The 57,671-nt window shown below is 61.6% G+C and carries 54 protein-coding genes, 1 other RNA gene and 1 pseudogene (1 of these 56 only partly in view); 36 read left to right on the top strand and 20 right to left on the bottom strand.

Annotated elements, in window-relative coordinates; all coding sequences use genetic code 11:
- Positions 1 to 484 precede the first annotated feature (484 nt).
- Positions 485 to 889 carry a hypothetical protein gene (locus LAN70_02155; GenBank protein MBZ5509949.1) on the bottom strand — a complete coding sequence of 135 codons (405 nt, stop codon included), beginning with the start codon at positions 887 to 889 and terminating at the stop codon, positions 485 to 487.
- Positions 890 to 938: 49 nt separating this feature from the next.
- On the opposite strand from LAN70_02155, the gene LAN70_02150 reads away from it, so the two are divergent.
- From LAN70_02150 to LAN70_02050, 21 genes are all read left to right on the top strand, one after another.
- The gene (locus LAN70_02150) at positions 939 to 1,904 is read left to right on the top strand and encodes a helix-turn-helix domain-containing protein (protein MBZ5509948.1); all 966 of its coding nucleotides are present in this window, start codon (positions 939 to 941) and stop codon (positions 1,902 to 1,904) included.
- 96 nt (positions 1,905 to 2,000) lie between these two features.
- A complete protein-coding gene (locus LAN70_02145) occupies positions 2,001 to 2,222 on the top strand; it encodes a helix-turn-helix domain-containing protein (GenBank protein MBZ5509947.1) in 222 nt (73 codons plus the stop codon).
- Between the two features lie 474 nt (positions 2,223 to 2,696).
- The gene (locus LAN70_02140) at positions 2,697 to 3,368 is read left to right on the top strand and encodes a hypothetical protein (protein ID MBZ5509946.1); all 672 of its coding nucleotides are present in this window, start codon (positions 2,697 to 2,699) and stop codon (positions 3,366 to 3,368) included.
- A 55-nt stretch (positions 3,369 to 3,423) separates the two neighbouring features.
- On the top strand, positions 3,424 to 4,275 hold the full coding sequence (locus LAN70_02135) for a hypothetical protein (protein MBZ5509945.1): 852 nt from the start codon (positions 3,424 to 3,426) through the stop codon (positions 4,273 to 4,275).
- A 283-nt stretch (positions 4,276 to 4,558) separates the two neighbouring features.
- A complete protein-coding gene (locus LAN70_02130; GenBank protein ID MBZ5509944.1) occupies positions 4,559 to 4,840 on the top strand; it encodes a hypothetical protein in 282 nt (93 codons plus the stop codon).
- Positions 4,841 to 4,844: 4 nt separating this feature from the next.
- Positions 4,845 to 7,859: a hypothetical protein gene (locus LAN70_02125; GenBank protein MBZ5509943.1), complete on the top strand. Its 3,015-nt coding sequence runs from the start codon at positions 4,845 to 4,847 to the stop codon at positions 7,857 to 7,859.
- A 32-nt stretch (positions 7,860 to 7,891) separates the two neighbouring features.
- On the top strand, positions 7,892 to 8,185 hold the full coding sequence (locus tag LAN70_02120; protein ID MBZ5509942.1) for a hypothetical protein: 294 nt from the start codon (positions 7,892 to 7,894) through the stop codon (positions 8,183 to 8,185).
- Between the two features lie 31 nt (positions 8,186 to 8,216).
- Entirely contained in the window at positions 8,217 to 9,230 is a 1,014-nt protein-coding gene (locus tag LAN70_02115) for a hypothetical protein (GenBank protein MBZ5509941.1), read from the top strand.
- Between the two features lie 305 nt (positions 9,231 to 9,535).
- On the top strand, positions 9,536 to 10,108 hold the full coding sequence (gene infC / locus LAN70_02110) for a translation initiation factor IF-3 (GenBank protein ID MBZ5509940.1): 573 nt from the start codon (positions 9,536 to 9,538) through the stop codon (positions 10,106 to 10,108).
- 266 nt (positions 10,109 to 10,374) lie between these two features.
- Positions 10,375 to 10,569 (top strand): 50S ribosomal protein L35, encoded by a 195-nt coding sequence (gene rpmI, locus LAN70_02105; protein ID MBZ5509939.1) that lies wholly within the window; start codon positions 10,375 to 10,377, stop codon positions 10,567 to 10,569.
- A 186-nt stretch (positions 10,570 to 10,755) separates the two neighbouring features.
- The gene (rplT, locus tag LAN70_02100) at positions 10,756 to 11,115 is read left to right on the top strand and encodes a 50S ribosomal protein L20 (GenBank protein MBZ5509938.1); all 360 of its coding nucleotides are present in this window, start codon (positions 10,756 to 10,758) and stop codon (positions 11,113 to 11,115) included.
- A gap of 338 nt (positions 11,116 to 11,453) precedes the next feature.
- Positions 11,454 to 12,557: a phenylalanine--tRNA ligase subunit alpha gene (gene pheS / locus LAN70_02095; GenBank protein ID MBZ5509937.1), complete on the top strand. Its 1,104-nt coding sequence runs from the start codon at positions 11,454 to 11,456 to the stop codon at positions 12,555 to 12,557.
- Positions 12,558 to 12,640: 83 nt separating this feature from the next.
- Positions 12,641 to 14,731, top strand: coding sequence for a phenylalanine--tRNA ligase subunit beta (gene pheT, locus LAN70_02090; GenBank protein ID MBZ5509936.1), 2,091 nt, complete (start codon positions 12,641 to 12,643; stop codon positions 14,729 to 14,731).
- A 206-nt stretch (positions 14,732 to 14,937) separates the two neighbouring features.
- On the top strand, positions 14,938 to 16,071 hold the full coding sequence (locus LAN70_02085) for an aminotransferase class I/II-fold pyridoxal phosphate-dependent enzyme (protein ID MBZ5509935.1): 1,134 nt from the start codon (positions 14,938 to 14,940) through the stop codon (positions 16,069 to 16,071).
- Between the two features lie 209 nt (positions 16,072 to 16,280).
- Positions 16,281 to 16,577, top strand: coding sequence for a hypothetical protein (locus LAN70_02080; protein MBZ5509934.1), 297 nt, complete (start codon positions 16,281 to 16,283; stop codon positions 16,575 to 16,577).
- A gap of 112 nt (positions 16,578 to 16,689) precedes the next feature.
- Positions 16,690 to 17,004, top strand: a complete 315-nt coding sequence (locus LAN70_02075; GenBank protein MBZ5509933.1) for a cell division protein ZapA — start codon at positions 16,690 to 16,692, stop codon at positions 17,002 to 17,004.
- 256 nt (positions 17,005 to 17,260) lie between these two features.
- Positions 17,261 to 17,451: non-coding RNA, 6S RNA (gene ssrS / locus LAN70_02070), on the top strand.
- A gap of 193 nt (positions 17,452 to 17,644) precedes the next feature.
- Positions 17,645 to 18,454, top strand: a complete 810-nt coding sequence (lgt, locus tag LAN70_02065; GenBank protein MBZ5509932.1) for a prolipoprotein diacylglyceryl transferase — start codon at positions 17,645 to 17,647, stop codon at positions 18,452 to 18,454.
- A 325-nt stretch (positions 18,455 to 18,779) separates the two neighbouring features.
- Positions 18,780 to 19,856, top strand: coding sequence for an RluA family pseudouridine synthase (locus tag LAN70_02060; protein MBZ5509931.1), 1,077 nt, complete (start codon positions 18,780 to 18,782; stop codon positions 19,854 to 19,856).
- A 90-nt stretch (positions 19,857 to 19,946) separates the two neighbouring features.
- Complete coding sequence (locus tag LAN70_02055; protein MBZ5509930.1) at positions 19,947 to 21,119, top strand: VWA domain-containing protein; 1,173 nt, start codon at positions 19,947 to 19,949, stop codon at positions 21,117 to 21,119.
- Positions 21,120 to 21,354: 235 nt separating this feature from the next.
- Positions 21,355 to 22,770: a protein kinase gene (locus LAN70_02050; protein ID MBZ5509929.1), complete on the top strand. Its 1,416-nt coding sequence runs from the start codon at positions 21,355 to 21,357 to the stop codon at positions 22,768 to 22,770.
- Positions 22,771 to 22,777: 7 nt separating this feature from the next.
- On the opposite strand, the gene LAN70_02045 is transcribed toward LAN70_02050, so the two are convergent.
- Complete coding sequence (locus tag LAN70_02045) at positions 22,778 to 25,450, bottom strand: hypothetical protein (protein MBZ5509928.1); 2,673 nt, start codon at positions 25,448 to 25,450, stop codon at positions 22,778 to 22,780.
- A gap of 574 nt (positions 25,451 to 26,024) precedes the next feature.
- Between LAN70_02045 and LAN70_02040 the strand changes: the two genes are divergently transcribed.
- A complete protein-coding gene (locus LAN70_02040; GenBank protein MBZ5509927.1) occupies positions 26,025 to 28,661 on the top strand; it encodes a hypothetical protein in 2,637 nt (878 codons plus the stop codon).
- A 77-nt stretch (positions 28,662 to 28,738) separates the two neighbouring features.
- On the opposite strand, the pseudogene LAN70_02035 reads toward LAN70_02040, so the two are convergent.
- Positions 28,739 to 29,629, bottom strand: a pseudogene (locus LAN70_02035) (cation diffusion facilitator family transporter).
- A gap of 153 nt (positions 29,630 to 29,782) precedes the next feature.
- On the bottom strand, positions 29,783 to 30,364 hold the full coding sequence (locus LAN70_02030; GenBank protein MBZ5509926.1) for an HDIG domain-containing protein: 582 nt from the start codon (positions 30,362 to 30,364) through the stop codon (positions 29,783 to 29,785).
- A gap of 196 nt (positions 30,365 to 30,560) precedes the next feature.
- Here LAN70_02030 and LAN70_02025 point away from each other — a divergent pair, with 196 nt between their 5' ends.
- The 6 genes from LAN70_02025 to rseP all read left to right on the top strand — a co-directional run bounded on the left by LAN70_02025 (position 30,561) and on the right by rseP (position 35,867).
- On the top strand, positions 30,561 to 31,091 hold the full coding sequence (locus LAN70_02025) for a helix-turn-helix domain-containing protein (GenBank protein ID MBZ5509925.1): 531 nt from the start codon (positions 30,561 to 30,563) through the stop codon (positions 31,089 to 31,091).
- Between the two features lie 163 nt (positions 31,092 to 31,254).
- On the top strand, positions 31,255 to 32,082 hold the full coding sequence (locus tag LAN70_02020) for an isoprenyl transferase (protein MBZ5509924.1): 828 nt from the start codon (positions 31,255 to 31,257) through the stop codon (positions 32,080 to 32,082).
- Positions 32,079 to 32,969 (top strand): phosphatidate cytidylyltransferase, encoded by an 891-nt coding sequence (locus LAN70_02015; GenBank protein ID MBZ5509923.1) that lies wholly within the window; start codon positions 32,079 to 32,081, stop codon positions 32,967 to 32,969. Before LAN70_02020 ends, LAN70_02015 begins: the two co-directional genes overlap by 4 nt.
- 101 nt (positions 32,970 to 33,070) lie before the next feature.
- Positions 33,071 to 33,265, top strand: a complete 195-nt coding sequence (locus LAN70_02010) for a hypothetical protein (protein ID MBZ5509922.1) — start codon at positions 33,071 to 33,073, stop codon at positions 33,263 to 33,265.
- Between the two features lie 45 nt (positions 33,266 to 33,310).
- Positions 33,311 to 34,510 carry a 1-deoxy-D-xylulose-5-phosphate reductoisomerase gene (locus tag LAN70_02005; GenBank protein MBZ5509921.1) on the top strand — a complete coding sequence of 400 codons (1,200 nt, stop codon included), beginning with the start codon at positions 33,311 to 33,313 and terminating at the stop codon, positions 34,508 to 34,510.
- A gap of 19 nt (positions 34,511 to 34,529) precedes the next feature.
- Positions 34,530 to 35,867: an RIP metalloprotease RseP gene (rseP, locus tag LAN70_02000; protein MBZ5509920.1), complete on the top strand. Its 1,338-nt coding sequence runs from the start codon at positions 34,530 to 34,532 to the stop codon at positions 35,865 to 35,867.
- A gap of 217 nt (positions 35,868 to 36,084) precedes the next feature.
- Here the strand turns inward: rseP and LAN70_01995 are convergent, their stop codons facing one another.
- Positions 36,085 to 37,797: a tetratricopeptide repeat protein gene (locus tag LAN70_01995; protein MBZ5509919.1), complete on the bottom strand. Its 1,713-nt coding sequence runs from the start codon at positions 37,795 to 37,797 to the stop codon at positions 36,085 to 36,087.
- A 271-nt stretch (positions 37,798 to 38,068) separates the two neighbouring features.
- Between LAN70_01995 and ispG the strand changes: the two genes are divergently transcribed.
- Complete coding sequence (gene ispG / locus LAN70_01990; GenBank protein ID MBZ5509918.1) at positions 38,069 to 39,313, top strand: flavodoxin-dependent (E)-4-hydroxy-3-methylbut-2-enyl-diphosphate synthase; 1,245 nt, start codon at positions 38,069 to 38,071, stop codon at positions 39,311 to 39,313.
- Positions 39,314 to 39,947: 634 nt separating this feature from the next.
- Here ispG and LAN70_01985 read toward each other — a convergent pair.
- Complete coding sequence (locus LAN70_01985) at positions 39,948 to 40,754, bottom strand: CAP domain-containing protein (protein MBZ5509917.1); 807 nt, start codon at positions 40,752 to 40,754, stop codon at positions 39,948 to 39,950.
- A 74-nt stretch (positions 40,755 to 40,828) separates the two neighbouring features.
- On the opposite strand from LAN70_01985, the gene rmuC reads away from it, so the two are divergent.
- Positions 40,829 to 42,283, top strand: a complete 1,455-nt coding sequence (rmuC, locus tag LAN70_01980; GenBank protein MBZ5509916.1) for a DNA recombination protein RmuC — start codon at positions 40,829 to 40,831, stop codon at positions 42,281 to 42,283.
- Positions 42,284 to 42,368: 85 nt separating this feature from the next.
- On the opposite strand, the gene LAN70_01975 is transcribed toward rmuC, so the two are convergent.
- From LAN70_01975 to LAN70_01955, 5 genes are all read right to left on the bottom strand, one after another.
- A complete protein-coding gene (locus LAN70_01975) occupies positions 42,369 to 43,049 on the bottom strand; it encodes a PspA/IM30 family protein (protein ID MBZ5509915.1) in 681 nt (226 codons plus the stop codon).
- A gap of 44 nt (positions 43,050 to 43,093) precedes the next feature.
- Positions 43,094 to 43,324, bottom strand: a complete 231-nt coding sequence (locus LAN70_01970; GenBank protein MBZ5509914.1) for a hypothetical protein — start codon at positions 43,322 to 43,324, stop codon at positions 43,094 to 43,096.
- A gap of 15 nt (positions 43,325 to 43,339) precedes the next feature.
- Positions 43,340 to 44,797 (bottom strand): flotillin family protein, encoded by a 1,458-nt coding sequence (locus LAN70_01965; protein MBZ5509913.1) that lies wholly within the window; start codon positions 44,795 to 44,797, stop codon positions 43,340 to 43,342.
- 163 nt (positions 44,798 to 44,960) lie between these two features.
- The gene (locus LAN70_01960) at positions 44,961 to 45,545 is read right to left on the bottom strand and encodes a hypothetical protein (GenBank protein MBZ5509912.1); all 585 of its coding nucleotides are present in this window, start codon (positions 45,543 to 45,545) and stop codon (positions 44,961 to 44,963) included.
- Positions 45,542 to 46,063 (bottom strand): helix-turn-helix domain-containing protein, encoded by a 522-nt coding sequence (locus LAN70_01955; protein ID MBZ5509911.1) that lies wholly within the window; start codon positions 46,061 to 46,063, stop codon positions 45,542 to 45,544. The genes LAN70_01960 and LAN70_01955 overlap by 4 nt, the downstream gene beginning before the upstream one ends.
- Before the next feature lie 229 nt (positions 46,064 to 46,292).
- Between LAN70_01955 and LAN70_01950 the strand changes: the two genes are divergently transcribed.
- Positions 46,293 to 46,436: a hypothetical protein gene (locus tag LAN70_01950; GenBank protein ID MBZ5509910.1), complete on the top strand. Its 144-nt coding sequence runs from the start codon at positions 46,293 to 46,295 to the stop codon at positions 46,434 to 46,436.
- Between the two features lie 96 nt (positions 46,437 to 46,532).
- On the opposite strand, the gene LAN70_01945 is transcribed toward LAN70_01950, so the two are convergent.
- The 7 genes from LAN70_01945 to LAN70_01915 all read right to left on the bottom strand — a co-directional run bounded on the left by LAN70_01945 (position 46,533) and on the right by LAN70_01915 (position 51,807).
- On the bottom strand, positions 46,533 to 46,841 hold the full coding sequence (locus LAN70_01945) for a Rieske (2Fe-2S) protein (protein MBZ5509909.1): 309 nt from the start codon (positions 46,839 to 46,841) through the stop codon (positions 46,533 to 46,535).
- A gap of 145 nt (positions 46,842 to 46,986) precedes the next feature.
- Positions 46,987 to 47,550, bottom strand: a complete 564-nt coding sequence (locus tag LAN70_01940) for an NADH-quinone oxidoreductase subunit B (protein MBZ5509908.1) — start codon at positions 47,548 to 47,550, stop codon at positions 46,987 to 46,989.
- A 173-nt stretch (positions 47,551 to 47,723) separates the two neighbouring features.
- Positions 47,724 to 47,903, bottom strand: a complete 180-nt coding sequence (locus LAN70_01935; GenBank protein MBZ5509907.1) for a hypothetical protein — start codon at positions 47,901 to 47,903, stop codon at positions 47,724 to 47,726.
- 125 nt (positions 47,904 to 48,028) lie between these two features.
- On the bottom strand, positions 48,029 to 48,205 hold the full coding sequence (locus LAN70_01930) for a DUF5989 family protein (GenBank protein ID MBZ5509906.1): 177 nt from the start codon (positions 48,203 to 48,205) through the stop codon (positions 48,029 to 48,031).
- Positions 48,206 to 48,209: 4 nt separating this feature from the next.
- Positions 48,210 to 49,970: a carbamoyltransferase gene (locus LAN70_01925; GenBank protein MBZ5509905.1), complete on the bottom strand. Its 1,761-nt coding sequence runs from the start codon at positions 49,968 to 49,970 to the stop codon at positions 48,210 to 48,212.
- Position 49,971: 1 nt separating this feature from the next.
- Complete coding sequence (locus LAN70_01920; GenBank protein ID MBZ5509904.1) at positions 49,972 to 50,517, bottom strand: hypothetical protein; 546 nt, start codon at positions 50,515 to 50,517, stop codon at positions 49,972 to 49,974.
- 228 nt (positions 50,518 to 50,745) lie between these two features.
- A complete protein-coding gene (locus LAN70_01915; protein ID MBZ5509903.1) occupies positions 50,746 to 51,807 on the bottom strand; it encodes a hypothetical protein in 1,062 nt (353 codons plus the stop codon).
- A 152-nt stretch (positions 51,808 to 51,959) separates the two neighbouring features.
- Between LAN70_01915 and LAN70_01910 the strand changes: the two genes are divergently transcribed.
- The 5 genes from LAN70_01910 (at position 51,960) to glpX (ending at position 56,073) form a co-directional block, all read left to right on the top strand.
- Positions 51,960 to 52,337, top strand: coding sequence for a cupin domain-containing protein (locus LAN70_01910; protein ID MBZ5509902.1), 378 nt, complete (start codon positions 51,960 to 51,962; stop codon positions 52,335 to 52,337).
- Positions 52,338 to 52,409: 72 nt separating this feature from the next.
- Complete coding sequence (locus LAN70_01905; protein MBZ5509901.1) at positions 52,410 to 53,588, top strand: acyl-CoA dehydrogenase family protein; 1,179 nt, start codon at positions 52,410 to 52,412, stop codon at positions 53,586 to 53,588.
- A 130-nt stretch (positions 53,589 to 53,718) separates the two neighbouring features.
- Positions 53,719 to 54,081, top strand: a complete 363-nt coding sequence (locus LAN70_01900; protein ID MBZ5509900.1) for a hypothetical protein — start codon at positions 53,719 to 53,721, stop codon at positions 54,079 to 54,081.
- A gap of 243 nt (positions 54,082 to 54,324) precedes the next feature.
- Positions 54,325 to 54,642 (top strand): hypothetical protein, encoded by a 318-nt coding sequence (locus LAN70_01895; protein MBZ5509899.1) that lies wholly within the window; start codon positions 54,325 to 54,327, stop codon positions 54,640 to 54,642.
- Positions 54,643 to 55,038: 396 nt separating this feature from the next.
- The gene (gene glpX, locus LAN70_01890; protein ID MBZ5509898.1) at positions 55,039 to 56,073 is read left to right on the top strand and encodes a class II fructose-bisphosphatase; all 1,035 of its coding nucleotides are present in this window, start codon (positions 55,039 to 55,041) and stop codon (positions 56,071 to 56,073) included.
- An 87-nt stretch (positions 56,074 to 56,160) separates the two neighbouring features.
- On the opposite strand, the gene ada is transcribed toward glpX, so the two are convergent.
- Both ada and LAN70_01880 read right to left on the bottom strand, forming a co-directional pair.
- Complete coding sequence (ada, locus tag LAN70_01885; protein MBZ5509897.1) at positions 56,161 to 57,225, bottom strand: bifunctional DNA-binding transcriptional regulator/O6-methylguanine-DNA methyltransferase Ada; 1,065 nt, start codon at positions 57,223 to 57,225, stop codon at positions 56,161 to 56,163.
- 161 nt (positions 57,226 to 57,386) lie between these two features.
- Positions 57,387 to 57,671: the 3' portion of a N(4)-(beta-N-acetylglucosaminyl)-L-asparaginase gene (locus LAN70_01880; GenBank protein MBZ5509896.1), read on the bottom strand. The gene runs 978 nt beyond the window's last position; only the last 285 of its 1,263 coding nucleotides appear in the window; its start codon lies off the right edge, out of view; it ends in the stop codon at positions 57,387 to 57,389.

The following is a 57,671-nucleotide window of genomic DNA, read 5'->3' as shown; positions in this document are numbered from 1 at the left end:
CCTTTTCTTTCGTGGCGGCGCGCGGCGCGGGAGCGCGGCCGAAGCCGCCGTACTTCAGCGAGCACGGTTGAAAGACAAGGAGGCTGAGAAATGTGACTCCGGATCGAATCGTGCGCGGCTTTGGGGGAGAGTTTTTTTCGGAGGACCAGACGCGCGAGCAGCTCCGCAACATAAGGACGAGCTTCGAAATACCTGCGCCTGTTTTTGTCGGAGCGAGTGCGGCGCGCCAGGGCGGCATAGGCGGAGCAACCGCCGGCTCGCTCGAAAAGCATGTACCACCGCCACACACTACCGCGTGAAATACCCCGCTGGCCTGCAATGTCGTGTGCAACATCTTCTGACGTGCGCGGCACGGAACCGTCCGCTAGCGTGACCGCCGGCGCGCGCCCAGCAGCCTTTCGGGTTAGGTATTCGACCAGAGGCACGATCGCGGTCAGCCGCTCGGCCGCGGTGCGCGGCTTCGACGTTTGCTGGCGAGGTGCGGTCATGGCTTGCCATCCTCTTGTAACAATTCTCGCCTGAGCCGATCGCGTTCGCGCTGATCGCTCCTGGCGCGGAGTTCCCTTTCAGCAAAATCCAGCAATTTACGGAGGCGTGGGCCGAGCAGGTAGCGCTGAAGCCTGTCGTCACCGACGACTTGGGAGAAGACCGGAACGAATACCGCCGGGAACCGCGCCGCCTTTTTCCCAGGGCGGGTAAAGTCATTCAGCATCGACTCGCTGACCGGTCGCGGCAGGCGTACACTCATTTCCGCCGCAATTTCCTTCCGCTTTTTCGGCGAGTCCTTGATCATGCGGCTGATGAGCCGGCGCAGTTCGGCATCGAGGTCTTCCGTGCGGGAGCAGCGCCCGATTCCGAAATTTTCCCGTGTTTTGGGAATAGCGGCCATGGGAATAACGTGATATTTGTACCACTGATGGCGAGGTGAGTCAAGCACAATGAAACGCGAGCGCAAAGCCGAGAAGAAGGCACCGGGGGAGATGATCCTCGCCCTTAGGCAGGCGATGGGGAAAGAAACCACCCAAGAGGACTTTGCGGAAGCCTTCGACGTCACTCAGCCAGTTGTCTCGTCCTGGGAAAAGGGCCGCGCCACCCCAACGCCGGAAACCTACATGCGAATGGGCAACTTGGCAGCGAGATCGGCCATGCGCGAGTACTCAATGTGGTTCTGGGAGCAGGCGGGCCAGGACATAGAAACAGTCGAATCTGTTGTCGAAGAACGACTGAAGGCGCGCGGGCTGCCGGCGATGCCCGGCGAGATGATCGAGCTTCCGCTGCTCTCAATCGATGAAGCGGAGCGCGGGCCTCAGGCAAAGCTCGAAAGTGGCCAAGTATTTCGGTTCTCCGCAGCCCGCGTGGTCAACCGCGCCTCCACTGTGGCCTTACGTGTAGACCGCGACGCGGAAGGGATTGTGTTTGCCCCCGGCGACATCGTGGTGGTGGATCGCTCCAGTACCAAGCTCCAATCTTTATGGAACAAGGTGGTGTTGGTTCACCTCGACCCCTCGGTGTTACCGGCTTCGCTTGGTGTGGGGGAATGGCACTGGGGTCCGTGCATGGGACTCCTGAAGTTCTCGGAGCTGCCTTGGGATCGCTTTCTATGGGGTGCCGCGCTGGGTCCGCTGGGCTCTTTCAAACATGAGCCGGTTGTGATCGGGTACAAGCACTCGCAAGCGCGTAAGCAGTTCTTTCAGGACAGTGTGCAGTGGAAGTGGAGACGAATCAGACGAGAGAAGGGACTGGAGGAACTCCCTGCGGCAGACGATCCAGAGCCGAACGAAGAGGGACTTTACGAGCGCGAGCGCGAGAGAGTCCGCGAGAATATTAAGCCGACCGATGGCTGCACCGTGATCGGCCGCATGATCGCGTGGTTCAGTGCAGCCGCCGGCGAGGCGAAGCACTGATGAGGATCGCCGCCATCACCGCCGACGTTACTAACCTGATGCGTACCGCCCAACGATCACAGCGCTCCCGCGGCGGCGGCAGTACTGTTTCGTGCCGTGAGCCAAGCATCAGCCGGCCTATGGATCTGCCCGTGGGACGCCGCGGAGATGCTGCACCTGTCGGATCAAACCATCCGCCGCTATATTCGAATGGGACTGCTCGTCGCCAGGCAAGACCATCCCGGCGCGGACCTCCATGTTTCGCGCCAATCAGTCCTCGATCTTCTCGCGCGCATGAAGGCGCAAGTGAACGCGCCGCGCGATCCCCGGAAACCTTGAACTGTGCACCTGGCCGCTTACCAGCGCCAGGCGCGCTCAGCGGCCCGCGGGTTTTTCGCCAGCACGTCTCTGCCGTGATGGTCTTTTTCCCGCGGGGCGCTCGAATTTTGTCGGCGTTTGTCGGCCCGTTGTTCCTCCTGAAGGCGCATGCCGTCCCGGGTCGTTTTCCTTCCTCACGTCCTGAACTCCGTGAGGAGCAGCGCGCGGCGGTGTCGGCCTCCTCGCCGCCGTGCGACGGAAAACGTCGGGACCGGCATGCGTCATTACTGCACTCCGGGCGCGTGCCGGGAAGGGCACAGGAATCGCGGCCCACGATGCCAGCCCCAAGGCAAGCAAATCCTGAAAAGGTGCACCAAACTTGCAACAGTGGCACCGCATGTCCTGAATTTCCCGCCGACGCCTCCACGGGGCTGCGCGACGTGTCGCGCGGGGGTGTTTTGACGGGGTCAGCTCGGCTCCGGAGGGCGAAAAAGCATGGCTAAGTTCGTCGAGATAGAACAGGAACAAGCGGAATGGCTCTCCGGGGAGACGATCCTACGCAGGGCACTCAAGGACGACGAAGCGCAGGAGGTGCGCCAGGTGACGAGATTTGGCGAGACGCGCGGGAACGTGATCGATGTCCGCTGCGAGGCGACCCAAGAACTCGCCAGAGAACGCGGCATCACATTCGGCGAGGCTTTGCGCCAAGCCGATCGGGAAGACGCCACGCGGGCTGCTCTCAGCCGCGCCGTGCGCAATGGCAATGTTGATCTTCAGTCCGTGATTTTTGCTGAGGCCGCGCAGCAGCGCGCCAGCGAGAAGGGCATTGATTACGGCACGGCACTCCGCGAAGTGTATGCCGAGGGCGCGCCGTTCACGCGCGCCGATGGAGCGATGCGCCAGATCCTTGTGGCGGCGATTCAAGACGGCCAGGTGATCCTCAATGCCGGCACCGCCGCGGGCCTGAAGGTGGGGGACCGCCTTTCCGTGCAGCGGTTGGATCGCGAGATCACGGACCCTGCGCAGAAGCAGGTAATCCGCAAGATTTATCTCCCGTTGGGCACCATCACGATCACGAAATTGGATGACGTTTCAGCGGACGCGAAGGGCGCAAACGTGGGGCAGTTGAAGGTCGGCGATGTTTGCACGGTTCTGACAGCCGGCTAGGTCCGAAGACGAAGAAAGACGAGCAGCGGAAATGAGCAGCACAGGAGGAGGAGACGTGGCAACGATTCAGGAGATGGAAAAAGAAATCGGTCAGTGGGAGTCAGCGCTGGCAGGCATAAGCGATACGCGCAATGCGGCTCGCGGGCACATCGCTGGGCTGGAGCGGAAGCGCCAGGAACTGGCCCTCTCCGCGCGAGTTGACAAGAACTCGACTGCGCAGAAAACGCTTCATGACGTCGAGGCGGAGATCGCAAAGGCGCGTCGCGAAGATGGTCAAGACGATGCGGCCCTCGCCGAGATCGAAAAGAAAGTTCAGGTTTTGCGCCCCGCCCTGGCATTGGCCAAACGGTTGGCGGAGCGCGAGCAGCTCCGAACATTTATTGCGGCACGCGCCGACAAGGATCGCCCCGCGCGCATCGTGAAACTCATACGCGATCTGGAGAGCGAGCTGGCCGGATGGACCGCCGACAAGGCCGCGGTCGCACACGCGCTCGCGCAATTCGACCCGCGGCTTCAGCGCGTGGGCGTTGGGGTGACTGCTCAATACATCGAGCCGGTGCGAATCGAGTACGGCCCCAACCAAGCCCTGGAATCCTTCGGGCGCGGTGGGGCACGCATATTCGACCAGGCGCTGGCAGCGATCGAGGCTCACTTGTTACCCGGCGAGCCGGTGCCGTCTGATCGCCGCGCCTATCGAGCAAAGGCGGGTTCCCGTTTCGATGTGCGCGGCCTGGCAGTGAAGGGCGGCGACCTCTTATATCTGCGGCCCGAGCACGCGGCCTATTACGTCAAGGAGGGCCTGCTGATTGAAGAGGCAGAGCCCGAAGCTAAGGCGGAGGAAGCCGCCATCGTGCGCGATCCGCAGCCTCCGGTAGGCGGCACGAACAAGCTGCAAGTGTTCGTCTAGGAGCTTTTCAGTGGTAGAGGGGCGCCTGCTAGCGCGCGCCCCTTGGCTTCCGCAGGCTACGCGGGTGCCGGGTTTCGCAGGCTACGCGAAACCTAAAGATGGGCGGGGTCCTTCACCTCGAACGGGCATTCCAGATGCCGTCGAATTCCACGGTGGAGGAACCTTGCAACAAAGAGCGCCCCGATCCCGACGTGCCCGATACGCCCGCAGGCACAGCCCCCGTCCCAAGGGGCCGGTTATTGATGTCTCGACCTACCTGCCCGCCCCGCTCGCCGGCCCGCCGATGCGTCTGTTTCGCTGGTCGTGTGAAGGCTGCGGCGCCAAAGGCGAAGCGGTGATCAGCAAACCCGCGAACCTCAACTTGCTCGCGGCGGCGCAAGGCCGCCCCGGCGTGACTGGCATCGACGCCAACCTTCTGCCCAATCGGAGTGACGCCTCGACGATCGCAGCGGCGCATCGTCGCCATTCTCCGCGCTGCTCTTTACAGCCGGTGGTCGATCTGCGGTCTGAGGGCGAGCAACTCGCCGACGCCTCGCCGGCACAGCCCAGCGGAGGAGCTGCGTGAAGCAATGGCTGCCTCAGTCGTAATCCAACTCACGCTCGACGACAAAGGAGTCATGACCGGGCTGCGTTCGGTGGGCGGCGAGCTGGACGGCCTGAAGACTCGCGCCGCCACGGGCGCGCAGGGCGCCGGCCAGGCGCTGGATGGCCTCGACAAAAACACCCAGAGAAATATCGACTCGGCGCGGCTGCTGGAGAGTACTCTCGGCGTCGCCTTGCCGCGCACGCTCACCAAGATCATCGGCCAGAGCGAAGCCTTCGGGAACGTGCTCTCGGCGGCCTTCAACTTCTCGGTAGTAGCGGCGATGGCCGCGGCCGTTGTCGTGGTCGGCGGAAAGATCGCCGACGCGGCGCTGGAATGGGGCGGCTACACCAAGGCGATGCAAGAGGCTTACGCCGCCAACGTCAAAGCCAACCTCGAGCAGCTCGGCAATCCGCGGACTCCGGAAATCGCGCGCCAGTCGCTCGCGATGATGAAGGAGCAGAGAGAAAAGAACGACGAGATCATCGCCGCGCAAGAAAAGGAGAATGAACTCGCCGAAGATTTCTTCGATATCGGCGCGAAAGGGGTCGCAACGGCCAGTGAACGCGTGGCGCTGGAGAAGGAGCTCCAGAAGGTCGAGTTGGAGCGCGATCCGCTGCTGCGGAAGATGGCCGAACTGGAATTCGCCGCCGGCACCGCGGTCTCCAAGGCACAGGCCGCCGCGGGCGCTGCCGGACTGCAGGGCTACGCCGCACTGGCGCAGCAGCACAGCGCCGCGCTGGATGAACTAAGTCGCGCGCTGTCCGGCCCCACCCCGATGGGGCAGGGCCAGTACGACGCGATGGTCACTGCCGAAAATCAAAAGTATTCGCGGCTGCTCGGTGCGCTCGCCGAGCAGAACGCCGAAACGACGCGCAAACTGCGGGAACAGGTAGTGCAGGGCTGGCTTCAGGGAGACGACCTGATCCTGGCGAAAGAGCAAGCGCTGGAGGCCGCGCTCGGCGACATTGCAAAACATACGGGCGACACCGACGCCGATTTGGAGGCGCGCCGCGTTCTCTATCGCGAGCAGGCCGATCAGGAGACCCTCGCCGCCCTGCGGAAGCGCGTCGCTGCCGAAGTCGAAATCACCGATCAGTTCCACGCGCAGACGCTGGAGATCGAGGACCGGGCCAACGCGCGCGAGATCGAGGGTTCCTACAAACTTTACGCCGACGAGAAGGCGCAGCGCGACAAGAACCTACAGGATTACAAAGCGGCGCTCGATAAGGAGCAGAAGGAGACCTCGGACTACGATCAGCTTCAGGCCGCGCGCAAGAAACTGTCGCTGGATCTGGACGCGCGCAACGACGCGGCGAAGAAAGAAAGGATTGAGGGACTGGCGAAGCTGCAGGAGAAGGCGGCCCTCGAAACGCAGCAGATCGAGATGCAGGCAGCGATCGCGATCGCGCCGCCGTGGGAACGCGCCGACATGGAAATCTATGCCAGCGCCGCGCAGCGCATTCGCGAGATCAACGATCTGAAACAACGTGGGCTGATTTTCGACACCGACGTTGCGGCGCGCACCGCCGCCGTCTGGCAGGAGTCGGCCGGAAAAGTCCTCGATTCCTGGACGAGCACTTTTGAAGAGCTGTTCAGCGGCGGCTGGTCGAACTACATCCAGAATCTCGCGCATAAGTTCATGGCGCGCATTGCGGCTGAACTCACCTTGAGCAGCGGCCTCAGCGAAGTTCTGGGACCGATCCTGGGCCTGCCCAGCGGCGTTCCGGGCATGACCAATGCCGGCTTCGGGACGACGTTCGGCGGCGGGACCTCGTCACTGGCCGCATTGCTCGGCATGGGCGCAACGGGCGGCGGTTCTACGACGGCGGGCGCGTCATCGATGATCGGCCTCGGCCTAACTCCATTCTCCGGCGCGGGCGCAATCGGCCCTGGAGGCATGCTGGGCGGCGCCGGCAACACGGGGTCGTACAACGTAAATGCAGTGAACCAACTGCTCGGGATTCCCACGCTGACCGGAGTCCCCGCATTGAGCGGCGCGGGATCGCTGGCCGGCGGAGGTGGAAGCGGCCTGCTGTCGATCGCCGGGTTGCAATCGATGCTTCCCCTCGCCGGCCTTTTCCTGGGAGGCAAACTGGGAGGCACCGCCGGCACGATCGGTGGCGGTCTGGCGGGGCTGATGGCTTATCTGGGGCTCAAATATATCGGTTTGCAGGGCGCCGCGAGCTGGGGCGCTTCCTCCTCGGCGATGTGGGGAGGAGCGGCCGGCGGTCTGCTGGCCGGCGCGGCCGGCGGACTCCTCGGCTTCGGTATCGGTCAACAATACGGCACGATCCCCGGTACGCTCGGCGGCGCCGGCTCCGGCGCACTCCTGGGACTGATGTTCGGCGGACCGGTCGGGGCGATCATCGGCGGCATCCTCGGTCTGCTGGGCGGAATCTTCGGCGGAATGTTCGGCGGCAGTGCGCGCACCAAGGCGGCGCGGCAGTTTGCCGACGAGCAGAAGGCGGCGGCCGACCAGATCGAGGCGCAATTCAAATCTTTCCAGCTCGATTATCCCACCGCGCTCGCCGATCTGGAGCAGATCAAGAGCAACGCCTGGGAACAACTGCGCAAGCTCAAAGACGAAGGCAAAAAGGAATACGGGCGCGATCTGGAGCCCTACGTCAACAAGATCGAGGGCGAGCTGAAGGGCTATGAAGACGAGCGCGAACGGCGCTCGACGCTGGCCTTTGCGCCGCCGCAATTCGCCGGCGGCGGCTACACCGGCGAGGGGGCTTACGGCGGATGGGGACTGCCGCCAGGCGCCGCCGGAATCGTGCACCCGCGCGAATATGTCTTCGATGAACCAACGACCGCCCGCATCGGGCGCGGTGCTCTCGATCGGATGAATGCCGGCGCGAGCGTCGGCGGCGACGTGCACATCTGGAACATCAACACACTCGACCCGCGGAACTTCGCGACATGGCTCAAACAAGGCGGCGGCGACGTGCTGGCTACCTATGTGCGCGGGCGCCGGCTGGAAGGAAGGAGTTTCTGATCGCGCGCCCCATTCGACGGAACGGCATTACCTTGGGCGCGAAAGCCTCTCGCCGCGTCCGCACGCTGCGCCCCGACCCTTTGCTGCTGCCCCAGTCAAATGCTGATTCGCGCCGCATTGTCATCCGGGACGCCGCCGCAATTCTCGGCTGCTCGCCTGCGATCGTTCGCCGGCTGCTCAGCGACGGCATGCTGCAGGGGCGGCGGTTCACGATCCGCGGAATAAGCGTGACGCGGGAATCGCTGCTCAAACTGATGTTTTGGCTCCAAGTGATCGAGGAAGAAGACGACGAGCGGCTGAAATTTCGCGCGCCCCGGCGCGGCTGAAACCGCGCAGAAAAAAGAGAGGATCTGAGCGATGCCGACTTATGAACCGCAACATATTCTGGTGCGCAACCTGCTGCTCACCGCGAACCGGCAGAACGCCTATGCCACGCCAGTCCCGGATGCCAACCTGCTGGAGCATTGCCGGTTCGATGGGCAGGCGTTCGCTTCCATCGTGCCCAGCTTCTGGGACGACGGCGCGCTCAGCGGGTTGGGGCACGAGTTCCCCACCGTGCGCCAGAACATCAAGTGGGATAGTTCGCTGCAGTTATCGCGGCACGTCGATGAATGGTTCGCCGGTTGGATGCTCGCCCAGGTGCTGCAAGAGTATTCGGTGACCAATGTCGGCGCCGTTTACACGCACGTCTTCAAACCGCTCTCGACGACGCGCCAGGCCAAGCCGACCACGGTCTATTTCGAAGACTCGGCGGCCATCAAGTACAGGATGCCGGACCTGGTCGGCGTGGAACTGACGGTCACTATTCCCGACAGCGGCCCGGTGACGGCGCAGATCTCGCTCACCGGCAGCGGACGCTGGACAGATGGCGCGCTCGGTAATGCGATGCCGGCGGTATCGGCACGCACGCTGCTCCTGGGCTCCGATGCCGATGTGCTGATCGGCGCCTCGGGCGCGGCGGCCTCGATCAAGCCGCGGCTACGCCAGTGCCAATTCAAAATCACGCGCACGATCGAGATCCACCGAGCGCAAGGCGGCGGCATGTATGCGGTGCAGGCCAACGTGGACCAGCAACGCGCGTCGTTCTCGATCGTGGTACGCGCGATCGCCACGGAAGACGGCGCCGAGCCGCGCACGCTGATGATCGCGAACACGTTGCGCGAGGTGCAGATCAACGTCAACTCCGGCGCGTCGGCGCAGATGAAGATTAAGTTCCCCAACGCCTACGTGAAGACCACGCCGGTGATGGATGGCAAATATTTATCGTGGCAAATCGACGCCAGCGACCAGGACCTGGTGAAGGTGGGCGCCGCCGAGATCATCGAAGCCACGGTGATTAACGGCCAGGCGACCTACCTGGTGGGAGCGTGACGCTGTCGCTCGCCGCCCGGCGGTTTTTGGCAGGACTTTAGCGCATTAGCACGCTGAGTTCCATTCGGCGGCGCGCGCCTGAATCGTCGGTTTTGGAGCTGGGCCTCAGAAGCCGACGCATTTGTGTGTTTGCCGGGATCGCGCCCCGACTGCTGACACGTAATTCCCGTTTGCTGACACGTAATTCCCGTTTTGCTGACACGTAATTCCCGGAGCCCCAACGACGCGCTCATTTCCGCATCCCCCGCATGCTATAATCCACCAACTATTTGCGCCTTTAGGAGGCATGCATCGATAAGAAGTACATTCGCACCAACGACCGCATCCGGGCACGCGAAGTGCGCGTGATTGACGACGAAGGCAAGCAGGTCGGCATCATGCCCCCGTATGAAGCACTCAAAATGGCCCGGGAAAGAAGCCTCGACCTGGTGGAAATTTCCCCCACCGCCCAGCCGCCCGTCGTCCGCATCATGGATTTCGGCAAGTTCCTCTACCAGAAAGAAAAACAGGAGCGCGAAGCCAAGAAGCACCAGAAGGTCATCACCGTCAAAGAGGTCAAGTTCCGCATCAACGTGGACGAGCACGATTACCAGACCAAGAAAAACCACGCGCTGCGCTTCCTCGACGACGGCGACAAGGTGAAGGCGACCATCTTTTTCCGCGGCCGCGAAATGACGCGCCAGAGCCTGGGACGCCAGATCCTGGAGCGCCTGATCGCCGATTTGGGCGACAAGGCCATCGTGGAGTTCCGTCCGCGGCAGGAAGGCAACACGCTGCACGCCATCCTGGCGCCGACAAAGGCTAAGCCGGAATCGAAGCCGAAGCCGCCGCATCCGCCGCAGGTTCAGCAACCGCCGCCGCAGGCGCCGACGGTCTGATTGCGGAACTGCGCAATCGGGTAATTGCGGAATTTCAGATTACGCGTGGCACACAGCCTGCCCTGAGCGAAGTCGAAGGGCACCCTCGCGTGTGCAATCGAGATGCACCGCAGCCTGCGCGCAACCTGGTTCTTGATGCGGCTCTGCTACAATAAAAATTTCGCGTACGCCTGGTAAGGGTTACTGCCGGCTCGCCGCCTTTCCGCGCGGCCGTTTTCAATTACCCGATTACCCGATTACGCAATTACCCGATTGACAGGGGATTTATGCCGAAACTGAAGACCCACAGCGGCGCCGCCAAGCGCTTCAAGAAGACCGCCACCGGCAAGATCAAACGCGGTCATGCCAAGGCGCGCCACATTCTGACCACCAAGACCACGAAGAAGAAGCGTCACCTCGACCGCGACGTCATCATGGACAAGGCGGACGAGAAAAAAGTTAAGCGGATGATTCCGTACTAAACAGTTTCAGTTTCAAGTTTCAGTTTCAGCGAGACCTGCTGAAACTCGAAACTGAAACTGAAACTTCGGTGTGTGAAGAGGCCCGGATCCAACTCCTGCCTCCAGCCGCCAACATCAGTTCGATTTCAGCTGGCACATCAACTGAAACCGAAACTGAAACTGAAACTGAATAAAAAGGAGCCACACATGCCTCGCGTAAAACGCGGCACCAAACGTCGTGCCAAGCGCAAAAAGATTCTTGAGCGCGCCAGCGGTTATTACCTCACAAAGTCCAAGCTCTACCGCTCGGCGAAAGAGTCGGTGGAGCGCGCGCTGAAATTCGCCTACGCCGGACGGCGCCAGAAAAAGCGCCAGTACCGCTCGCTGTGGATCGTGCGCATCGGCGCCGCCGCCAAGCTCAACGGCCTCAGCTACAGCCGCTTCGTGAACGGGCTGAAGAAAGCCGGCGTGGAACTGGACCGCAAGATCCTGGCCGACCTCGCGGTCAACGACCCCGCGGGATTTGCCAAGCTGGCGGACCAGGCCAAAAGCGCGCACGCGGCGTAAGCTTGCAGCCGTCAGCAATCAGCTCTCGGCAAAGCCCCGGCTTAGCTGTCGGCTATCAGCCATCAGCTTTCAGCAAAACCGGGCCACGGATTGGCACCGATTCTCACGGATTCACCTGAATAGCCTTATCCGTGTTCATCTGCGTAAATTCGTGGCTGATGATTTCGCCTCCGTGAGCCGCGCTCCGCAGAGACTTGCGACGAATCTCTGTGCGAATCCGCACTGCGGGCACGGCGCAAACGCCAGCCCCGCAGGGGCGGCTGATAGTAGCCCGGCACTTCAGTGCCGGGTCAGCGGCCATTTCGATTACCGAGTCCCGTAGGGACGGCACGATTGCGATGTACACCGTACCCAAACTCGAGGATTTCACAGATCGCACCCTAATAAAGGCGGTCAACGAGTGCATTGATGCCTGCCGGATCGAAGCTCAAGGGGTAGCGAACGAATCCGAGTGCAAGAACTTCCGCGATCGATGGCTCGCGCGAAAAAACGGCATCTTGACGCAAGTAAATGAACTTTGGTTGAGAAGCGCTCCTAAGGAAGCGAAGCGGGATGTTGGCGCGCACGTAAACGAACTGCGTTTGCAGATAGAAATCCTTGTAGAAGGCACTCGGCTGGAAATAGCTGAGCAGAAGTCGGCCGACTCCGACGCGGTTGACCTCACCCTCCCCGGCATCCATCATCCCCTGGGCGCCGAGCACCCCATCGTCCGCACCATGAACGACATTGTCGGCGTCTTCAAGGCGATGGGCTATTCGGTTGCCGAAGGCCCGGAGATCGAGACCGACTACTACAACTTCGAGTCGCTGAATTTCCCGCCCAACCACCCGGCGCGCGACATGCAGGACACTATTTTCCTCGCCGGCCAAGATCAGAAGCAGGCGCGCGATCGTCTCCTGCTGCGCACGCACACTTCGCCGGTGCAGATTCGCACCATGGAGAAGCAGAAGCCGCCGGTGCGCGTCGTGATTCCCGGCCGCGTCTATCGCAACGACGCGCCTGATGCGACGCATTCGCCCATGTTCCACCAGGTCGAGGGCCTAGCCGTGGACACCGGCATCACGTTCTGCGATCTCAAGGGCTCGCTCGACCACGCCATGAAGTCGCTGTTCGGCTCCTCGGTGAAGACGCGCTTCCGCCCGTCGTTTTTTCCCTTCACCGAACCCAGCGCGGAGGTGTTGATCTCCTGCATTTTCTGCGGCGGCTCGGGATACCAGGGCGCGGCGCGCTGCCCGAACTGCAAAGCCAGCGGCTGGATCGAACTGTTGGGCGCGGGCATGGTGGACCCGGCGCTCTATGGCTTCGTCGGCTACGACCCGGAGAAGTACAGCGGCTTCGCCTTCGGCATGGGCGTGGACCGCATCGCCGCCATGCTCTACGGCGTGACGGATTTGCAGTTGTTTTTCAACGGTGACGTTAGATTTTTAGAGCAGTTTGCGTAGGCGTTATCGGTTATCGGTTCTCGGTTATCGGTTTCAAACCGCCCGACAACTGCAAACCGATAACCGATAACCGAAAACGTGAAATGAAGATTCTCCCCAGTTGGCTGCGCGAATTCGTTGATATCCCGGCGGACGACCGGAAGCTCGCCGACGATCTCACCCTCGCCGGCATCTCCGTCGAATCCATCGAGGGCGAAGGCACGCGCACTGTCTACGACGTGGATTTCACGCCCAACCGCGTGGATGCCATGAACCACTACGGCGTGGCGCGTGACTGCGCCGCCATCTATGACAAGGACCTGAAGCCGATCGAAACCAGTGTGGCTCGGGTCTCCGATCCGGGTGCTCGGGTCAAAGAACCGAAGCGCACCTTCCCCATCGAAATCGAAGATCCCCAGGGCTGCGCCCGTTACACCGCGCGTGTCATCCGCGACGTGAAGATCGCGGCCTCGCCGGAGAGGATTGCGCAGCGCCTGGAACTGCTCGGCTCGCGCGCCATTAACAATGCCGCCGACGCCAGCAACTACGCGCTGCAAGAGATCGGCCACCCCACGCACTGCTTCGATCTCGACCTGCTGGAAGGCGGCAAGATCAACGTCCGCCGCGCCCGCCCCGGCGAAAAGCTGAAGACGCTCGACGGCGTGGACCACATCCTCCATCCCGACGATCTCGTCATCGCCGACGCGGTCAAGCCGGTCGCGCTCGCCGGCGTCATGGGCGGCTTCGATTCCATGATCACGGAAAAAACCCGCAACGTGCTCATCGAGTCCGCGTGGTTCGATCCGGCCTCCGTCCGCCGCACCGCGCGCCGCCACGCGATGCACACCGACGCTTCGCATCGTTTCGAGCGCGGCGCCGATATCGGCATCACGCCCACCGCGTGCGCTCGCGTCGCCGAACTCATTCTGCAAACCGCCGGCGGACAACTCGTAGGCGAGGAAACTGACCCTTACCCGCGCCAGCTCGACCGCCCCACTCTGACGCTGCGCCGCAGCGAAGTCCGCCGCCACCTCGGCCAGGACATTCCTGATACCGAGATCGCCCGCATTCTTCGCCGTCTCGGATTCGGTATCACCCCCGCCCGGGCCGCCGCCGCCGAAGAGGTCGCCGAGTTCACCGTGCAGGCGCCGACCTGGCGCCTCGACGTGGAGCGCGAGATCGATCTCATCGAAGAAATCGCGCGCATCTACGGCTACGACCGCTTTCCCAACACGCTGCCCGGCTTCGTCGGCGGCGTCATCGAATTGCCGGACGCCAAGAAGGAAGAAACCATCCGCGCGTCGCTGCTCGGACTCGGCTACAACGAAGCCGTTTCGCTGACCTTCATCTCGCACGCCGACGCGCAGCGCTTCTCCACCGCCACGCCGGTCGAAATCGCCAACCCGATCAGCGAGGAAGCTTCGGTCATGCGCACCTCCATGGTTCCCAGCATGCTCAACATGCTGGCGTACAACCTGAACCGCGGCAACGCCGGCGTGCGCCTGTTCGAGTCCGGCAAAATTTACGAGAGCATGGGCGAGCGCACCGAGGAGCAGCGCCGCCTCGCGATCGGCGTGACCGGCGCGGCCATCCCGGGGAGCGTGCATGCGCCTGGCCGCCGGTATTCATTCTTCGATCTCAAGGGCGACATCGAAACGCTGCTCGGCGCATTCCAGTTCAACGCGCTCTATTTCGACGCCAGCACGCCCGACTATTACCATCCCGGCCGCTCCGCGCGCGCGGTTATGGACGGCGCCACCGTGGCGCGCTTCGGCCAGCTTCATCCCGAACTCGCCGCCGAGCGCAAGCTGCGCCTGAGCGCGCAGGAAACTCCCGAGATCTACATCGCCGAAATTGATCTCGAGCGCCTCTACCGCCACGATCTGCGCAAAATCCGTTATCAAGCGATCCCGCGCTTCCCCGGCGTGGACCGCGATTTCTCCTTCGCCTTCGACGACAGCGTCACCTTCGAGCGCATTCGCAATGCGATCTCGGCGCTACGTATCGCCGAGTTGCGTGCGCTTGTGCCGGCTGAAATCTTCCGCGGCGGCTCGATTCCCTCGGGCAAGTATTCCATGCTTGTCCGCGCCACCTTCCAGTCCGCCGAGCGCACGCTGCGCGATGACGAGGTCGCCTTGTGGTCGCAGCAGATCATCAAGGCGCTGGAATCCCTCGGCGGCGCTCTGCGGGCTTGAGGACCGAAATCCTGCCGAGTACCGACTTGATCGGCCACCACCGAGACACCGAGATCACAGAGGGTCACCGAGGCTGACAACGCAAGATTGAACCAAAATTCTCGGTGAACCTCGGTGTCCTCTGTGTCTCGGTGGTGAATCGACTCGGTACTCGGCACTAGGTACTCGGTACTTTATTGCTACAATGCGCGCTTCAGGGGTGAGCGATGTCCTTCTCGCGCAGGAGTTTTCTCGGCACACTTGGCCTCGGCGCCACCGCTGCCGCCGCCGGCTTCAGCGGACTCGAACCCATTGCTTTCGGCGAGCCGCTGCGTGCCTCCACCCCCGGCGGTCCCATTCTGCTGAACGCTAACGAAAACGCCTACGGCATGTTCCCCAGCGTTGAGAAGGCCGCCGTCGAGGGCCTGCGCCTCGCCAATCGGTATCCGTTCAAGATCTACAACGACGTGGTCGAGCGCATCGCCGCCTACAACAAGGTTTCCACCAAGCAGGTGCTGCTCGGCAATGGATCCACCGAAGTGCTGGCCATGGCATCGCGGGCCTTCACCGGCCCCGGACGCAAGCTGATTGCCGCCATCCCGACCTTCGAATCCTCTCTCGCCTACTCGCGCGATCGCGGCGCGCAAGTCGTCGAAATTCCGCTGACCGCCCGCTATGCCCACGATCTCGACGCCATGCTCGCCCGCGCCGGCAGCGACACCGGCCTGGTGTACATCTGCAATCCCAATAATCCCACCGCCTCGCTCACGCCCCGGCGCGACCTGGAAGCCTTTCTCCGCCAGCTCCCCGCCGACACCTACGTGCTGATTGACGAGGCCTACCACCACTTTGCCACCGACTCGCCTGACTACGTTTCGTTCATCGAGAAACCGGTGGACGATCCCCGCGTCATCGTGGCGCGCACGTTCTCGAAGGTTTACGGCATGGCCGGACTGCGGCTGGGTTATTCCTTCGCCGCCGAAAAAACCACCAAGCTGCTGCAGTCATGGCAGCTCGAAGACAACGGCAACATGATCGCCCTGCACGTCGGGCTGGCCGCGCTTGCCGACGACATCGCCATGCGCGCCGCCGTCGCCCGCAATGCCGCCGACCGCAAGGAATTCATGCGCCAGGCGGCGTTGCGCAAGCTGCACATCATTCCGTCGTACGCCAATTTCGCCATGGTCGAGACCGGACGTCCCGTCCGCCAGGTCATCCAGCATTTCCACAGCGACAACATCGCTGTCGGCCGTCCCTTCCCCCGCATGGAAAACTTTCTCCGCGTCTCCTTCAGCAAGTCGGACGATATGGCCGCCTTCTGGCAGAGCTGGGACAAGCTGCCCGCACTGGCGAAGCAGTAGTAGGTTTTCGGTTATCGGTTTTCGGTATTCAGTAGCTGGCCATTGGTTGTTGGTACCTGGTTAGGCCTGCCATACTGACTCAGGACTACCGACTACCGATCACCGACAACCGATAACCCGCGAGAAGAAATTCACAGCCCCAATCCTCCGCCCTTCGCTATATACTGCCCCCCGTCAACCCAAAATTTCCCCCCGAGGCGAGCAGACGAATGTCAGTAAAAGCTGTACGCGAGTTCTCTCCTGAAGTTTCTTCCGACGATTTCCATTCACTGGAAGAGAAGGTTTACCGCACCATCGAGCTGCTGAAGGCAGCGCGCGATGCCAAGGCCGCGGCGGAGCGCGACGCCTCGCGCCTGCGCGAGCAACTGGAGTTACGCGAGGAAGAAATCGAGTCGCTCCGCAGCGAAATGATCGGCCTGCGCAAGGAGCGCGAGGAGGTCCGCAGCCGAGTCGAGAAGATGCTGCGCCAAATTGATGAATTGACGGCGGAAGAATCCGGGGCATAATGGGGTCAAGTTCTGAGTTGTGAGTTCTGAGTTCGGAGCCGCCGCGTCGCCGTGGTTGCCTTTCGCTCACAACTCACAACTCACAACTCACAACTCTGTGGAGGAACCAAGGTTGAATCCCCCCAACGGAAACGTAAACAGCGTCCGCGTGGAAATCTTCGACCAGCCGTATAACCTGCGCGGCACCGATCCCGACTATATTTTCAAGCTCGCCGAATTCGTCGACACCAAGATGCGCGCCGTCGCTACGCAGACCTCCACCGTCGACTCCCTCCGCCTTGCCGTCCTCGCCGCGCTCAATATTGCCGATGAGTACCACATCCTCAAGCGCAAGTACGACGGCATCGCCAAGGACATGAACCAGCGCACCAGTTCCCTGGAAAGCGCCCTCGACGAGGTCCTGCAGGACTCGCGCCGCGCCGGGTAGGCCGGATCCACCTCGACGCGGCAGGTTCTAAGTCTCAGAGCACATTCGGGATAAGTCATTTCCGATGGTCGATTTTCGATTGCCGATTTCGGACGCGAACTCAGCGCAATCGTCAATCGGCAATCGAGAATCGGCAATGCTGCTATTTTTGTTTCCTCTGTGCCTCTCTGGTTACCCCAGTGCAAGCCGCATGCCAACTATTTACGTCCGGCCACTTGCCATTTCTCCGCCTTTTCCCCTAGCATCACCCCTGTAAGCCGGCCTGCAAAGCAGGTGCTGGTGGTAACCGGAATTTGAACCAACACCTCAATGAACGGGAGCTCGACTCGACTTCTGATCCGGTGTGCAATGTTCCGCCATGCGGAAATGCCTAAAGGATTGCGGCGGGTTCCCACCTTGCTGAGCAAGGTTCATTGACGGCCCACCACACGGCCCCGCGGGTCGGCTTTTCTCTGCTCATTGCTCTTCCTGTTCGTTCCTTTCCCAGCCCCGAAGGGGCGCGCGCTGGTAGCCCAGCACGCCAGTGCTGGGAACACCGTGACAACAACCCTCCCAGTCCCGTACGGGACGACGCGAACCATACCGTCCCCTGATAAACTGTTTGTGTTTCCGGCACACCGCCCGGAACATCGAATCATCAGTGTTTCCCCGACTGTTCCATCTCGGCAGCTTCAGCCTTCCCACCTACGGCCTGCTTGTCGCCACCGGCGTGATCGTCGGCCTTGCCATCGCCGCGCGCCTCTCCCAGCGCCAGGGGATTGACCCGGAGAAGGCCTGGAACCTCGGCATCCTGGTCGTTCTCGGCGCCATCGTGGGCGCCAAGCTGCTGCTGATCATCAACGACTTCGGGTACTACTCCCAGCATCCCGGGGAAATTTTCAGCCTCAGCGTGCTCCAGGCCGGCGGAGTCTTTTATGGCGGCGTGCTCACCGGCCTCGCCTTGTCCGTCTGGTACATGCGCAAGAACCACATGCCCTGGCTGCGCACGGCCGACGCCTTCGCGCCGGGCCTGGCGCTCGGCCACGCCATCGGCCGCATCGGATGCTTCGCCGCCGGCTGCTGCTACGGCAAGCCGACCAGCCATTGGTGGGGAGTGACGTTCAAGAACCCGCTGGCGCACGCCTGGGTCGGCACGCCGCTCAACGTGCCGCTGGAGCCGACGCAACTGTTCGAGTCCGCCGTCGAACTGGTGAATTTCTTCATCCTGTACTGGCTCATCAAGCGCAAGAAATTTGAAGGCCAGGTGATGGGAACCTACCTGTTCCTCTACGGCGTGGCGCGCTATTTCCTGGAATTCATCCGCGACGATCCCGACCGCGGCTCCGTCTTTGGCGGCGCCATGACCGGCACGCAGCTCATCTCAATTTTCCTGGTTATCATCGGGGGCATTCTCTGGCTGCGCCGCGTTCGCCTGCAGCAGCCCGCCACCGTCGCCCGCGCCGCAAGATAAGCCTAACCGCGGATCTCCGCGGATTCACACGGATCAAATTTGCTGGTTGCTGAGTGGAATGGGATTAGATCAGTACCAATTTGCTGGTTGCTGATTTACGTTTTATTCATCTTATTCATCGACTTCACGGATTGCCGGCTTCGCGGGCTTTCAACGTCGCGTCCGTCCCGTCAGGGACGGCGTGAAAGTAGCCCGGCACTTCAGTGCCGGGTCGCCGCGTAGAATGAGTGCGAGTCCCGTAGGGACGGCTGAGAACGCTTAGCGAATTCGTGCCATGAGGGAACAGAAGCGCAAGTCGCGCACCGATTGGGACCGCATAGATCGTATGCGCGACGAGGACATCGATCTGTCCGAAACTCCGGCGCTGGACCAGGAATTCTTCGAAGAGGCGGTTTTGCACCTGCCCGGCGAGCCGTTCAACTTCCAGCGCGCAAAATCATTCCAAGTCGCCGCCGAGGCCGCCGGTCGCCGCCTTGACCATTTCCTTGTCGCCCACCTCCCCGACATCAGCCGCGCCCGCGTTCAGGACCTCATCACGCAGGAGAAGGTCCTGGTGGACGGCAAGCCCGCCAAACCTTCGTTGCGCCTGCGTGGCGGTGAAACCATTGAAGTCCAGGCGCCCGGCCCGCGTCCGCCGCTGCGCGCCACCGCGGAAGAGATTCCCCTCGACATCGCTTACGAAGACGATGACCTGGCGGTGGTCAACAAGCCCGCCGGCATGATGGTCCACGCCGGGGCGGGCTCCACTGAAGATGCGCGCAATCGCGGCACGCTGGTCAACGCGCTGCTGCACCGCTTCGGCGCGCTGTCGGCGGTCGGCGGCGAATTGCGCCCCGGAATCGTGCACCGCCTGGACCGCAACACCAGCGGGTTGATCGTGGTCGCCAAGAACGACCGCGCCCACCGCAAGCTCGCCGAGCAGTTTGCCCGCCGGCAGGTGCGCAAGACCTACATCGCGCTCGTCCACGGCTCGGTGAAGCGGGACCAAGGCACGATTCAGTCCGCCATCAGCCGCGATCGCCTGCGCCGCACCCGCATGACCACGCGCCGCGCCGGCGGCCGCGAGGCCGTGTCGCACTACCGGGTTCTGCAGCGCATCGACTCGCCTCGTGGCAAATTCACGCTGCTGGAGGTAAGGATCGAAACCGGGCGCACCCACCAGATCCGCGTGCACCTGTCCTCGCTCGGACATCCCGTGGTCGGCGACACGCTCTACGGCGCGCCGCGCGAGATCCTGCCGCGCGAGAAAACCAAACCGGCGCTGCCCGCGTTATCTCTTCCGAGAAACTTTTTGCATGCTGCTGCCATCGAACTTAAACAGCCTCTCACCGGTGAGCCCCTCGTCCTGGAGAGGCCGTTGCCGCCCGAATTAGAGGATTTTTTGCGCCTCCTAAAGCACTAGCACTAGCGGTGTGCGCAGCCGGTTCGAGTTGCAGCTATAATAAAATTTCCCATGAAATACGCATTTCTCAGCGGCGCGCTCGCCCTCTTCATGGCCGCAGGCGCCTCAGCCCAGCAGCAGAATCCGCCGGAGCAGGAGCTGCCGTCGGCGCCGTCGGCCAGCATCGCGCCCGCGCAGCCGGCGCCCCCACCCAAGCAAGAGGCTCCCCAACAGGAACCGGCGAAACCGGCCGAAGCGCCCGCCAAAAGCGAGCCTGCGCTGCAGGATCTGCCCGGCAGCAAGAAGCCGGCGCCGGCCGCCGCCGCTCCGCAACCGGAGGCCGATTCCGCCGACCCGGAGCCATCATCGCCGGCGGCAAGGCAGCAGGCGAAGGGTAGCTATGCGGCGGACAAGGACCTCACCACCGACGAGCGCGGCATTCCGCTGGAGACGATCAAAAAGCGCGTCGACGAAGTCAATGTCGTGTTCACCGTCACCGACAGGCACGGCCACTTCGTCAAGAATCTCAGCAAGAGCGACTTCCGTGTGGTGGACGACAACAAGCCGGCAGTCTCGATTGTGAGCTTCAGCAGCGAGACCAACCTGCCGCTGCGCGTTGGCCTGCTGATTGACTCCAGCAACTCCGTGCGCGACCGATTCCGCTTCGAGCAGGAGTCGGCGATCGAGTTCCTCAACCAGATTGTCCGGCCGAAATCGGACCGCGCCTTCGTCATCGGCTTCGACACGACCGCGGAGGTCACGCAGGACTTCACCGACAGCGCCGAACAGCTTTCGCGCGGCGTGCGCATGCTGCGTCCCGGCGGCGGCACGGCGATGTTTGACGCGGTGTACTTCGCCTGCCGCGACAAGCTGATGAAGGCGCCGACCATCGGCCCGGCGCGCCGCGCCATCATCCTGCTGAGCGACGGCGAAGACAATCAAAGCCGCGTGACCCGCGAGGAAGCCATCGAGATGGCACAGCGCGCGGAAGTGATCATCTACACCATCAGCACCAACATCAGCGGCATGAAACTGCGCGGCGACAAGGTGCTGGAGCGTCTGGCCGATGCGACCGGCGGAAGAGCCTTCTTTCCCTTCAAAATCCAGGACGTGGCCAACGCCTTCTCCGAGATCCAGGACGAGTTGCGCAGCCAGTATCTGCTGGCATACAAGCCTGCGGACTTGAAGCCGGATGGCCGATATCGCTCCATCGACATCCTGGCGGAAAACCACAAGAATCTGCGCGTCCGCGCTCGCAAAGGCTACTTCGCGCCGACGAACTAACCGTTTTGCTAATCGGATACCCACCTCCTCCGGCAGCGCGGGGATCCAACACCTAACGTATAGGTAAGCTATAGGTGACCTAGGGTTACTTGGCAGGAGACAGTCGTCAGTCTTCGGTCGTCAGCCGTAAGCACTAGGAACGATTCCTTCTAAGTCCCCGGAAAACCAGAGTTCTGGCTTGACAGGTGGGGCGGGCAAGACCAGAATTGCCGCCTACTTACACAAGGGACCTCGTATGCTAGCTGAGGTGTTGAGGCTTCCCGGCATCAACGACCGCTACCGCATTTTGCGCAAAATCGGTTCCGGGGGCATGGGCGAGGTTTATCTCGCTCGCGACGAACAACTGGATCGCGAGGTCGCGATCAAGGTGCTGCCACCCGGCACCTTGGCCGATGAGACTGCCCGCAAGCGTTTTCGTAAAGAGGCCCTGGCGTTGTCTCGGCTCAATCATCCCAACATCGCCATCATTCACGATTTCGGCCGGCAAAACGACGTTGACTTCCTGGTGATGGAGTACATCCCTGGCATAACGCTCAGCGACAAGATTGCCGCCGGCGCACTGACGGAGAGAGAAATCGCACGCCTGGGGACACAACTGGCCCAAGGGCTCGTCGCGGCCCACGAACAAGGCGTAATTCATCGTGACCTGAAGCCTGGAAATGTGCGCGTCACTCCGGACGGGCGGCTGAAGGTGCTGGATTTCGGCCTCGCCAAGGCCCTGTCTCCGGGCAACAGCAACAGTACGGCGACCGAATCTTCTATGCACTCGCATGGCGCAGTCGGCACCTTGCCATACATGGCGCCGGAGCAGTTGCAGGAGCGAGATGTAGACGCCAGGGCTGACATTTATGCGGCCGGGATGGTCCTGTACGAGATGGCAACGGGGCGCCGCCCGTTTGAAAACAAGTCGGCGGCCTCCTTGATTGGCGATATCCTGCACAGCCCTCCGCCTCCGCCCGGACGGCTGCGGCTGACGCTTTCACCGCGGCTGGAAGAGATCATCCTGAAGTGCCTGGAGAAGGAGCCGGAGAACCGGTATCAATCGGCGAACGATTTGCAGATTGACCTGCGGAGGCTGGCGCCTTCCGCGCTCGACAACGATCCGCTCCCTGTAGCAGGCGGCCGCAAGAGCCCCCGCAAAGGCGTGCGGCGCTTCAGGTTTGGAGTGCCGATCGCAGCCGCGCTGGCAGTGGTATTGCTCGGTATCGGTGTAGCTATCCTGAAACATCAGCCGGCAAGAGCTACCAATCCGGGAAACTTGGCCGGTGAATCGAGCGCGAGGGGGAAGTCGCCGCCGAGCGTGGCAGCCGAGGCGAGCACCCCAAGCAAGGCGCCAGCTCAGCCGCTAGCAGCGGAGACGCCGCCCCCACCGCCGCCGCGGCCGGAGGGGGCTGCAAAAGGCGCCGCTAAAGCTCCCGCCTCCCCTGGGCGCGCGGGAAAGCCAACCGGGCGCGGAGCACAGCGTGACAACGGAATGTGGACGCGCGACGACATTCCGGACCTGTTGGGCCAGGCTGACGCGTGCATGGCCAACGGAGACTATGAAAAGGCGATCAGCCGCTACGAACAGGTGCTGGTGATTGATCCGCAAAACCAGCGCGCACGGGACGGACTGCAGCGCGCGAAAGACGCCAACGCCATGCTCCGCTGAGTTCCGCCTACTGCGCCGTCGTCGAATTCACGTCGAACTCTTTTCGTAGAAACTCTTGCGCTTCGCTTCGCTCCGGGTTGGATTTCCCTGCCGTGGTATTCAGGTACAGGACGTATTTTTCCGCCGCAGCTTCCAGATCACCGTTGGAGGCATAGGCGCGGGCTTGCTCAATCACTTTTTGCGGCACCTCATTGAGGCGTTGAATGAGCTTTCTCAACAGCTCCTCCGAGGCCTGGTTTTCTGCCCGTCGTCGTAACTCCACCTCGTCCGGTGGTATTCCCTCTTCCACGACGCGATCCACGTCCTCAGGCTTGACGTTCTCCAGTACGGTAACTTTGTTGGGAATTTCGACGTGGACACTATCCATGGCGCCACGGCTGTCGGAATACGATTCGGAGATACGGAAGGAAATCTCCACCACGGCGTTGAGCTGGATGGTGCGCCGGGTGTAGTTGTACGGCAGAACGATCTCTTCCACGGTTGTTTCCGGGATTTGATCCAGGCTTTTCTTCGCGTCGGTCAACTTCTTGTCGGCCTCAGTGACCAGAGGTAAAGTTTCGATCACCTCTTTTTTCTTGTTCAAACCGCGGTAGATGCTCAATTGCTGGTTGATTCGTTCCAGTTCCTGCTGGATGGTTTCAACTTGACGCTTGGCTTGCAGCCACGCGGGATTTTTCACATCGTGCGTACCGGCGCGATAGTGCGACTGCAACGATTGCGTTTCTATTTTCTTGTCGACGTGGTGTTGCGTAACGCTCCCGACAACGTGATAGTTGGCGACAAACGGGCCGGAACTGGCCGTCTCGTCTGGGTCCGCAGAACGTTGCTGTTGGCTTACGGCTTTCAGGCCGGGAAGTCCCGAGTTCTCAAGGCCGGTGACGACCGCGTCCGCGAGTTGATCGGCAAGACCAAAGCTGTTCCGTCCGGACGTCTGGTCGCGAAAAGAAACGGTCAACGACAGTTTGGCGCGACTGTCGAAGTGGGGCGCATGGGTTGTGATCAGGTTGCGCAACTCCCCGGAATCGGGCTTGAAGAGTTCGGCCTCCCTGAGTAACAGCCATCCCAGTCCGACGCCCGAGCCGCGCGGCTTGTCGAAGAGCCGTTTCGCTTCCTTGATGTAGTAGTCGGCTAGCTTGTCGCTGATCTGGTCGAGCTTGATTTTGATCTGCTCGTTCTCCGACAGCTTGCTGGCTTCCTCCAGATAATCGAATGCCTGCCGTACGGCCTTTTCGTCGGCTCGCCCGCGGATGGGCAAATGGATGCGCAGCAACTCCGTGCTCCTGGCGGTGAGGGCCTGTAAGTACTGCGGCTTCAACGCTTGAAGGTCCTCCTCCACCAGCGGGTGCTGCGACTCCGACAAACCGTCCAGCAGTTCGTAGGCTTCGATATATTGCTTTTTCGCGGCGAGAGCACGAGCTTCGGCTGCCGTGGCAAGCGCCGCTTCTTTGTCTCTTAGCGACTTTAGTTCGGTTTGCGCGTTCTGCAGGCTGGCGGCGATTTCGGCATCGTCCTTACATTCAAGAGCCCGCTGAAATTCACGGATGGAACGATCCCAATTCGCCTCGTTCACGAACTGCCGGCCAAGATTGCGGTGGTATTCAAAGGCCGCGTCCACCACTGCGGCCACCCGCGGCACTTCGCCGGCGAAGCTTTTATAACGAAGGACAGAGGCATAGGCGGGATCGAATTTCTTTTCGGCCAGCAAGGACTCGGCGTACTGCACCGCCGCATTGAATTCCTGCGCTTGGGTGTAAACGGCAATTTTGAGTTGGTCGGCCGCCGAATAGGAAGGATCGACCAGGTACGCTTCCTGCAGGTGTGACTGCGCTTGCGTCAGGTGAGCATAACCACCGGTGTGCTCGCTGATCGCTCTAAGGTAGGCATTGAATTCGGAACGGGCAAGTCCGACGATCCTATAGAGTTCTGAGTCGGTATTCAGACGCAACCTTTCTGCGGCGACAAACCCCTTTTGCGCCTCCAGGGCGTTCTGCGAGGCCACGCGTGCCTGGCGCAATTCGTCGAAGCGCGGCTTGCCTCCCTCCTGGGACTTGCGATAGTCGGCAAAATGGCGGTCGCCCTCGTCGGTGATCAGCTTGGCAAGCGCTTTGCGGCTGTCACCGGCACGGGACGAGGCTGGAAATTGCCGCAGAAAGTTGCCCCACAGTTCGATCGTATTGGCACGCACCGCCCGCAGATACTCCGCCAACTCTGTGTCCGCCTCGGCCACAAGGTGCACCTGCATCTCTGCCTGGATGTTGGTCGGAAATGTGTCGCCGGCATTGCTGGAGCGGCCGGCCAGCGTGCCGGTGATCGCCGCCATATCGGCAAGTTCAGCGACTGAATACGACCGGCTCTTATCTACCTTTAAGTTCGCAGGTACGACGCACTGGGAGCTTGAGTTTGCCGTCAGGGTGAGGGCGCCGCCTTGCGCTCGTTCCAGCACCATTCCCGGTTCGATTGTGGTCTTATCCAGGTGCTTGTACTCACTGCCTGTAATTGTCGAACTCTTACAGACGTACATCTCGCGTCTTCCGTTCACCGCGAAATCAGCCAACTCGATGTATGCACCACCTGAATGAACTTGGTACAGGACTACGGCGACGAGAGGAGATTTGTCCTTGGCAGAGACGGACATGCACATGCAAAGGAGAAACATCAGCCAGGCGATTCGTGCCCCCATAGCAGGACCTCACACTCGTAGAATCGCGCCAAAACTTACACTTCTTTGTTTGTAGGGAGCGCAATGTAACACGATGAGTGAGTTATGGGAAGGCAGATAACAGCAGCCGACTTACCCGGATCGTCGGGCGGGATCAATTTCTACGCCTAGCTGTCCATCCTTGTGAACAAGAACTCAAAGATATGTTCCTCGGCTTGGGCCATTTCTCTGCCAGCATATTTTGCCGGGGCAATACAGCGCGCGACCGTGGTGGATCCGGCCAACGATCTCGATTTCTGAACGCTGCAGGAATACGCCTCTGCGACCAACTTGTGCTCACCCCAGGCGTCCAGATGGGGCAGGTCGAAGCCCAGGGTTATCGGGGATCGGTGCGCTTGGGCAGGAGTTGCCGGCGGCAGGGCTACGGTGTTGAGTCTTGAGTCTCACTTTGGCGCAGCCAGCCTCTCCATCTCAAAATGATCTCCTGCCTTTTTGGACAACTCTCGCCGGCTCAATGACTTGCAATCTTGAACTTGTGGCATCTGCGGTGCACTCCTTTGGTTAGGCCTTGTGTGTAGCGGAAGGAGCTGCACCCATGAATGACATGTCGCAAGTCGAATCCGCACGGGCCTTCGCGCGCAGTCTGAACATCCTGCTGAAGTATGTCCGCATGTACGGCCTCACCCACCAACGCACACGGAAGCAGGTAGACACCGCATGGAGCGAACTGGTGAAGGCAGCGGCGCCCGAGACCGGCCTGCTGATGGGCACGGCTGATGGCAAGCTGCTGATCGACGGAATGCCCTTGGAAGGGCACTCGGAGCGCAGCTTTGCCACCCTATTGACAACGGCAAACATCGGCAGCCTGCAATTCACCTACGGTATCCAACGCCGCGACCTGGAACAACTGCTGCACGCATTCCATAGCTGCAAGCCTTCCGAGGTGGGGGCACACCTGAAGGCCACACTCGGCGACAACGGCGCCATCCGGGTCAATGAAATCCACTTTGTTCCCGACTCGGAAGCGGGCCTGGCGGAGCAACTGGCGGCCCGGACCCTCGCCGACCGAGTCGACAACATTGTGCCGTGGCTGCACGACCCGGAAAAGCTTCTGCAACTGATCTTGGCGGCGGAGGGTTCCGATAGCAAGGACGGCGGCACAGGAAGCGGCAGCGGAAATGGGAGCGGTGAAGGAGCCGGCGGCGGATCGGGTAGCGGCGGCGGATCGGGTAGCGGTTCGGGCAGCGGCTCAGGAGGCGGGGGCGGCGACTTGTTCGAAGAGTCATCGGTCACCAAGACCTTGCGCCTGTTAGCCAGCGTGGCCACCTTACAAGGCAAGGCTAACGCGGAAACGGCGGTGATACGCGAACTGTCGAACGACAAGGATGCCTGCCGCGTGCTGCGCAAGGTCATGTTGTCGCTCCCGGTCGAAGGCGAGGATGATGGCCTGGGCACGAACTCGTTGAAGCGGCTGGCAGAACGGCTGGCGATCCGCTTCGCCATGCAGCAGTTTGAGCGCGGCAACGTGAAAGTGAATGCCGTGCACGAGATGATGGAGCGCATGGGGCGCGACATCGAAGAGCTGCGCTCGGTGCTCGATTCGCGCGAAGCCAAAATGACCAAGGCGGGCATCGCGGTGGAGTCCTATGCCGACGTGCTCGACCGCAAGTTCTGGGCTTCCGTTCCCGAGCAGGGTAAGAAAAGTGTCCTGCTGTCGGCGGACATGTGGTGCATCCCGGCGCGCAATACTCGAGCTTACATCGAGGAACTGATCGAGCGTGGCGACCTAAACCTGGCCGACCAGATCCTGAGAAACTGCCTGCGGCAACTGACGAATGAGGAATTGGACGCGCGCCGCAAGGCCTCCGCCATGGTCAGCGAACTGGCCGACCTTTTTGGCAAGGTTGACTCCGACCTGCAGTCGGACGCGCTGCGCCAGGTGGGAATGGGGATCTGTAGTGAAGACTCGCTGGAGATGCAGGCCCTGCTGGGCGCGGCGTACGTGCGCCTGACGCAGGAGGCGGCCCAACAGCGGAACTATCCGGCGGTCATGCAGTCGCAGATCACGCTGGAGCGGCTGCTGGAATACCGGCCGCGCACGGCGCAGGAGGTACGCCCGCGGGTGACCATGGACAACCGGCTGCGCGGGTTCATCAGCGACGCGGTGCAACAGCCCATCGCGCCCGACGGCCTGGTGCCGCTGCTGGCGCGGGTGCCCCAGGCAGCGGCGCACGAGCTCGCCGTCCAGTTCGCCCAGTGCACCCTGCGCAGCGAGGCGAACCGCTTCGTCGAGCTGGCCCAGGGCGTGGGCAAGAATGTCATCGAATGCCTCATTGGCACGATGCGCGCCGGCGCGTCGGGCGAAGTGGTCGGCACGGCCGCGCTGCTAAGCCGGCTGAGGCCGGAGATTGTCGAGCAGGAACTGCCGGGTCGGATCAAGGTTTTCGGACGCCCGCAGCAGGACGCGATTGTGCGCGCGCTGGCGGCCGCCGGCGCAACCCAGCGCGGCCGGCTGCTGCTGGAAATCCTGCCCCAGTTGGACCCGCTGTTGCTGCCGGTAACGTTGGACGAGATCGGATTTGCCGGGGATGTGTCCGCGGCGGGCAAGTTGATGGAGTTGGCCGCCGGCGAGGGTCTGGCCAAGGATCACCCCTTGGTGCGATTGAAGGCAATCGAGGCGCTGGGCCGGGTGGGCTCGCCGGATGCAATCTCGATGCTCGCGGAAATGCTGGCGCCGCGCGGTCTGTTTGCCTCGCGACGCTCCCGCGAATTGCAGCTTACGGCGGCCCGCGCCCTGCTGAGCTTGGATCCGGAGCGCACGGCTGCGGTGTACGCCCAGGGCGGCATTGGTCCGCAGGAACTGGCAGTGGGCGCGCTGGGAGCGACGGAATCGGATTGGGTGCGTCAGCGGCGGTACCCGCGCGTACAGCCGGCGCGTGCCATCAGCGCGCTGGCCATCACGGGCAAGGGAAAGTGCGCCGTGGACGTAGAAGCCTTGAGCCTGGGCGGAGGACTGATCGCCTCCGATTCGCGTCTGCCGCGCGGCGGCGAGGCGGTGCTGGAATGGCAGTCCGGCTTACACCGGCTGCGAGGCCATGTAGTGCTGCGGCACCTGGCCACACGCGAATTGGCCTTCGAAGTCCTGGAAATCGACATGGACGGGCGAGGACGCCTGCGGCGCATGGTCATGGATCACACGCCGGCGGCGCTGAGCGCGGTTGCCGCTGGCTGACCTTTGCCATTTGATCTGGGAACGCTGATTGGCCAGGTGTGCTCCTGGCTCCGCTTCGCTCCTTCTGAAATCAGGCATCATCCGTTCGGCCGGCCGGTGTCGTGCTCGTCGCGATGCACCTCGTGATGGTCCTCCGCCGCTTCCAGGTGAGTGATCACCTGCGCCCGCACGCCCAGCGCCTTGGGCAGGCTTTCTTCCACCTAGGTGGCGATGGTATGCGCCTCGCCGACCGAAACTTCGTAGGGGAACAACAGGTGGACCTCGATCATCAGGGTGTAGCCGGTGGTGCGGAAGCGCACGCCGTGGTACTCGACGCCGAGCCGCGCGCACACCTGGTCAAGTTTATCGCGCAGCTTGCGGCCGGTGTCGGGATCGGAATAGTCCATCAGCCCCTGGGCGGAACGCCAGACAAGATGTCCGCCGGACCAGACGATGTTGATGGCCACCGCGATGGCGAACAGCGGGTCGAACGGCTTCCATCCCGTGAGCAGAACCAGCGCGAGACCGCCGACCACCCCGAAGCTGGTCCAACTGTCGGTCAGCACGTGCTTTCCGTTGGCTTCCAGGATGAGCGAGTGGTGGCGGCGTCCGGTGCGCACAAGGTACCAGCCCAGAAGGGCGTTGATCACCGACGCGGCGAGCACGAACAGCGCGCCGGCGCCCAGGTTTTGGAGCCGCAGGCCGTGGAGCCACTTGTCGACCGCCGCCCAGATGATGGCAATGGCGGCGATGATGATCATGGCGCCCTCGAACCCGGCGGAGAAAAACGTGATGCGCTCATAGCCGTAGGGAAAACGCTCGTCGGCAGGCTTGGTGCTCAGGTTCAGGCTGAAGGCCGCGAAGCCGACGGCAACCACGTGGATGATGGATTCGGCGGCATCGGAGAGAATCGCGGCCGAGCCGGTGAGCAGGTACGCACCGACTTTCCCGGCCAGCATGACCACCCCAAAAATCAGCGACAGGCGCATGGCGAAGCGCGTGTCGCGCAAGGCTTGTCCGTCAAGGGGCGCGGTCGGCACGGGGCGATTGTAGGTTAGGCGCGCGCGCGGCGCACCAAAACGAACTTGGAAATCAGTTTCAGTTTCCAGTTTCGGCGGCCGCGCCACGGCGCGGTAGTACGGCTACGACTGGGGCGCGGCCGGGCTGCCTTCCAATCCCAACTCCAGTGCGATCGTCTTCATGGCATCAATGCAGAAGGCGATGTGCTGGTCCAGGTCCACGCCGAGGGCGGCGGCGCCGTTGACGATGTCTTCGCGGCTGACGCTGCGGGCGAACGCCTTGTCCTTCATGCGCTTCTTCACCGATTTGGCTTCCAATGAGCGGATGGATTTGTCCGGCCGGACGAGGGCGGCGGCGGTGATGAATCCGGCCAGTTCGTCGCAGGCAAAGAGCGCTTTCTCCAAGTGCGTGTCACGCGGGACGCCGGTATAGTCGGCGTGCGACATGACCGCCTTCTTGACCTCGTCGGGCCAGCCGCGCTGAGTGAGGATCTCGTGGCCGCGGTAGGGATGGTCTTCCTGGCTGGGCCAGCGGTCGTAATCGAAGTCGTGGATGAGGCCGACGACGCCCCATTTTTCCTCGTCATCGCCGAACTTGCGGGCGTAAGCGCGCATGCAGGCCTCGACCGCGAGAGCGTGCTTGCGCAAATTTTCCGACTGGGTGAACTCAGTTAGTAAACACCACGCGGACTGACGCTCATACATGGCTTTCTCCCCCGATTCGCCGATATTTCTCCCCTGTTTTCCTCATATTCTTGGATTTCCACAGGTTATCTCGCGGAATTACCCCAAATAGGTGTTGACACACCTTAACACTTGCCGCAAATTATGCACCAAGGTTAGCGCTTGACAAAAGTCCTAACCCGGTCAGGTGCCCGCTCTGGCATCTCCCACAAGCCTGATGGCCACGACTTTAGCTCCTGTAGATTCCCGGGAAGTGGTGAGATGCGACCGTTGTCAGCTTGTCCAGTTTAGAACCAACAACAACAATTGCCGGCGTTGCAAGACCTCGCTCGACCAGGAAGAGCCCGAGCCTATCCTGGTGCAGCCGCAACCGCAACTGCAGCCGCCGGCGATGCACCGCCATGGCATCCAGGTGGCGTTCGCCATCCGTACCCTGCGGCAGCGCAACGGGCTGAGCCAGCGGCAGCTTGCCATGCGCATGAGCGTGCCGCGCACCTACGTGTCCAAGATCGAAAACGAGAAGGCGACGCCGACCTTGTCGTCGCTGGAGCGGCTGGCGCGGGCGCTGGAGGTGACCGTGCCCGACCTGATCATGGGCTGCGGCCACGACGAGGAGACCCGCGACCTGATGAAAGACGAGTTCATCGCCGAGCTGGTGCCGTTCCTGTCGAAGCTCAACGGCATGCAGTGGCAGAGCGTGCTCTCGCAGATGCGGGAAATGACCACGCGCCCGCGGCGCACCGCATAACCGATTTCTCCCCCATTTGTTCCGCCGGAGCCTCATGCTCCGGCGTTTTTATTGATGCGTGCATTGCGGGTTACGCCTTACAAGGGATGTCGGCAGGCGGTACAATTACTCTGACACGTGCCACGTGCCAGGTTCTCCAGTTCATTCCTGTAGAGGTTACCCCTTGGAAGTCAGTGTGCCTTCCGGACTCGACCGGAAGGAAACCGAGATCTACCGGCAATTGGATCCGCGGCGGCTGCCCCAGCACATCGCCATCATCATGGACGGCAACGGGCGCTGGGCGCGCCAGCGTCATCTGCCGCGCATTGCGGGACATCGCGCCGGCGTGGATGCGGTGCGTTCGACGGTGGAGACCGCCGCCCGCGTCGGCATTCAGTCGTTGACCCTGTACGCTTTCTCCACCGAAAACTGGCAGCGGCGGCCGCGCACCGAGGTCGGCTTCCTGATGCGGCTGCTGCGGCAGTATCTCAAGCGGGAACTCCCGACCCTGCAGAAGAACAACATTCGCCTGGACTACATTGGGCGGCAGCATGAGCTTCCGCCGGAGGTCCAGGAGCGGATGAACTGGGCGCGCGAGCAAACCTCGCGCAATACCGGGCTGCGGCTCACCCTGGCCCTGAATTACAGCGCGCGGCTGGAGTTGGTGGACGCCTTCCAGGCGATCGCGCACGCCGCCGCCCAGAACGGCGGACTCGCGCACCTCCAGTGCAGCGAAGAGCTCATCGCGCAGCACCTCTATACCCGAAATCTGCCGGAACTTGATTTTGTGATCCGCACCAGCGGCGAAATGCGCCTCAGCAATTTCCTCCTGTGGCAGGTGGCGTACGCGGAGATTTACGTGACCAACACGCTGTGGCCGGAGTTCCGCGGCGTGCACCTGCTGGAGGCGATCGCCGAATATCAAAAGCGCGAGCGCCGTTATGGCGGGCTGGGCGACGGCGGTAAGCACCCCTCCTCAGCCGCGGGCAACGGGAGCCAGCGCGCTCAATGAAGCGTGTCGCCACCGCGGCCGTCCTGATTCCCATCGTTCTCGTCCTGGTGCTGCGCGCGCCGGTGCCGCTGCTGGCGGCGGTGGTGGCCGCGGCCGCCGTCCTCACCCTGCGCGAGTACGTGGACCTGGTGCGCCACTACAACGTCGAGCCGTTTCGCAGTCCTCTCTATGTCGTCACAGTCCTGGGATTTGCGGCGCTGGCGGCGCAGACGGGCAGCGACTACCTGATCGCGACCTCGCAGATGCTGTTTGGCATCGCGGTGGCCGTGGTGGGAGTTGCATTCTTGTTTCTTGCGCTGGCGATGCGGCGCGAGCCGCTGTCCACCGGATTCCCCGCCGCAACGGCGGCGACGTTCGGCTTCGTTTACGTCGCGATACCGCTGGCCATGCTGGTGCAATTGCGCCAGCAAGGCTCGGGCGCGTTCCTGATTCTCTACATCCTGATTGTGGTGTGGATGGGCGACACGGTGGCGTACTACACCGGGCGCGCGCTGGGGCGGCACAAGCTGGCGCCACGCGTCAGCCCGGGCAAGACCTGGGAAGGAACGGTGGGATCGTTTGTCGGAGCGATTGTCTGCGGAACGCTGGTGTTCGCCTACTCAAGGCCGATCAGCAGTGGATTGATTTCCGCCGGGCTGCTGGCGCCGGGACAGGCGTACTTGCCGCCACGCATGCCGCCACTGTGGCATTTCGCCGCGCTCTCGGCGGCGATTAACATCGCGGCGCAGGTTGGGGACCTGGCGGAATCGTTGCTCAAGCGCGGGGCCGGGGTGAAGGATTCGGGCACGATTCTGCCCGGGCACGGAGGCATGCTCGATCGCATTGACGCGCTGCTCTTTGCCGCCCCGGTGCTCTGGTATTATGCGGCTTTCAGGGTTTTGAGTTAGCACCAGAGGGTTTTCGGTGATCGCTGTGGCGGTGATCGGCTGTAAGCTGCCTTGAACCGAAAACACTGCCAAACTCGTCTAAGTATTTGGGGAGGCTCGTTGTGACCATTGATCAACGCTTAGAGCGGCTAACCGAACGCCATGAGGCTCTTACCCAGAGCCTAGAGTTGCTCACCTCCGACCTGACCAATCTGGAAAAATTCGTGGGCGAGATAGCGGAAGGAACCGCCCGCTTGTTGCATATTGCTCAAATTCATGAACACCGCATTACGCGCTTGGAAGACAAGGACAAATAGCCAAAACGAGTTCCCCTTCCGATCGCCGACTGCCGACACCCATTCATGAAAAAGATCGCCATTCTCGGGTCCACGGGTTCGATTGGACGCAGCACGCTGAGCATCATCAGCGCGTATCCCGAGCGCTTTTCCGTGGTTTCGCTCGCCGCCGGCAACGATGCCGACGCGCTCTTCCGGCAGGCGCTGCGCTACAAACCGCGCCTGGTTTCCATCGCCAACGAAGAGGATGCGCGGTCGATCCGCGAAGGACTCGAGATGTCGGGTCTCGAGGGTATTGAAGTCGTGCACGGGCCTGCGGGAAATGTTGCCGTCTCGACCCATGCGGAAGCGGAGTTCGTGGTCAGCGCCATCGTGGGCGTTGCCGGACTGGAAGCGACCTACGAGGCGGTGCGAGCCGGAAAGACACTGGGACTCGCCAACAAGGAAGCCCTGGTGGTCGCCGGCGAATTGATCACCGCGGAAGCCCGGCGCCAGGGCAAGCCGCTGCTTCCCATCGACAGCGAACACAACGCGGTGCACCAATGCATGCGCGGCGGACGCGCCCAGGAGGTGGAGCGGATCTGGCTGACGGCCTCCGGCGGCCCGTTCCTCAACCTGCCGGCATCGGAGTTCGACGGCATCACGCCGGAGCAGGCGCTGAATCACCCGACGTGGAAAATGGGGCCGCGGATCACGATTGATTCGGCCACGCTGATGAACAAGGGATTCGAGGTGATCGAAGCCTGCCGGCTGTTTGGCATGCCGGCCAGCCGCATCGGCGTGATCGTGCATCCGCAGTCCACGATTCATTCCCTGGTGGAATTCGTGGACGGAAGCTTGCTGGCGCAGCTTTCGGTGACCGACATGCGCCTGCCGATCCTGTACGCGCTCACGTATCCGGATCGCATCGGATCGGATTTGCGCTTCCCCGTCCAGGAACTCCGGACGCTGGACTTCAGCCCGCCCGACCTGGAGCGCTTCCCCTGCCTGCGGCTGGCCTATGAAGCGGCCGAGGCCGGCGGGGCCAAGACGATTGCCCTGAATGCCGCCGATGAGGTCGCGGTGGCCGCCTTCCTGGACCGCAGAATCAGCTTCCCCGATATCCCCCGCATCATTGAGGGCACAGTTCGTGAAACTGCGGACGTGCATCCCGAATCTATTAGTCAGGTACTGGCGGCCGATGCTGAGGCGCGCCGGTCGGCTTGGGATAAAATTGAGTCACGGAGCGGCAGCCCATCGCCGCGTTCCGCCCAAGTAAGCTCATAAAGGACTCTTTAACCCTTTGATGGAAAATTTCTTTGTCGACCTGGCGGCGGTTGCCGTCGTGCTCGGGATCATGATCATCGTGCACGAGTTCGGGCATTTTGCCGCCGCCAAACTGTTCGACGTGCGGGTGGAGCAGTTCGCCATCGGCTTTGGCAAACGGCTGTTCGGGATCAAGCACGGCGAGACCGATTACCGTTTTAACGCTCTGCCCTTCGGCGGCTACGTCAAGATGGCGGGCGAAAACCCGCTCGAGGCCCATACCGGTGACCCGCGGGAGTTTCCCTCCAAGCCGCGCTGGCAGCGGTTCATCATCGCCTTCGCCGGGCCCTTCGCCAACATCGTGCTCGCCATCGGCTTGCTGACCGGCGTGTTCATGGTCCGCTACGAGCACCCGGTTTATCTGGAGCAGCCGGCGGTGGTGGGCTTTGTCGCGCCGGGTTCGCCGGCGGAGAAGGCTGGCATCGAGCAGGGCGACCTCATTGTGCGGGTGGACGGAGAGCAGAACCCCACTTGGGAAGATGTGCTGCTGAAGGCGATGCTGAGTCCCGGGCACCCGCTCGACATCTCGGTGCAGCACGGCAGCGTCGTCACCGAAAAACAAATCGTTCCCAAGGCGGTGGGGCCGAGCGAAATCGGGGAGATGGGCTTGATCCCCAACCGGCAGATCCAGGTCGGCAAGGTGGATGATTCCATGCCGGCCGCCAAGGCGGGCATGCAGCCGGGCGACATCGTCGCCAGCATTAACGGCAAGCCGGTGCGCTCCATCGAGGCATTACTGGCGGCGCTAGAGGCCAACAAGGAAAACCCGGTGACCGTGGGCGTGCTGCGCAACGGGTCGGAGATGACCTTGAAGATCACGCCGGTGCTGGCCGATGTGCAGGGGACGAAGCGTTACCGGCTGGGCTTCCAGGCGGCCGAGCCGATGCGCAGCGACAAGCTTCCCTTCGGCAAGGCGTTTGCCAAGTCGCTGGAACAGAACAAGAAGAACTCCTTCCTGATCATCGAACTGGTCGAGAAGATGGTGCAGCGCAAGGTCTCGGTAAAACAGTTCTCCAGCCCGATCGGAATTGCGCAGGCCTCCGGCGAGGCGGCCCGGCAACAGGGCTGGACGCCGCTGCTGCAGTTGATGTCGGCGATCAGCCTGAACCTGGCGATCTTCAACCTGTTCCCCTTCCCCATCCTGGATGGCGGAATGATTCTGTTCCTGGCAATCGAAGGAATCCGGCGGCGCGACATCAGCCTGCGTTTGAAGGAGCGCATCTACCAGCTCGCCTTCGTGCTGCTGATCCTGTTCGCCGTGATCGTCATCTACAACGATCTGGCGAAGACCATACCGAGTTTGCAGAGATTGCCGTAAGACAGTGGTCAGTGGCTAGGAACTAGAAACCCATCTCACATATCGGATTCGGGTAGTTCCGGCAAGCTCGTCGCTGGGATAGTTTCTACTTTGCCCGTGATCCAGAAGGAATCGCAAAAGCTCTGACTTTATTCACTCCTAGCCGCTTTGGGTTCTCTATGTATTATTCTTAGTCGTATCATGTCAGGTCTAGAAGGCCGAGTGCTCGGCCCCAACCCTATTGCGCTTCTCCGTCCATCGTAGGGCCGGGACTCGAACTGGCATCAGGATTGACCTTAATCTTCTTAAGCGAGTCCTCACATTCCTTGACATAGTGATGCAAGTCAAGGTTGGAGAAAATCCTTATCGCACGTTCCAGATAATTCCGGGCTGCCAACGGGGAAACGTCTACAATGTCCATCCCGGCATTTGCCGTCCAGATTCCGATGTGCCTCACGTCGCCTAGATCCTCAGCTATCGACAATGCCTGCTTGTAATAGTCCAGAGCCTTTTGAGTGTCGTCGAGATACTTATGTGTCACGCCCAAATTTCCGAGAGTCCTTCCTTCGCTCGCTTTATCGCCTATGATTCTTGCGATTCTCAAAGCATTCTCGTGATAGAGAACAGATTTCATTAGGCTATTGCGGTCACCGATGGATTTGTAGGCTATGCCCGCGTTGCCGTTGCACTTACCCTCAATCTCCTTGTTCCTAGCTCTTCTGCTGAGCCGCATCGCTCGTTTGTAACAGCTAATAGCCCGTGAATGGTCGCCCAAGTCCTCTAACACGATGCCGATGCTCCCCAAAGCGCGGGCTTGACCTAATGGCAACCGGCAAGCTCGGCTAAGTTCCAGGGCAATTCGAAGATTCTCAAGTGCCTCATGACATCTTCCAAGGTCGCGATAGTTGTCTCCGATCGTTTGAAAAGCTGAGATCTGAAGACCCATTTGAGTATTCACAGCGACGAACTGTTCGAGTAACTCGGTTGATCGTTTGTAGCGGCCGGCGCGTTGTAACAGATGCCCCGCTAGGTAACTATTAAGATTCTTACCGTATTTGAAGAGCGCATTGTTGTGCCAACGCGTTAAGTAGTCACGCCAAATCCCTGCGGGTCGCACCGGTTCGGAAATCGGAGCGCCGAGGAGCCTGCCACATGCTGCGTTCAATAGGTCATCTGCGTTGCATCGCAGTACGTTGCCGACAAACCTAGAAAATGGATTTTCCTCCCATACAGCAATATCATCCAACGTAGCATCGGCTGGAGGAACGTCAACATGCTGAACAAACAAGATTCTCTGAGAAGTGCTCGGTACTCGGCGAATCGCAGGCCCAATATCAAACCGGTCGGAACAACTGTACCCAATTATAAGAATGACCCTGATTCCAGGATGGCCGAGAAGTTCCAGGAGAGCCTCAGCACGATTAGCCACTAGGGTTTGATTCGCAACTCCTCGGATAGTAATGGCTAAACTTCTTGGGTCCCGCAATGTGCCGTGAAGTTTTAGAAGTTGGACCCTTCCGGAATTCCATGAAATGCGCCGAAGTTCTTGATCTCGGTAGTAAAGGTCGAAGGGAACGCCCTGCTCGTTCAAACTGTCTTCGAGGAACGTATCGAAATTGGTGGTGACAACCGTGCTCAGGAATCCGCGAGCCGCGAGCCGAGCGAACAATACGTGGTCTTGATTAGGTTTCGTACCCTGAAAGACCTTGAACAGGTCCTGCAGTCCCGTAGCTTGGAGGAGCACCTCCATAACAGACTCGAATGGAAGTTGGACACTTAAAAATTCACTCTTCGTGCCATCGTTCATACCTACTAGGTCTAAGACCGCCGTCACCAGAGTCCCTGCCAGCGGAACATCAGAATAAAGTGAAATGCCCGCTCCGCAGAAAAGACAGAAAGGTCCTTCGGCGAGTTCCAATACCGCCGAATCGATCGCAGGAGAGGTCATCATCAGAGAATTGTCGAGACACACCGCCTGACCAACCGTCAGCCTTTCAACATTGTAAGGTGCCCGACTTCAAAATGGTTGCGAGATGTTGAGCGGTCAATTTCAGGCCTATTGGCCTTACGGCTTGCGACAACTGTCCGGATAGTCGGTAACTCGGAATGAACGCAAGATGTAGCCCGGCCGCCCGCGGCCGGGTTTGCTTTTGCCGTCGACCGTCGACCAAAGCCTGCCCCGAGCGTAGCCGAGGGGACCGACGACTTGTTACACTCAATGCATGGCAGAGATTCACCGCAGGAAGACTGTGACCGCCGAGGTGGGCGGGGTGCGCGTCGGGTCGGACGCGCCGGTGGTGGTGCAATCCATGACCAACACCGATACCGCGGATGCGCTGGCGACCGCGCAGCAGGTGGAAGCGCTGGCGCGCGCCGGCTCGGAGCTGGTGCGGATCACGGTCAACAACGATGCCGCCGCCGAAGCCGTGCCCCGCATCCTGGATCTGCTGGACCGCCGCGGTGTCAACGTTCCCATCGTCGGCGATTTTCACTACAACGGCCATCTGCTGCTCAAAAAGTATCCCGCGTGCGCGCGCGCGCTGGCGAAGTACCGCATCAATCCCGGCAATGTCAGCGTGGGGCGCAAGGACGACGACAATTTCCGCACCATGATCGAAGTCGCAGTCGCAAACCAGAAGCCGGTGCGCATCGGCGTGAACTGGGGTTCGCTGGACCAGGCGCTGTTGACGCGCATGATGGACGAAAACTCGCGGCAGGCGGAACCCCGGGAAGCGCGCGACGTCACCATGGAAGCGATGATCGTGAGTGCGCTCAATTCGGCGGGACTGGCGGAAAAATATGGGCTGCGGCGCGACCAGGTCATTCTCAGCGCCAAGGTCAGCGGCGTGCAGGACCTGATTGACGTTTATCGCGCCCTCGCCGCTCGTTGCGACTACCCGCTGCACCTGGGGCTGACCGAAGCCGGCATGGGAACCAAAGGCGTGGTGGCTTCCACCGCCGGCATTGGCGTGCTGCTGCAGGAAGGAATCGGCGACACGATTCGCGTTTCACTCACCCCCGCACCCAACGGAGACCGCACCGAGGAGGTGGCGGTTGCGCAGCAGATTCTGCAATCGCTGGGCATCCGCAGTTTCCTGCCGCAGGTGACGGCGTGTCCGGGCTGCGGCCGCACCACGAGCACCTTTTTCCAGGAGTTGGCGGACGACATCCAGTCCTACGTCCGGCGGCAGATGCCGGCGTGGAAGCAGCGCTACGAAGGCGTCGAGGAAATGACGCTGGCGGTCATGGGATGCGTGGTCAACGGGCCGGGCGAATCCAAGCACGCCAACATCGGAATTTCGCTGCCGGGAACCTTTGAGGAACCGGTCGCGCCGGTGTTTGTTGACGGGAAGCTCGCTACGACCCTGCGCGGCGATCACATCGTCGAGGAGTTCATCCGCATTCTCGACAACTACGTTGCGTCCCACTACGCGCGTAAGGCGGAAACCACCGCTCCGATCCAATAAGAATTCCCAACCACAGAGACCACGAAGCCCGAGGGAAAACACCGAGGGCATTGGAGGGTTGAATGCCCTCCCTCAAATCTCCGGGTCCTCTGTGGTTAAGAATTTGCGGTCGCCGGATCTACGGACGATGCCGCCGCCGCGGTGGACGATCAACCCTGCTTTGGCCCCTGGGGCCCGGCACGCGCGTTGGAAGGTCTCCCCAGACTCGCGGCGCGTGAGCGATCGGCTAGAAGCTCAGCAGGGCCGCGCACGCCAGCAGCCAAATGACAAACCCCACAATGTTCAAGGTCAGCCGGATGCCGGTGTTGTCGATGATCCAGTTGTACTTGGCGTCCATAACTTCCTCCGATCCTGTTTCCTTGGACGGTGGATATCGTTTTTGGTTAGCAGGCCGTCCGTCCCAGCTGTCTGTTAATACGGAAGACGAGGGAGGAAGGTTCCGTGTTCGAGATTTTTTTCGTGAAAACCAGTGGGGGAATGGCGGAAGTAAGAAGTCAGAAGTAAGAATTTAAGAAGTCAGACCAAACCAAATGCCGATGGCGATTTGGCAATTCTGGTTTTTCATTTTGACTTCGGCTTTCTGACTTCTGACTTCTTGATTCTTAATTGTCGGGATTTCTACTTTCGAAGTGAGTTAAAAGAAGACTATCACCACCCACCACACACCGGTGGGATACTGCGCGCTATCGGCGAAGCAGGCACCGACGGCAAAGCGCTTCACGCTGAGATCGTGCGCCATCTTCACGGCATTGGGGGGAAGCTGGGAGGGCTCTGATTCGGTGTACGCCACCGCGGCATCAACCTCGGGCAAGCCCAACGGCGTGCGCGAATCGAGCCGTCCCTGCTGCGCCATGGCGCACGCCATTCGCGGAAGTTGCGGCATGCGGACAACCTGCGCCAGCGGGATGTGCGCGCGCCGGCGTTCTTGCTCGAAGGCGGCGATGATCGCGTTTTCCGCCTCGTTCACCGAGTATTCCTGTACCCGGTGCGCAAAATCTTCCGTCACCCACAGCAGGTCGCCGCTGCGCACCACGCCGATGCCGACCGTGTTGTAATTCGGGCTGAGGATGTTGGCACGATGCGGCGCCGACAGCATCAGCCCCTCATGCGCCGCCTCGACGGAATAGTCGTAGGCAACGTTCTCGGCGTCCCGGTCGAAGCGGAGATTGGCCGCGGCCAGCCGCTTGGGCAGCGGCGGCTCGCCGGGAAACTCGTGCGATAACTGCTTCGCCTTGGCCATCAGCACCGAGTGTTCGCGCGCGGCTTGCGTCAGGCGGTCGTCCGTTTTCAAACTGGGCAGTCCGGCACGAGCCCGTTCCAGGTTCAGCATGTCCACCAGTTGTGGCTCCGCCTGGTTGTCAAACTGCTGGGCCGTAGCAACCGCGACCGAAAGGGTCGCCGACACGGCGAAGATACAAATCAGCAGGAATCGTATTTTCATCGCTCGATTGGATGCGCGAACCCGGTGGAAATCTCCTGTGATAGCATGCGATCTTCCCGCTCAAGGAGTACATCATGGACCAATGGGCAGTCGCAATGGTGCCGCTGCTGATCGGCGTGGCCATTGGGTCCGCGATCGCGTATTTTGCCGGACGCGAAAAGTCACCAGGAATGGAAATTCGGGCGGTCGGAGCCGAATCCGTCCTCAAGGCGGTGCGAGCGCAGGCCGAGATCACGCGCTCGGAATTGTCCGCGGTCCGCTCCAATCTCGCAGTCGAACAACAGGCTCGGGCCACCGCCGAGGCGGAATTGAAATCGGAGCGCGAGCGGATGGTCGCGGAACGTGAACTACTGAACCAGGCAAGCCAAAAACTCAAGGACGCCTTCGACGCACTCGCTTCCGCAGCTCTGCGCAACAACAATGAGGCGTTCCTGGCGCTGGCCAATCAGAACTTAGGAGCAATCAAAGCGGAGACAACCGCGGAAAAAGATGCGGTCGCGGACCTGGTTCAACCCATCCAGGAAAAGCTTGGCCAATTTAACGAAGAAATTCGCCGGCTGGAAATCGCGCGTACCACCGCGTATAGCACGCTGAGCGAGCAAGTGAACTCTCTGAAGCAGACGCAGGAAAAGCTGCAGGCCGAAACCGGCAACTTGGTGAAAGCGTTGCGCTCTCCTACGGTCCGCGGCCGCTGGGGAGAAATCCAATTGCGACGGGTGGTGGAGATCGCGGGCATGCTGCCTTACTGCGACTTCGCGGAGCAGGAAACCGTAACCACCGCGGACGGCCGCCTGCGCCCCGACATGATTGTGCGCTTGCCCGGCGGCAAGAACATCGTCGTGGATTCGAAGGCCCCGCTCTCCGCCTACCTGGAAGCGCTCGAGGCACAGGACGAAGATGTGCGTCGCGCGAAACTGGACGCGCATGCAGCGCAGATTCGTACCCACCTGGCGAAGCTGAGCGCAAAATCTTATTGGGAGCACCTGCAGCCGACACCCGAGTTTGTCGTCATGTTCCTGCCGGGGGAAGCGTTTTTCAGCGCGGCGCTGGCGCAGGATCCGGCGTTAATCGAGGAAGGCGTGAATCAGCGCGTCATCCCGGCATCGCCGACTACCCTGATCGCGCTGCTGCGCGCCGTGGCCTATGGCTGGCGGCAGGAAACCATTGCGGAAAGCGCGCAGATGATTAGCGACCTGGGCAAGGAGCTTTATGATCGCCTGCGCACCATGGCTGGACACTTCGCCGGCGTCGGGAGGGCCCTCGACAGCGCCGTAAAGTCCTACAACAGTACGGTTGGATCGCTGGAGACCCGGGTTCTTGCCTCCGCGCGCAAGTTCACCGAACTCGGCGCCGCAGCAAGAGAAGAAATTCCTGAGATCGAAGCCGTGGAGAGCACGGCGCGCACCCTGCAGGCCCATGACTGGAGCGCACAGTTGGATCTCGCTGCGTCCGCTGAAGAATCGCCGCCGCTGGCTAACCCCGAACCCAGTGGGCAACAGCCCGGTCGGTCATCACCGGCCGGCCCGTAATCGGCGCATTTTTTCAGCGCCATGATTTTGGGGCGGGCGGCCGAATCGCCCGTATCGGCCGCCAACTGTGCTCCGGTGGCCGCCCTTATCCCGCCGCCTGGTTCGTGCCAGCGCTGCGCCGGCTCTTGATCTCCGCCAGCAGCTTTTCGATGGCGTCTTCTTTCTCCAGGGCGGCGAACTTGTCGTCCACGGTGTCGCCCGCCAACTCGGCCTTGGCCTCGCTCACCGCTTCGTCATGGGCGACGCGCCGCTTCATGCGGTCGAACCCGGCCGCCTTGGAGCTGTCCACCATGCTCGACCGCGCGTCGCTCGCCTTGCCCAGCGCGCGCGCCCGGCGATGCTGCGCGATCAGCATGTCGCACTTGTTCTGCGCCTCCGCCAGCTTTTGATCCAGCTTGCTGAGCGCCGTCTTCAGGTTTTCGACTTGCGCCTTCTGGTCGGACACCTGCTGCGCGAAGCTTTCCGCCAGCTCCTTGTAGCTGATGGAGCGCTCCAGCGCGACGCGCGCCAGGTCGTCCTGCTTCTTGTCCACGGCCAGCTCCGCTTTCCGCACCCACTCGGACGCGGCGTCTGCGTTCTCTTTCTGCTTCTTTTCCAGCAGGTGCTGATCGGCGATGGCGATGGCCACCTGCGTCTTCACCTGCAGGAGCTGGTTCTGCATGTCGAGGATGATCTGCTTGATCATCTTCTCGGGGTCTTCCGCCTTGTCAATCAGGTCATTGAGATTGGCGCGGACCAGGGTTGCAACTCGTTCCAGTAGTGCCATGACAAACTCCTTTGAGCTTTCCGCTCTCAGCGATCAGCTTTCCGCTACTGCGGTTCGACTGGACGTTTGGGGCGGCGCCGCGCGCTGGCCGACAGCACGATGCCCATGACGACGCCGAGCGGAATCCACACCGCAATCTGGCCACTCAGCAGGCCGACCGCCGCCCCCGTCAGAATTCCCGCGATCAGTAAATATGCTCTTTCCATCTCCGAACTCCTTCCGTCGCGCTTGGTGCCCCACATCTGCCCGCCTTTGGCAGATGTGGGTCGAGTCACACTCGGGACTCGCAACTATTTGCCAGCCCCAGCGCCCTTGCCCTCACTCGATGCATCCGGCTTCGCACCCTTGTCGCCGATCAGCCGTACCTTGCCGAGCAGCTCCGACATCTTCATCCCGCTCAGGGTCTCGAACAGCGCCGGCACCTGCGCCGCCATCTGCGCGATGTCGCCGGTGATCTTGTTCATGCCGGCGGAATCGCCATTGCCCGTGCTGACGATGGTGATCTTGTCCACATTCGCCAGCGGCGCCGACAACGCCCTTACGATCTCCGGCAAACCGGTGAGCAGCTTGTCAATGACCGCCGCCTGGTTGTACTCCTGGAAGGCCGCGGCCTTGACGTTCATCGCCCGCGCCTCGGCGTCGCCCTTCTTGAAGATGATGTCGGCTTCGGCCTCGCCCTGCTGGCGGATGGAAGACGCCTTGCCTTCCGCCTCTACCGTGAGCCGGGCTTTCTCGGCCGCGGCCAGGGTCTCGATGCGCTGGCGCTCGATCTCCGCCTGCTTAAGCACGGTGGCGATCAGTTCCTTCTCGCGGCGCATGATCTCGGCTTCCTGCACCTTGACCTGCGCTTCGCGCTCCACCTGCTGCACGCGCACTTGCTCGGCGGTGAGCTGCTGCTGCATGACCTGCGTCTGGATGTCGTACGCCTTGTCAGCCTGCGCCTGCTGCTTCTTACTGGTTTCCAGGTATTGCGCCTGTTTGACATTGAGGTCGCGCGTGGCCTCGGCCTGCTTGGCCTGCGACAAAGTCTGCGCCAGCACGCGCTCCTGGTCCGCCTGCGCTTCGGCCACGGAGGCTTCGCGCTTGGCGACAGCGCGCCTGATCGCCGTGTCGCGCTCGGCTTCGGCGGCGGCGATGTCGGCATCGCGCTTGATGCGCGCGATGTCGGGCCGGCCCATGTTGGAAATGTAATCGTTCTTGTCCTTCACTTCCTTGATGGTGAAGGAAATCACTTCCAGGCCCATCTTGTTCATGTCGTCGGCGCAGGTGGAGCGCATGCGCTCCGCCACCATCTCCGGCTGTTTCACGATCTCTTCCACCGTGAGCTGGCCGATGATGCCGCGCAGATGGCCTTCCATCACCAGCCGGATCAGGCCCTCCCGGATTTGCGGCGTCTTGTTGAGGAACTGCTCCGCGGCGGTGCGGATGGACTCCGGATCCGACCTCACCTTGATCTGCGCCACCGCCTCCACCGTGACCGCGACGCCTTGCTTGGTGTACAGATCCTGTTGCGGCGCCACGTCGAACGACATCAGCTCCAGCGACAGCACCCGGCACTGCTCGATCAGCGGAAAGACGATCCTGCCGCCGGCTTTGACAATCGTTCCCTGCTGGCCACGAAATCCGGTGATGACCAGCGCCTCGTTGGGCCCGGCGATGCGGTACAGCCGCGTCAGCACTCCAATGATGAAGAGCACGGCCATGATCGCCAGTCCCACCATCACCCATACCCCCGCTGCGATTTGCATATACGCTCCTAGACAGTGGCCAGTGGTCAGTTGCCAGTGGCCAGCAAAAGAAATCGGTGGAACTCAGAACGCGTCTTGCTCACAACTCAGAACTCACAACTCAGAACTCAATCGGCAATCGACAATCGAAAATCGGCAATCGGCAATCGGAAATGTCGTTGCCTTACTTGCTTTCCATCGACCCGCTCACTCCCGCTTCCTTCGCCATCTCCTCCCAGGGGCGAACGTAGGCGATCCCCTTCTCGTAACGCGTAATCATCACTTCGGTGCCGCGCGCGATCGCCGTCCCGTTCTCGCTGCGTGCGCCGCAGGTGCGGCGTACTCCCTCCTGCGAAAAAATGATTTCCCCGGTGCCGCCCGCGCGTATGCCGCTGCTCACGCGCCCCAGCACGCCGTCCATGCGGTAGTCGCTCTCGTAGAGCGCGCTGTCGGTGCGCATCAGCACCTTGGCCAGGAACATAAAGACGATGGCCGCGCCGGTGAGACCCGCCATGGCAGCAAAGCCCAGCACCGCCAGCGTGCCCACCTTTCCCCAGGCGGTCAGCAGGTAGCCGGCGCCGCCGAACCAAGCCAGAAACGCCATCGCGTTGGAAAAACTGAAGCCGCCGGGCGCGTGCCCGAAATGCGTGTCCAGGTGCAAGTGATGGAATACGGGAATGTGAATGTTCCATACGCCTACCACCAACGACAGCAGGCTGAGAATGAATCCCACCAGGAAACAGAACATGTACACGTCTGCCCAGTTCATAACTCTTGCCTCCCGGCTTGCGTAGTGCGCCTCTCGGATCCGTGTTCCGCCCTTTCCGGCCGCAAGACCTGCAACAACCGCTCTGCCAGATTCGGCGCATCCAAAATCGCTTCCAGGAGCAGCAGGCACTTGCGGGAATCCTCGTGACGGGCGACGGCCAGCAGCGCCTCGCACACTTCGGGATCGCGGCGAAACTGCTCGGCGCTGTTGATCAGCCACAAGTCCAGCTTGTCCTCCGACGCGCGCAGCTCCGACTGCAGCTCCGTGTGGTAGCCCTCCGGATCGTCCACCAGGTAGCCGGGGTGCACGTTGAAGAACTTCGCCAGCAACATGCGGCTGGAGTTGGTCAGGTGCGGGCGCGCGCCGCTTTCAATCTGCGAGAGGTACGACTGGCTGATGGGCCGGCCCAGCCGCTCGCGGATGGCGTCCACGACCTCCTGCTGGGTCATGGCGCGGCCCAATCCGCGCAGCGTGCCCTCGACTTCCCGCAGGTAGCGAATTTTCTCGCCGAGTTTCATATTACTAATCGCAATATGTATATTGCAATATGTAATATTAGTCAAGAACTTTATTTGCCGTGTTTTCAATGCATTGCCCACTTCTCCAGAGGCTTGTCCTTCCGAGCGCACTCATATGTTTGTACGTGCAAGCGCGCAAGCACCGCACTAAGCCTTTACCAATCTTTACGGAACTTACCTCGAATGAGCGGGTTCAACTGATTGGGGCGTGCGACACACGGAGTCGCCGGTGCGCAGCCTTTGGGAAAAAACGAACCTGAACTGGGTGTGGACCTGGATGGCGGTTTACGGCGGCTCACTCAGCGTGCTGGCAGCGTATGTCGCCTCAACCTTTGCCGCGGCGGCCGCACAAGCGGCAAAAGAACCAAAATGACAGTTAATAGAATGAGAAGTCAGAATGCGCCCGTGCAGTCTTCATTCTGACTTATTAATTCTTCATTCCTCCGTGCCTCCGTGGTGATCAGCGTGTCTAGACTTCGATCAACACGTCCTCACCTTCCAACTTGATTGGATAAATCGTCACGTGCGCATCGGGACTGACGTCGGCGGCGCCCGTCTTGGGGTCGTACATCCAGCCGTGCCATGGGCAGACCACTTTGCCGTCCAGGATCACTCCCTGCCCCAGCGGCCCGCCGCGGTGCACGCAGACGTTGTCCATCGCCGCATACGTGCCGTCAACGCTGGCAATGCAGACGACCTTCTCGCCGAGGGTGAACTCCCGGGCTTCGCCGTCGCCCGGCAGGTCGGATTTGCTTGCGATCTTTTGCCACATGGCTATCAGCTCTCAGCTGTCAGCCATCAGCTTACACGAACTAAGCTCGGCACTCGCCATCGTCAACATCATCTTCCCGCGTACGAAAAACAAAAGCCCGACTCGAAGGTCGGGCTGGTTTGGCTGAAAGCTGATAGCTGAGAGCTGACAGCTATTTCGGTTGCAGCGTCTGCGCGATCATGACCTGGCGCTTGAAGTTCTCCGCCATGTCTTGGTCGAGGCGGACTTCGGTGGGCTTTTTGGCCAGCGACATCTGGTCAATCTTGTCCTGCAGCTTGAGCAGCGCGTAGAACAGGTTCTCCGGCCGCGGCGGGCAGCCGATCACGTACACGTCCACCGGCACGATCTTGTCCACGCCCTGCAGCACCGCGTAGGTATTGAACGGCCCGCCGACCGAAGAGCACGCGCCCATGGAGATTACCCACTTGGGATCGGGCATCTGGTCGTAAATGCGCTTCACCACCGGCGCCATCTTCAGCGTCACCGTGCCGGCGACGATCATCAGATCGCTCTGCCGCGGGCTGGGACGGAACACCTCGCTGCCGAAGCGCGCGATGTCGAAGCGCGAGGTGGAGGAGGCGATCATCTCGATGGCGCAGCACGCCAGGCCGAAGGTCATCGGCCAGATGGCCGACTTCCGCGCCCAGTTGAAGACGTAATCCACCGTGCTGATGAGAAAATTCTTTTCGAATTTGTTTTGCAACCAGGAGGACATGGGAACCCAGCTCTTAGCTATTAGCTCTTGGCCATTAGCCCGTTTGATTGTCGCAATCGGCCGAACATCCGGTATGTGATTCCGGTCACAGGGTATCGGCTCACGGCTCTCGGCGCAAGGCGCAAGGCATAACCAAAGGAAACATTCAGCCTGGCGCCTTGTGCCTTGCGCCTCTAAAGTTTTTCATAAAAGTCGCACGCCGAACAAGAAATGTAGATCCCGCCGGGCACGTTGCGGTCGCGGTCCTTCACCCGCTTCACGATCCGGGTCGGCTTGCCGCACTTGGGGCAATCCGTGCTCTTGGTGGTGTCCATGACCTTCTTGCGGTCGGCGGTCTTTGCGATTTTTGCCATTTACTGTCTCCGAATGCGCCTTACCAAGGATTGTCACTTCAACGAAAACGGGGCGCGGATGGTAGCTGCGCATATCGCCGAACAACTGCTGCGCCGGCCTCCGCTCAACCATCCGGCAGAGGCCACTACAACGGATACAGCCACGGGGCGACGGCCGAGGACTGCACCAGCACGATGATAAGTCCGAGGAGGAGCAGCAAGATGAAGAGCGGCATCATCCACCACAGCTTGCGTTCCCGCAGGAAAGAGAAGACTTCCGCCAGCGTGCTGGCGCGTCCCGCGACCTGATTCAAGATACTCATTCGCTTATTTCACCACCACGAAGTTGTTCAAGACCAACAAATCGAGCCCGCTGTTGCGAAACGTCCTGCAGGCATCCACCGGGGAGCAGACGATCGGTTCACCGCGCAGGTTAAAACTGGTGTTGAGCAGCACCGGTGTGCCTGTCGCCTGCCCGAATTGATCGAGAGCATCGTAATACAACGGATTCCATTCTCGGCGCAATGTTTGCACCCGGCCCGTACCCATGTGGTTCACAGCGGGAACGGTTTCAGCGGCGCCCGGCTTCCAGGGCAGGACCAGGAGCATGTACCGCGCCGGGTACTGGCGGGCGACGTCGGGCAGGCCGTCAAAAAAGCGGCTGGCGTCCTGCTCCGCAACGACGGGAGCAAACGGGCGGAACGGCTCGCGAAATTTGATCTTGCGATTGATGGTGTCTTTCATCGCCGCACTGCGCGGGTCGGCGAGAATGCTGCGGTTACCCAAGGCGCGCGGCCCCCACTCACCGCGTCCCTGGAACCAACCCACCACCTTGCCCGCCTCCAGTTCCTGGACCACCCGCTCCACCAAAGCAGCGGAATCGTCGTAGCGCTGGTGCGGCGCGTCGCCGATGGCGCGCGCAATGTCCGCCTCCTCGTAACTGCTGCCGAGATAAGCGTTCTCCAGAACAAATTCGCGGTCATGGCCAAGCAAGACATGCCACGCATACAGGGCCGCGCCAACCGCGCCCCCGGAATCGCCGGCGGCCGGTTGAATAAACAGATCCTCAAACGGCGTTTCGCGCAGGATACGCGCGTTGGCCATGCTGTTTAGCGCCACGCCACCGGCCATGCAGAGCTGCTTGAGTCCGGTCGCGCGCTGCACATGGCAGGCCATCTTGAGGAGCACGTCTTCGGTAAAACGCTGAATGCTGGCGGCGACGTCGGCATAGTACTGGTTGCGCTGCGATTCCTGGGTGGACGACGACCCGTCGGCAACGGAAAATTCCGAGTGCGGGTCGCGCGGGGGACCGAACAGGTCCAGGAAACGGCGGTTGTAGCTGCGCACGGCGGAATAGTGATAGCTGAAATAATCCAGGTCCAGGCTGAGGCTGCCGTCGTCGTTCACCGAGGCCAGCTTGGCGATTCGGTCCAGATAGCGCGGCTGGCCGTAACAGGACATGCCCATGACCTTGTATTCGCCCTCGTTCACCTCAAATCCGAGAAAGCCGGTAAAGGCCGAATAGAGCAGGCCGAGCGAATGCGGGAATCGGAGTTCGTGGGTCAACTGGATGGAATTGCTGCCGGTTCGGTCCCATTTGGCGGTGGCACGCCCGATGGTGCTGGTCGCCCATTCCCCGACGCCGTCCACGGTGAGGATTGCCGCTTCGGTGAACGGCGAGCAGAAGAATGCGCTCGCGGCGTGCGCCAGGTGGTGGTCCACGAACAAGACGCGGTCGGCGGGAACCGGCAAGGACTCGACCAGCCGGTTCTTCACCCACAGCCGGTCCTGCATCCAGCTAATCGAAGCCTCCCGGAAGATATTCCAGGAACGCGGGAATACGCCGAGGCTGGTGAACAGAATGCGTTCGAGTTTCAGGAATGGCTTTTCGTAAAAAACCACGTAATCCAGATCGCGGGAGCTGATGCCGGCAAAGCGGAGACAGAATTCGATGGCGCGCGTCGGAAAGCCACAATCGTGTTTCCTGCGGCTGAAACGCTCCTCCTCGGAGGCCGCTGCCAGCTTGCCGTTCTGGATCAGCGCGGCGGCGGAGTCGTGGTAATAGCAGGAGACGCCGAGGATGTTCATGCTACATCTGCCGCCTTGCTCCATCCAAAGTCGCCGGAGCAGGGGGCCGCTCGTGCCATGCGGGGGTGGAGGTGTGGCGCAGGCCCAAGGGATCTTTGAAATGGGTCACGCCGATGGCCAGCGGAAGCACCAGCGTAAAATAACACAGGGTGAGCAAGACACGGCCCTGGAAGTCGGCCATGGCATGGCCGAAGCTCTTCCACGACTGCCAGGCGCGTCCCAGGACGGTTGCATGCGGGGGCACGCTGCTTGCCGGCAACGGCACAAAATCTCCGCTGCCGCCGGCCCCGAAGATGGGGCGGCGCGCCAAAACAAAGCGCAGTGCGAACGCGATCGTGGCCCATGCCGCGCACCAGGAAACCGCGGAACGCCATGGCGATAACGTGGCGCGCGCCATGGCGGCGGCAAGCACGGCCGCCGCGATGAGTGCCGTTTCGAACAGCGAAGGATGCGGATTCACGCGCCGCCGCGCAGGAACGGCGATCCCTCCGGCCGCGGCGCCGGCTGAGTAAGTGACCCAAGTCGCGATGAGCAGGAAAGGATGCATGTAATCACTTCGCCGCCATCAAACTTGGCGGTGCGGTAGGGGTCGAGTCGGGCCAGGCACGTGGCACGGGACAGATTGCGGATACGCAAAGGTCGCGACCGACATGTATATCGGGGTCCGGCAGGTTGCGTGCCGCCAGCCAACCTGTGACATTGATATTGCTTTTCCTCTCCGGCGCCGGAATCGCGCCGTTTATCGATACCCTGTTTTGAAGGGCCGCATTCCCCTCTAGTGCGCGGGAGGTGCGGCTTGGTTCAGTTCTGCCAGAATCTGTGGAGCCAGTATGGATGCAAGGTATCGGTTGCCCTCGTCGCTATAGTGAACATCATCAATGAGCGGAAACCGCTGGAAATCGTAAACGGCCGCCGCTTGCAGCAGAGGGATTCGATCCTTCGACAACTCGTCGTGTAGCACTGCGCGTGCAAGTTTGATGGCTTCCTGATCGGCGGCGCCTCTCTTCGCGTAATTGACCGGTTGATCGACCCACATCAGCCTGATCCCGTGACGGTCGCAGAGATCCTTCATCAGCGCGATTTGGTCGCGAAAGGTTTCCACACCGCGCGCAGTCAGTTGTGGTCCCGGGCTGGGTTCTCCTTTGGCGGTCTGTTTGTCCCATGTGATGATACCGCCAAGTCGGCTCGCGGCCATCGCGATGAGTGATGACCGCATGACCAGGTTGTTGAACATCGAGGCCGGCAAAGGCGCCAAACGGCGAGCATACAGATTGAGGTCGGTTTCCTGATCCAACGAGCGCATATAGTATTCAATGTCGTTCCGAAAACCCATGTACACAACCGCTTCCGGCCGGTATTTCAGCAGGCGGAGATTGAGTAGCTGCAGGTTCTCTACCACGGTATAACCCGGCATGCCAGCATTAAACACGACATAGCGGGAGTCCTTTTGGTTGAGAATCTCATGCAGTTGATGGGGCCATGTTGTCAGCCGGCTTGAAGATCCCGTTCCCCATGTGCTGGACTCCCCCACGCAAAGGATGAGGCGTCTTTGCCCGGTGGATTGGATTGGCAGATCGGCATCTCGAAACCCTTGCGCATTAGTGTCGATGCGGTTCCTGCCACCTACCCGGACGATCAAAAGATTGGGGCGGGGCCGGTAACCCAAGAACCGATCCTGCACAAACCCCCAATACCACGACGCTCTCGCATGCGCATCGGCTCCCCTCCCCCAGTCGTAAAGGCGCAGGCCTACCTCGGCAGTTACCAGCAGGAGCATCAACGGAATCATGCTGAACACAACGAACCGGGTGCGGGAAAGAGGGGGCGATGAATTCATCTATCGGATCTTAATACTCGATAATTGCGCTCTGTGAGTCGGTTTTGATTTTACACTACGAAACAGGTCTCTCGGTCTTTCAGTCGATCGGTCGTCTGTGATCAGGAGGACCGATCGACCGATAGACCGATTGACCTTGCGAGAGATTTCCCATGCCCCTGAAATACACGAAGTGGACCGACGTCGAACTCGAGCACCTCAACCCCCAACTGGACCGGCAGATGATCACCGGCGAGAACCTGATGATCGCCCGCGTGCTGCTGAAAAAAGGGGTAATCGTGCCCGAGCACAGCCACGAAAACGAGCAGCTCACCTACATCCTGGAGGGCGCGCTCAAATTCTGGATTGACGGCCGCGAGATCGTCGTCCACGCCGGCGAGGTGCTGTGCATTCCGCCCCACATGCCGCACAAGGCGCAGGCCATGGAGGACACCGTGGACCTCGACGTCTTCTACCCGCCGCGCCAGGACTGGCTGTCGAAGAATGACGCCTACCTGCGCCGCACGGAGAACACGCGACAACCGGCGTGATTGCTGAACCGCCTCTTAGCTGTTAGCTTTTACGTTCAGCTGATGGCTGATAGCTGACAGCTGAGAGCTCCCATGTCCCTCAAATTCCGCGGCGTTGACTTCCTGGAATTCGACACCCTGCTTTCCCCGGATGAACTCCTCGTCCGCGACAATACCCGCAAATTCATCGAAGAGAACCTGATCCCCATCATCGAGCAGTGCAACCGCGAGGGCCGCTTCCCGCGCGAACTGGTGAAGCCGATGGCGGATCTCGGGTTCTTCGGCGCCAACCTGAAGGGCTACGGCTGCGCCGAGATGTCGAATGTTGAATACGGCCTGGTCATGCAGGAGATGGAGCGCGGTGACAGCGGCGTCCGCTCCTTCGCCAGCGTGCAGTCGGCGCTGGTCATGTACCCCATCTACACCTTCGGGGGCGACGAGCAGAAAAATCGGTGGCTGCCCGCGCTGCAGAAGGGCGAGGCCATCGGCTGCTTCGGCCTGACTGAGCCCGATGCCGGGTCCAATCCCGCCGCCATGCGCACCCGCGCCCGTCGCGACGGCGACAGTTATGTGCTCAATGGCGAAAAGATGTGGATCACCTCCGGCTCGATCGCGCAGGTAGCAGTGATCTGGGCGAAGAATGAGGAGGAAAACGGAAAAGTCCGCGGCTTCCTGGTCGAAACCGACCGCCCCGGTTTCCGCGCCGCCGACGTGCACGGCAAGTGGTCGCTGCGCGCCAGCGTGACCTCCAGCCTGTCACTGCAAGACGTGCGCATCCCCGCCTGCAACCTGCTGCCCAAAACCGACGGCCTGAAGTCGGCGCTGATGTGCCTGAACCAGGCGCGCTACGGCATCGCGTGGGGCGCGATCGGCGCGGCCATGGCGTGTTACGACACCGCTCTGCAGTACGCCGGCTTCCGCAAGCAGTTCCGCGACCAGCCCATCGCCTCCCACCAGCTCGTCCAGGAAAAGCTGGTGTGGATGATCAACGAGATCACCAAGGCGCAGTTGCTGGCGCTGCAGGTCGGGCGGTTAAAGGACCAGGGCAAGGCACGCCCGCAACACATCTCGATGGCGAAGCGGAACAACGTGTGGATGGCGCTGGAATCCGCCCGCATGGCCCGCGACATCCTGGGCGCCAATGGCATCGCCGACGAGTACCCGGTCTTCCGCCACATGGCCAACCTCGAGTCGGTTAAGACCTACGAAGGCACGCACGACGTCCACACCCTGATCATCGGGAACAGCATCACTGGAATCGATGCTTTCTAGGGACGGGTTCCGCAACCGTCGAGCGCAGGGGGTGGCGTCGGAGTACTCCTTTGGTCACTTGCGCCGACTTGCGCCACCGGATATTTTGGCATCATAGATGTGGGCCCGCGCGGAGGCCCCGAGGTGCAGTATGACCGGTCCGCACGTCCTCTCTGCTGGTATTGACCGCCGCCTGCTGCTGGCGCGCCACTCGCTGCTCGAAGACGCTGGATTCACTGTGACCTCCGTCTCCACGACGTATGAAGGCCTGAAAACGCTTGCAACAGGCCATTTCTCTGCGGTGGTGGTCGGCCAATGTTTTCCTTTTACTGAGAAGCAGCTCTTTGCCGCCGAAGTGGGCGAGCGCTGGCACATTCCGGTCATTGTCCTGTACGAGGGCAATGCCGACCACCAACTCACCGCCGACGCCCTTGTCGAAATCACGCATGGTGCTGCCGAGTTGATCGCAGTCCTCAATCGCGTGATTCTCAGTCCGCGAAGGCGATCGGCCTAATCTCCCTCATTCAAGAAACGCACGCCGGCGGACGTGTGTCACACCGTTGAGAGTACAGGTGAAATAGGGCGCAACCGGCCGGAATGCCCGTGTATTGCGGCTTTCAGTGCCTTTGGTAACTTGCCTCACCGCGTCCCTGCCCGTAACGTCGTGTTGATATAAGTGGGCCGATCTGCGGCCCATGGGTGAGGTGCCATTTTGATTCGGCCTCGTGTCCTGTCCGTCAGTTGCGATCATCGACTGTTGGCCGCACGCCACAACCTGCTGGAGCGCGCCGGTTTCGATGTGACCTCGGTCGCCACCACGTTTGGCGCCCTCGATTTGCTGGAAAACCACGAATTCTCCGCCGTCGTGGTCGGCCATTCGTTTTCCTTCACCGAGAAGCAGCTCTTTGCCGCCGATGTGAGCGAGCGCTGGCGCATTCCCGTGCTCGTGCTCCGTTCCGGGGATGAGGACTTCGCATGGACCGGCGACGCTCATTTGGAACTCACCGAAGGAGCTGCGGCGCTGGTTGCGAGCTTGCAGTCGCTGATTGCCGCACGTACCAAGCGCTCTGCCTGAGATACAACAGCCCCAAGCCACGGCTTCCAGGAAAACCATTTCCAACCTCCTCGAATCCGAAATTTGGATCACATCGTTAACCACAGAGGACACTGGGGTGCGCAGAGGCAAGTACGCAAAGAGATCCCCCGCATCGGTTCGCAATTCTCGTTGTGCCTGCATACTTGTTTGCCATTCACCTTTTCTCTGTGAATCTCTGTGCCGTCTGTGGTTATGTCTTGCCGGCGGCGCCACCGTGTTCGCTTTGCATGGTAGAGAACCCGCCATGGCCGAATTTATTCCCGCACAGCGCTATTGACGCGGGTTTAGCGGAGGCGCATCATTCCCCTTCTTCGCCGCCTCGCAGCAGAACTGGCGGCCGGGGAACGGAACTCATCGTCGCGTGAGGAGGCATTCATGGCTACTACCCAGGTACCCACCAAGTCGGCCAAACAATTCGGTGTCAACCTCGAGAGCGACCTCGCGCTGGAATTTCTGCGCGTTGTCGAGAATGCCGCCATCGCCTCGGCCCGCAGCATGGGCCAGGGGGAGCGCAAGTATTCCGACCATGTCGCCACCGAGGCGATGCGCCGGACCATGGATACCGTGCCGATGAAGGGCACCATCGTCATCGGCGAGGGCGAGCGCGACGAGGCGCCCATGCTCTATATCGGCGAAAAAGTCGGCGCCGAGTTCCGTGACGGCCAGCCCGTGCCCGAGGTTGACATCGCCGTCGATCCCCTGGAAGGCACCAACCTGTGCGCCACCGGATCGCCGGGCGCTATCACCGTGCTGGCGGCGTCGGAGCGCGGCGGACTGCTCAATGCTCCCGATTGCTACATGGACAAGATCGTGGTCGGGCCGTCGTGCCACGGCGCCGTGGACATGGATGCGCCGGTCGCCGACAACCTGAAGAACATCGCCCAGCGCCTGGGACGCGACGTGGATGACCTGGTGGTGATCGTGCTCGACCGGCCGCGGCACGAAAAGCTGATCAACGACATTCGCAAGGCGGGCGCGCGCATCAAGCTGATCAGCGACGGCGACCTGTCCGCCGGAATTTCCGCGGCCGTGATCGGCACCGGCGTGCACGCCGTCATGGGCTCAGGCGGCGCACCCGAAGGCGTGCTGACCGCGGCGGCTATGCGCTGTCTCAATGGCTACATGCTGGGGCGGCTGGTGATTGACAAGCCGGCGCTGGAAGAGCGCATCGCCAAGATGGGGATCAAGGACAAAAACAAGGTCTATACCGCCGAGGAACTGGCGCCCGGCAAGCAGCTCATCTTTGCCGCCACCGGCGTCACCGACGGCGCGCTCATGCGCGGCGTGCGCTTCTTCGGCGAAGGCGTGCGCACCTCGTCGCTGATCATGACCAAGTCCACCGGCAAGATCCGCTTCATTGACAGCATCCACCTGGAGAAGCACAAGGATGTGAAGATTCGCTTCTCGTAGGCTGGTTATCGGTCATCGGTTTTCGGTGTTCGGTTTGAGAACGGCGTCGCGTGAGCGGCGCCGTTTCCTTGAGCAGCGAGCCGCTGACTACCGACCCCTGACTACTGACTCCGGGTCCCGTTCCGACGCGAGCAACTGTTCCTTGCGCTTCGAGCCCCAGCGATAACCGCCGAGCGAGCCGTCGCTGCGCACCACGCGATGGCACGGGACAATCACCGCCACCGGGTTCGACGCGATCGCCCGCGCCACCGCCCGCACCGCCTTGGGCTGCTTCAGCGCCTGCGCGATCTGCGCGTAGCTGCGGGTTTCGCCGCGTGGAATGCGCCGTAACGTCTCCCAGACCTTCGCCTGGAACGCGCTGCCCCGGATGTCGAGCGGGATGTCGGGGTGCGCGTCACTGCCATTGACGCAGTCCACCACCCGGCCCAGCACGTCGTGCAGCCACGACGCATCCTGGCGCGCGTCCGCGATGGGAAACTCGCGGTGCAGTTCGGCGACCAGCTCGGAATCGGAGTCGCCCAGGCGCACCGCGCAGACGCCGCGTTCCGTGGCCGCCACCAGCACCCGTCCGAGGTTGCAACTGGCCAGCGCGTAGCGGATCTCGGTTCCCGCGCCGCCGCTGCGGTAGGCGCCCGGCGTCATGCCTAGCTGTCCCGCGGCGTGCTCGTACAAGCGGCTGCTGGAGCCGTATCCCGCGGCGTACATCGCCGAAGTCACGTCGTCGCCGCTTTTGAGGCGCGACTTCAAATTGAGCAACCGCCGCACCCGCGCATACTGCAGCGGCGACACGCCGAGCACTCTCTTGAACGTCCGTTGCAGGTGGAAGGCGCTCAACCCGGCTTCGCGGCTCAGCACCGCCAGGCTCACCGGCTCTTCCAGGTGCGCGTCAATATAGCGGCACAGGCGCTGCACCACTTCGGCATGCGGATCGTGGAAGGCATTCTCGCGCGGCCGGCAACGGCGGCAGGCGCGGAATCCGGCGCGCTCGGCCGCTTCCGGCCCGGCGAAGAAGCTGACCTGCTCGCGCCGCGGCCGGCGCGAGGCGCAGGTCGGCCGGCAGTACACCCCGGTGGAGCGCACCGCGTACACGAACAAATACTGGAAGCGGCGGTCGCGGTGCAGCACCGCCTCCCAGAATTCTCCCGGACCAATATGGCTGGGTATCTTCTCCATGACGTTTCCCATGGAAAGAGATTACGCGGGCATCAAAATCGTCGCTATCCGTTTCTTGTGCTCAAAGTATCTGCTGCCTCGCGCCAGGCGCTCAACGACTTCTCCTTGGCGACTCGGTACTCGGTACCAGGTACTCGGTACTACTTCTTCTCCGGGCCGTAGTTCGGCCGCTGGAAGGGTTCGCGCGCCTGCGGCGGAAACGGCAGCGGAGATCCCTGGAATAACGCGACGAAATTTTCCAGTCGCCGGGTTCCGTCGTGAACCGTGTATTGCCGCGGGACCTTGGACGCGCTGTGGCTCCACAGGCTGACCCCGGCGTAGGCGCCATCCTTGCGAACGATGTAGTACTGCATGTCCACGTAGCGCAGCTTGGCGGGATTGTGCTTGTAGTTCCGGACGATCCGCTGCAGCGCGTCCAGCCCGGC

This window comes from Terriglobia bacterium (assembly GCA_020072845.1).
GTDB lineage: Bacteria > Acidobacteriota > Terriglobia > Terriglobales > Acidobacteriaceae > JAIQGF01.
The sequence above is the reverse complement of the archived record's forward strand: the minus strand, read 5'-3'. Positions and strand labels throughout refer to the sequence as shown.

Coding starts and splice junctions, on each gene's coding strand:
- LAN70_01995 (MBZ5509919.1), bottom strand. CDS start 37,797: ATGATGACCTCTCCTGCGATCGATTCGGCGGTATTGGAACTCGCCGAA.
- LAN70_02040 (MBZ5509927.1), top strand. CDS start 26,025: ATGAATGACATGTCGCAAGTCGAATCCGCACGGGCCTTCGCGCGCAGT.
- pheT (MBZ5509936.1), top strand. CDS start 12,641: ATGAAGATTCTCCCCAGTTGGCTGCGCGAATTCGTTGATATCCCGGCG.
- LAN70_02115 (MBZ5509941.1), top strand. CDS start 8,217: ATGCCGACTTATGAACCGCAACATATTCTGGTGCGCAACCTGCTGCTC.
- LAN70_01925 (MBZ5509905.1), bottom strand. CDS start 49,970: ATGAACATCCTCGGCGTCTCCTGCTATTACCACGACTCCGCCGCCGCG.
- LAN70_02060 (MBZ5509931.1), top strand. CDS start 18,780: ATGCGCGACGAGGACATCGATCTGTCCGAAACTCCGGCGCTGGACCAG.
- LAN70_02025 (MBZ5509925.1), top strand. CDS start 30,561: ATGGCCACGACTTTAGCTCCTGTAGATTCCCGGGAAGTGGTGAGATGC.
- LAN70_01910 (MBZ5509902.1), top strand. CDS start 51,960: ATGCCCCTGAAATACACGAAGTGGACCGACGTCGAACTCGAGCACCTC.
- ispG (MBZ5509918.1), top strand. CDS start 38,069: ATGGCAGAGATTCACCGCAGGAAGACTGTGACCGCCGAGGTGGGCGGG.
- LAN70_01975 (MBZ5509915.1), bottom strand. CDS start 43,049: ATGGCACTACTGGAACGAGTTGCAACCCTGGTCCGCGCCAATCTCAAT.
- LAN70_01930 (MBZ5509906.1), bottom strand. CDS start 48,205: ATGAGTATCTTGAATCAGGTCGCGGGACGCGCCAGCACGCTGGCGGAA.
- LAN70_02125 (MBZ5509943.1), top strand. CDS start 4,845: ATGGCTGCCTCAGTCGTAATCCAACTCACGCTCGACGACAAAGGAGTC.
- LAN70_01915 (MBZ5509903.1), bottom strand. CDS start 51,807: ATGAATTCATCGCCCCCTCTTTCCCGCACCCGGTTCGTTGTGTTCAGC.
- rplT (MBZ5509938.1), top strand. CDS start 10,756: ATGCCTCGCGTAAAACGCGGCACCAAACGTCGTGCCAAGCGCAAAAAG.
- LAN70_02045 (MBZ5509928.1), bottom strand. CDS start 25,450: ATGGGGGCACGAATCGCCTGGCTGATGTTTCTCCTTTGCATGTGCATG.
- LAN70_01960 (MBZ5509912.1), bottom strand. CDS start 45,545: ATGAACTGGGCAGACGTGTACATGTTCTGTTTCCTGGTGGGATTCATT.
- LAN70_02085 (MBZ5509935.1), top strand. CDS start 14,938: ATGTCCTTCTCGCGCAGGAGTTTTCTCGGCACACTTGGCCTCGGCGCC.
- pheS (MBZ5509937.1), top strand. CDS start 11,454: ATGTACACCGTACCCAAACTCGAGGATTTCACAGATCGCACCCTAATA.
- rpmI (MBZ5509939.1), top strand. CDS start 10,375: ATGCCGAAACTGAAGACCCACAGCGGCGCCGCCAAGCGCTTCAAGAAG.
- LAN70_02055 (MBZ5509930.1), top strand. CDS start 19,947: ATGGCCGCAGGCGCCTCAGCCCAGCAGCAGAATCCGCCGGAGCAGGAG.
- LAN70_01900 (MBZ5509900.1), top strand. CDS start 53,719: ATGACCGGTCCGCACGTCCTCTCTGCTGGTATTGACCGCCGCCTGCTG.
- LAN70_01920 (MBZ5509904.1), bottom strand. CDS start 50,517: ATGCATCCTTTCCTGCTCATCGCGACTTGGGTCACTTACTCAGCCGGC.
- glpX (MBZ5509898.1), top strand. CDS start 55,039: ATGGCTACTACCCAGGTACCCACCAAGTCGGCCAAACAATTCGGTGTC.
- rseP (MBZ5509920.1), top strand. CDS start 34,530: ATGGAAAATTTCTTTGTCGACCTGGCGGCGGTTGCCGTCGTGCTCGGG.
- LAN70_02050 (MBZ5509929.1), top strand. CDS start 21,355: ATGCTAGCTGAGGTGTTGAGGCTTCCCGGCATCAACGACCGCTACCGC.
- LAN70_02080 (MBZ5509934.1), top strand. CDS start 16,281: ATGTCAGTAAAAGCTGTACGCGAGTTCTCTCCTGAAGTTTCTTCCGAC.
- LAN70_01940 (MBZ5509908.1), bottom strand. CDS start 47,550: ATGTCCTCCTGGTTGCAAAACAAATTCGAAAAGAATTTTCTCATCAGC.
- LAN70_02155 (MBZ5509949.1), bottom strand. CDS start 889: ATGGCCGCTATTCCCAAAACACGGGAAAATTTCGGAATCGGGCGCTGC.
- LAN70_01905 (MBZ5509901.1), top strand. CDS start 52,410: ATGTCCCTCAAATTCCGCGGCGTTGACTTCCTGGAATTCGACACCCTG.
- LAN70_02130 (MBZ5509944.1), top strand. CDS start 4,559: ATGCGTCTGTTTCGCTGGTCGTGTGAAGGCTGCGGCGCCAAAGGCGAA.
- rmuC (MBZ5509916.1), top strand. CDS start 40,829: ATGGACCAATGGGCAGTCGCAATGGTGCCGCTGCTGATCGGCGTGGCC.
- LAN70_01955 (MBZ5509911.1), bottom strand. CDS start 46,063: ATGAAACTCGGCGAGAAAATTCGCTACCTGCGGGAAGTCGAGGGCACG.
- LAN70_02005 (MBZ5509921.1), top strand. CDS start 33,311: ATGAAAAAGATCGCCATTCTCGGGTCCACGGGTTCGATTGGACGCAGC.
- LAN70_02030 (MBZ5509926.1), bottom strand. CDS start 30,364: ATGTATGAGCGTCAGTCCGCGTGGTGTTTACTAACTGAGTTCACCCAG.
- LAN70_02150 (MBZ5509948.1), top strand. CDS start 939: ATGAAACGCGAGCGCAAAGCCGAGAAGAAGGCACCGGGGGAGATGATC.
- LAN70_02015 (MBZ5509923.1), top strand. CDS start 32,079: ATGAAGCGTGTCGCCACCGCGGCCGTCCTGATTCCCATCGTTCTCGTC.
- LAN70_01985 (MBZ5509917.1), bottom strand. CDS start 40,754: ATGAAAATACGATTCCTGCTGATTTGTATCTTCGCCGTGTCGGCGACC.
- LAN70_01965 (MBZ5509913.1), bottom strand. CDS start 44,797: ATGCAAATCGCAGCGGGGGTATGGGTGATGGTGGGACTGGCGATCATG.
- LAN70_02140 (MBZ5509946.1), top strand. CDS start 2,697: ATGGCTAAGTTCGTCGAGATAGAACAGGAACAAGCGGAATGGCTCTCC.
- LAN70_01935 (MBZ5509907.1), bottom strand. CDS start 47,903: ATGGCAAAAATCGCAAAGACCGCCGACCGCAAGAAGGTCATGGACACC.